Source organism: Dongia soli, assembly GCF_034044715.1.
GTDB classification, from domain to species: domain Bacteria; phylum Pseudomonadota; class Alphaproteobacteria; order Dongiales; family Dongiaceae; genus Dongia_B; species Dongia_B soli.
The window spans coordinates 1,376,771-1,423,342 of record NZ_JAXCLW010000001.1 but is presented as its reverse complement, the minus strand read 5'-3'; the positions used below and the strand labels follow the sequence as shown (position 1 = coordinate 1,423,342).

Below are 46,572 nucleotides of genomic sequence, written 5' to 3'. Positions count from 1 at the left end.
TCATACCAGGCCTAAGCCCAATCAAGATCCGCCGCCCGCGTATCCCTTCTCTTCTCTCAACAATGTCAATTAGCAGAGGCGCTTAGTTCCGGTCAGTCCGTCGTTCGCGCCGTCGGGAGCGGGCTTATACGGCGGGGCCGGAAAGGTGTCAACGCCTTTGTTGAAGATTTTTTGCCGTTCCCGTTACTTTTTATTTAAATCCCTGAAAAGACGGCAAAACTTTAAATCTCGACTTTCAAATACCGGTAAAGCTTGGGGAGATTTCCAACAGGTCAGGGCCGCTGCTAGGACCAATTTGGGCAGCCAATGACTGGAATCCAACCCCGACCCCTGAGATATTTCGCAGCGGCTAGGAGGACGGGCTGGCAAATTCTTAACAAGAGGTTGCGAAAAGAGTCCGCCGTTAATCACATAATATTCTGATCTGATTGCAGAATTTATGGTTGACACCGCCCGCGTCGGAAGGCCATCGTGGCTGTGGGGGACGGATAAAAGGCGACTCGTTAACCAAGAGTTCACCATCCGACTTTAGGCATATTCTTGAACACCGCGTTGCGTTCCGCTGGGGGATAACCTTTTGTTGTATAGTCGTTGCCAAGTTTGGGGCAGGCTGAAGCATTACCTGATGTACACAGCCGCGGGCTTTGTTGCATTGGGCGGCTTCGGTGCAGTCTGGTCCGCACGGCCGCCGCTGGTCGACCAAGTCCAGGCGTCGCAATTCTCTGGCGCCAAAGCCAGTACTGCCTTCGAACAGAAAGTCCATACCGACCCGAGTTGGTCGCAGCGTCTGGTCAATGACCTGAATGAGCGCGCCTTCTCAACCGCTGATCCACTGACGAAGCCCGAAACCATCCACCGTCTGGCAAATCATATGCCCTCGGCGCGCGATGACCGGGCGGCGCCGGAAGCTCAGACAGCATCGCAGGCGCCGATATCTCAGACCTCGGCGGCGCAAGCGCAACCGGCTTCCGCGCCCGCATCGACACAACTCCCCTCTGCACCCGCACTGAGATCGCCCTGGAGCCAGCCCGTCACGATAAAGCCGGCAGGCACCGAAGCAGCCAAAGCCGATATGGCGAAAGACGGCGCGGCGACGCAGACCGCGGCCGCGACGCCCGCCTCCATCTGGGCCCCGATCGACAGTCCGCGCGACGATCGCGCCGAGCTGCCCAGCCTGTCGATCGAAGAATTGAGTAGCGCGTTCAATCTGGGTTCGCGTCCGAATCCGCCGCGCAGCTGGACCAATTCCGGTGGCGGTAGCCAGGCAAACAACGATACCCAGCGCACCGTCGAAATCCGGCGGGGCGAAACCCTGTTCGGTGTCCTGGTCGATGCCGGCATCGATTATAACGAAGCCCAGGATGCGGTCGGCGCCCTGTCCGATGTATTCTCGCCGCGCGCCCTGCAGGCCGGCCAGGAAATCACGCTCAATTTGAGCGATGCCTCCGCCTCTGGCGATGAGGACGCCGCGCCCAAGCTGGTCGGCCTTTCCTTCGAGCCGAGCGTGACCAAGGACGTCACCTTGGAACGCAGCGAAAGCGGCGATTTCGTCGCGAAGGCGGTCGACAAGCCGCTGGACAAGCAGGTGACGCGGGTCTCCGGTTCAATCGACAGCAGCCTGTTCGAAGCGGGGCGCGAAGCCGGATTACCGGTCGCCGTCGTTTCCGATGTCATCAAGACCTTCTCCTATGACGTCGACTTCCAGCGCGACATTCATGGCGGCGACACATTCGAAGTGCTGTATGAGCGCTATGAAAACGAGGACGGCGCCTTCGCCAAAGCCGGCAAGATGCTGTATGCGGCGCTGACCCTCGGCGGGAAGAAGATCCCGATGTATTATTTCGAACATGACGGCGAGGGCGAATTCTTCACCGCGCTCGGTGAGACCGTTCGCAAATCCCTGCTCCGGACGCCGATTGACGGCGCCCGGATCACGTCGGGCTTCGGCATGCGGATGCATCCGCTGCTGGGCTATAGCAAGATGCATAAGGGTATCGATTTCGGCGCCCCTACGGGGACGCCGATCTTCGCTGCCGGTGCCGGCGTCGTGGTCGAAGTCGGCCAGAAGAATGGTTACGGCAATTACGTCCGCATCAAGCACAACGTGACTTACAGCACGGCCTATGCCCATTGCAGCCGCTTCGCCGCTGGTCTGCATAAGGGCGACCGCGTGAAGCAGGGCGAAGTCATCGCCTATGTCGGTCAGACCGGCCGCGCCACCGGACCGCATCTGCATTATGAGATCCTGGTGGACAACCAGCAGGTCAATCCGTCGAAGGTCAAGATCGCCGACAGCAACAAGCTGACAGGCAGGCAGCTGGTCGCGTTCAAGGCGCAGGTCGAGAAGGTCGATGCCGAGCTGGCCAAGCAGCGCCGGAACACCTTCATCGCCGAAACGCCGGGCATGGGCCTGGATTGCGCCGGCCCGAACGGTTGCGAGAACTGACCTCCCGGTTATAGAGAAACGAAAACGGCCGGACATCTGTCCGGCCGTTTCGCTTTGAGAGAGACGGTAGCGCTTAAGCCGCGCCTAGGCGGCGTCTGAGAGCTTCTGTCCGTCAATCGTCAGGCCATCCTTGCCGGCGCTAACGCGGATTGTATCACCCGGCTTGAACTTGGCTTCCAGCAGCAGCACCGCCAGCGGATTCTGCAATTCCCGCTGGATCACGCGCTTCAGCGGCCGGGCGCCGTAGACCGGATCGTAGCCGGCATCTCCCAGCCAGGCTTTGGCTTCGTCATCCAACTCGAGATCCAGTTTGCGGTCGGCCAGGAGCGCCTGGAGACGCTGCAACTGGATATCGACGAGGCCGGTCATATCGCCGCGCGACAGGCGATGGAACAGCACGATCTCATCCAGGCGGTTGAGGAATTCCGGCCGGAAAGCCTGACGCACCACCTCCATCACCGCAGCGCGGGCATCCTCGACTGTCTCGCCGTCCTTGAGATTGGCGAGATAGTCGCTGCCAAGATTCGATGTCAGCAGGATCAGCGTGTTCTTGAAGTCGACCGTCCGTCCCTGGCCATCCGTCAATCGACCGTCGTCCAAGACCTGCAGCAGGATGTTGAAGACGTCGGGATGCGCCTTCTCGACCTCGTCGAACAGGACAACCTGATACGGACGGCGCCGGACCGCCTCGGTCAGCACCCCACCTTCCTCATAGCCGACATAACCCGGTGGCGCGCCGATCAGCCGCGCCACGGCATGCTTTTCCATGAATTCCGACATATCGATGCGGACCATGGCTTGGTCATCGTCGAACAGGAAGCCGGCCAGGGCCTTGCTCAGCTCCGTCTTGCCCACACCGGTCGGCCCCAGCATCAGGAAGGAGCCGATCGGCCGGCTGGGATCCTGGAGGCCGGCGCGGGCGCGACGCACCGCATTGGCGACGGCAACGACGGCTTCCTGCTGGCCGATCACCCGCTTGCCGATCACCTGTTCCATCTGCAGCAGCTTGTCGCGTTCGCCGGTCAGCATCTTGTCGACTGGAATACCGGTCCATCGCGACACGACGGCGGCGATGTCCTCCTCGCTCACCACCTCGTTCAGCATGCGATGCTCTCCGGCCTGCTCCGCCTGCTGCAGACGCCGCGTCAGATCGGGAATGATCGAATAAGTCAATTCGCCGGCACGGGCGAAATTGCCGTTGCGCTGGGCCGCTTCCGCTTCGCTTCGGGCCTGGTCGAGCTGTTCCTTCAGCTTCTGGGCATCGGCCAGCTTCTGCTTCTCCGACTTCCATTTCTCCGTCAGGCTGCGCGATTCCGTCTCCAGCCCTTCGACCTCTTCAATCAAATGCGCCAGGCGCTCCTTCGAGGCCGGGTCAGTCTCCTTCTTCAGCGCCTCGCGCTCGATCTTCAACTGGATCAAGCGGCGGTCTATCTCGTCGATCTCTTCCGGTTTGGAATCGACCTCCATGCGCAACCGGCTGGCCGCCTCATCGACCAGATCGATCGCTTTGTCGGGGAGGAAACGATCGGTGATGTAGCGGTTCGAAAGCGTCGCCGCCGAGACGATGGCGCTGTCGGTGATGCGGACGCCATGATGCAGTTCGTACTTTTCCTTGAGGCCGCGCAGGATCGAGATGGTTTCCTGCACGCTCGGCTCGCTGACGAAGACCGGCTGAAACCGCCGCGCCAAGGCCGCGTCCTTTTCGATGTATTTGCGATATTCGTTCAGCGTCGTCGCGCCGACGCAATGCAATTCGCCGCGTGCCAGCGCCGGCTTCAACATGTTCGATGCATCCATCGAACCTTCGGACGCACCAGCGCCAACCAGCGTATGCAATTCGTCGATGAAAAGTATGACCTCACCGGCCGCGGCGGAAATTTCCTGCAGCACGGCCTTCAGCCGTTCTTCAAATTCGCCGCGGAACTTGGCGCCGGCCACCAGGGCGCCGAGATCGAGCGACATCAGTTTCTTGTTGCGCAATCCTTCGGGCACATCTCCGTGCACAATGCGTAAGGCCAGCCCCTCGACGATCGCGGTCTTGCCGACGCCGGGCTCGCCGATCAGGACGGGATTGTTCTTGGTGCGCCGCGACAGCACCTGGATGGTGCGGCGGATTTCCTCGTCGCGGCCGATGACCGGATCAAGCTTGCCTTCCTGAGCCTGGGCAGTGAGGTCGCGCGCATATTTCTTCAGCGCGTCATAACCTTCTTCCGCACTGGCGCTTTGCGCCGTCCGTCCTTTGCGAAGATCGTTGATCGCCGCATTCAGCCCTTGCGCCGTAACGCCGGCTTCCTTCAAAACCTTGCCCGATGGCGTTTCCGATGCCAGGGCCAGGGCCAACAGCAGGCGTTCGACCGTGACATAGCCATCACCGGCCTTGCTCGCCAACTCCTCGGCCTGGGCCAGCACGCGCGCCAATTCCGGCGACATATAAATTTGACCGGCGCCGCTGCCTTCCACTTTCGGCAGCTTGCCAAGCTCACGTTCGACCCCGGATAAAGCCCGCGCAGGATCCGCGCCGGCGGCCGTCAATAAATTCGCCGCCAAGCCTTCCTTATCGTCGAGTAAAACTTTCAGCAGATGTTCCGGCGACAGGCGCTGATGTCCGTCGCGCAACGCCGTGGTTTGCGCAGCCTGCAGGAAGCCACGCGATCTTTCGGTGAACTTTTCTAAATCCATCGCTTTGCCCTCTCTCGGCTGCGTCCTTCAAGAGGCCCGCCGCCGTGGATGCTCCTTCAAGATCAGCTCAAAACGAAGCTTCCGAGACGCACCAAGACCGGTGCAACTGGAGGACTTCGTCCGGGTGACCCCAACGGAAATATGGGTATGAAGCGATGGCAAACAAGAGGCCGCCGGCTGGATGTGCCGGCGGCCTGCCATTTTGCTATTCTGCTGTGAGCCAGACCGGGCGATCGCCGGCCGGTGACGTATTTCAGTCGCCTGTTTCAGCCGGTGCAGCGGCCGGGGCCGGAGCCTCCGAGTCGCCACCGGTGGCAGCCGCGCGGGGCCGCCGATTGGACGAGCCGCGGGGCCGTCCACGACCGCGGCGTGGCGCCGGAGCCTCCGCGCCCTCCGCGGAAGATTCGGCCTCGGCAGGAGCGAGATCCAGGCTGGGCTGCTTTGCGGGGGCGGCGGCAGCCGGAGCAACCGTCGGCAAGAGTTCGGCGGGATAGTCTGGCTGCTCATCTCCAACGGCCGGAGCGGGCGCCGCCCGGGGGGCACGACGCGGCGCCGGCGCCGGCGCCGGTGCGCCCTGATCTTCGCCATTGCCGTCGCGCATGGAACCGGCATCGCGGCTCTCGCGCATCGCGTTGTTCTCGCGACCGGCCTCGCGGCTCGTTGGACCACGTGTACTGCCGCGAGTGCCACCGTTTTCGTATGCATTAAAGCGGCCGTTGTCCTCGCCGCCATAGGCACCGTTAGCTGGTGCGGCGCCCTGTTCGCCGGCAATCTCGCCGTCGCCATTCATGCCCATATTGTTGGCCGAGCCTGAATAAAGCGCCGCAGAAAGGCCCTGGCTCACATTCTGAACATTGACGTCGGCCACCGACAATTCCCGGCCGCCGACGCGGGGGCGTTGTCCTTCCGCTTGGGCGGCAATGACGCGGTAATAATGCTCGGCATGCTGAAGATAATTCTCCGCCGCGACTCGGTCGCCAGCGGAACCCGCATCGCGGGCCATCTGGAGATACTTTTCCAAAACCTGGTGGGCATTACCGCGAACACGGACTTCGGGACCGTTGCTGTCAAAGGTCTGATTGCCTTTGCTCATCCCGCCGCTATGTGGACCGTGCGGCTTGCGCGGCCCACGACCACGACCGCGGCGATTGTTATTGCCTTGTTTCATTGCATTATCACTTCGTCGTTCCGAAAGATCGGGCATCGGTATCGCAGAGATCCGGCCGCCAGCGACATCGGGTGCCGCATCAACGACCAGGACGCGCTAGATCGCGCCGTCCTTCGCGATTCCCCACTGACTATGTCCGGAGGCTACTTTCGGGGGGCGCTGGCCAGGAGCAGGTGCCCGGTCCGCGTCATATCAACCCCGACTGCCGGAGCTGACCCTAAACCGTTCTGGTCCGCTTTTCCAACAGTTTTTTGTGCCCCCGGGGAGGCATGTAAAAAACGCTCAGCACGGCTCTACTTTCCGCAAGTTATCGGAACATGACGATGCGTTCGTGACCTTGCAAATCGCTTTCAGTTGCCATGTGCCGCAGCCCTGCCGAGGCCATGATGTGACGAACATCATTCGCTTGTCCGATGCCGATTTCAAAAGCCGCAAAACCGCTTGACGCTTTCACTCTGACCGCGGCAAGCGCAAGAGCGCGATAGGCATCCAACCCATCCGCGCCACCATCAAGGGCGAGGCGCGGTTCGTAGCGCGCGACTTCGGGCTGCAGCGTTTCTATGTCCGCTGTCGGGATATATGGCGGATTGGACAAGACGACGTCATAGCGCGCGTCGATGCCACGATCCCAATTGCCGCATTGGAAGCTGGCGCGCGCGGCAAGGCCAAGCCGTACCGCATTCGATGCCGCCACGGCGATGGCACCAGGATTGATATCGATACCAAGACCATGGGCCATTGGCAATTCGCTGAGCAAGGCCAGCAAGAGGCAGCCGGTGCCGGTGCCGAAATCGATCAAGGACCACGGCTTGCGCCGATAATCGACGTCACTGGCCGACAATTGGCGCAGTACCGCCTCAATCAACGTCTCGCTATCGGCACGCGGGTCCAGCGTCTCACCATTCACGCTGAAATCAAGCGACCAGAATTCCCGCCGGCCGACAATATGCGAAAGCGGTTCACGTGCCGCGCGGCGCTGCACCACTCGTTCGAAACCCTCGGCGTCGGACGCACCGACCAGACGTTCACCAAAGGCAATCTGCGTCGCGACGGGAATTCCCGCGGCATGTTCGAGCAGCAACCGTGCTTCGCGCGCAGCACCCTCAATTCCAGCGTGGCTCAGCCGCTCGGTGGCGCTCCGCAACAAACTTGCAATATCGGTCTCTTGCCGCACGCGGATTATTCGACCTCCGCCAGACGCTCGGCCTGATCATGGGCGATCAAGGCTTCGATGATTTCGTCGAGCTCACCCTCGACGATGCGGTCAAGCTTATAGACCGTGAGATTGATGCGGTGATCGGTGCAGCGGCCTTGCGGGAAATTATAGGTGCGGATGCGTTCGGACCGGTCACCGCTGCCGACCTGGGTCTTGCGGTTGGCGGCGCGTTCGGCATCCTTGCGGCTGCGTTCCAGATCGTAGAGCCGGGCACGCAATACCTTCAGCGCCTTGGCCTTGTTCTTATGTTGCGATTTCTCGTCCTGCTGCTGCACCACGATGCCGGTCGGCAAATGGGTGATGCGCACCGCGCTGTCCGTGGTATTGACCGACTGGCCGCCCGGACCGCTGGAGCGGAAGACATCGATGCGCAAATCCTTTTCATCGATCTGTACATCGACTTCCTCGGCTTCCGGCAGCACCGCAACCGTTGCCGCCGAGGTATGGATGCGGCCTGACGCCTCGGTCTCCGGCACGCGCTGCACGCGATGCACGCCGGATTCGAATTTCAGCCGGGCAAAGACATTGCGCCCGGTGATCGAGGCGGTTGCTTCCTTATAGCCGCCAAGGCCGGTTTCATTCACATCCATCACTTCGAAGCGCCAGCCATGCAAGGTGGCATAACGCGCATACATGCGGAAAAGCACGGCGGCGAACAGGGCCGCTTCCTCACCGCCGGTACCGGCGCGGACTTCGAGAATGGCGTTGCGTTCATCGGCCTCGTCGCGCGGCAGCAACAGCAGTTTCACCTGCTGTTCCAAGGCCGGCAGGTTTTCCCGCGCTTCGATGAGTTCCTGTTCGGCCAGCGCCCGCATCTCCGCATCGCCGGCGGTATCGGCCGCCATGGCTCCGAGATCGGCAATCTCCTGCTGCTTCTGCTGCAGCTTGCGCACCGCTTCCACGACCGGCGTGAGCTCGGCATATTCCTTGGATTGCTTGGCAAAATCCTGCGGCTCGTTCTGGCTGGGACTGGCCATCAAGGCCGCCAGCTCGTCATGCCGCTTCACAATCCGTCTGAGCTTATCGTCGAGACTCACGTTACTCCTCGTTTCCACGCAAATCGAATAGGCGCCGCACCAGATTTTCCAGTGCCGGATCGCCGGCTTGTTCCTTGAGCGCGACGCTTGGTTGATGCAACAGCCGGTTGATCAAACGCCGCGTCGCCTCTTCCGCATCCAGGGCAGCACCCTGGGCCAGAACTTCTAGGCGATGGGCCTCGAAGGCACGGCGCAGATCGGCGATCAGCGGCACCACCTGCAAGGCCTGGCGATGATTGGCAAAGCCCGTCAGCGCCTCCTCGATGATGGCCCAGGCGGCGGCGGTCGCATCCTGGCGCTGCTGCCGGCCGGCCATGGCCAGACGCTCGAGATCGTCCAGGCCGTAGAGGAAAGCGTCATAGATATCGTTCACCGCCGGGTCGATATCACCGGGTACGGCGGCATCGATGAACATGATCGGCCGGCGCCGGCGCGCTTTCAAGGCAGCCTTGACCATGGGCGGATCGATGACGAAGCGAGCGGCATCCTGCGCCGAAATCACCAGGTCCCCGCCGGCTAATGCCTCGGCCAGCTCCGCCATCGGACGCCAGTGGCCGCGCTGGCGCTCGGCCCAGGCACGCGCCAGGCGTTCGTGATGATGCAAGACGGTCCAGCGGTTGAGGCCAGCGGCGCGCAGATGCTCGACCATCAGTTCGCCCATATCGCCATCGCCGATCAGCAAGCCGTTGACCGCATCAAGGTCGCCGTGCATCTGCCGCACCACGGCGACAACGCAGGCTGCCATCGAGACCGATTGCGCGGCGATCGCGGTTTCGCTGCGCACCCGTTTCGCCGCCTGCACGGCAGCTTCCAGCACGCGGTCGAGATCCGGCCCGGTCAGTCCGGCCTTGACCGCAAGCTGATGTGCCGCCTTTACCTGGCCAAGCACCTGGGGCTCGCCGATCACCTCGCTTTCCAGCGAGGCGGCAACGGCGAAAGCATAGCGCCAGGCATCTTCGTCTTGCAGATGATGCAGATGGACACCGATCGCCGCCGCGTCGAGATCGGCCGCTTCGCCGATCAGCGCAGCGATGCGCTGCTGCGCCTGATCGACCGAAGCCGGCGGCACGGCGCACCAGACCTCGCAGCGATCGCAGGTGACCAGCGCCATGGCCTGATCGAAGCCGCTTTCGCGGCAACGCAGCAGCAGGCGGAAAACATCGGTCTCATCGCCCTGGAGTCGGTCGCGCAGCAGATCGGGCGCCGTCTTGTGATTGACGCCGACAACCAGGAATGTGCGCTCGCCTACCCCATCTCGGCCTGCTCGATCTGCAGCGATGTCAGCGATAGATTTCAAGCGTGCCCGGCAGCGCGTCGAGCGGCACCTCGCGCTGCTCGCCGCTGTCGAGATCACGCAAGGTGGCAACGCCCTTGGCCAATTCGTCTTCGCCGAGGATCACCGCCGCCCGTGCCGCCAGCTTGTTGGCGCGCTTCAAGCGTTTGCCCATATTGCCGCTATAGCCAAGATCGACCGCCAGGCCCAGACGGCGTAGGCGTTCGGCTAGCTGCAAGGCCGGCAGTTGCGCGGCCTCGCCGGCCGGCACCACGGCGATCGGGCGGCGCGCGGCGGACACCTCCTTCAGCAGCAGGCCACAACGTTCGATGCCGCTGGCCCAGCCCACACCAGCGGTTTCCGGACCGCCCATCTGGCCGATCAGGCCGTCATAGCGGCCGCCCGCCAGCACCGTCTTCTGGGCGCCGAGCTCATCGCAAGTGATCTCGAAACAGGTATGGCAATAATAATCGAGGCCGCGGACCAGGCGCGGATTGAGCTTGTAAGCGATGCCGAGCGCATCCAGACCGGCGCGTACGGCGGCGAAGAAATCGCGGCTCGCCTCATTCAGATAATCGCTATAGACAGGCGCATCGCCAACCAGGCGCTGATCGCCTTCATCCTTGGAATCGAGGATGCGCAACGGATTGCGCTCCAGGCGCTCTTGGCTGTCCTTGCTGAGCCGGTCGCGATGAGCGCTGAAATACTCGACCAGCACCCGGCGGTAGTTCTGTCGGCTTTCGGTATCACCGAGGGTGTTGAGCTCTAGGACGCAGCGGTCCCAGGCGCCGAGCCGTCGCAGGAATTCGACGCCCGTCGCGATGACCTCGATGTCGCCCTGCGGTTCCTTGACGCCGAGCAGCTCGATACCGGTCTGGTGGAACTGGCGCAGGCGGCCTTTCTGCGGGCGCTCATAGCGGAACATCGGGCCGGCATAGAAGAATTTCAGCGGCAGGTGCTGCGATAGCCCGCCGGAGATGAAGGCGCGGGCGACACCCGCCGTTCCTTCCGGCCGCAGCGTGATCGTTTCGCCGCCGCGATCGGTGAAGGTGTACATCTCTTTGGTGACGATGTCGGAGGTATCACCGAGCGTACGCTTGAAGACATCGGCGAATTCGAAGATTGGCGTCGCTACTTCGAGAAAGCCGTAGCATTCGGCAGCTAGCCGCGCCGTCTCGGCAACCTGACGGTAGCGGCGCATCTCTTCGGGCAATAGGTCATGCGTGCCGCGAACCGGCTGCAAATCTGACAAGGGGACGTTCCTCTGATACGGGGGTTATTCGGCAGCGGTCGCCGCGGCCTTGGCTTTAGCGGCGGCATCGGCGGCATCGAGTTCGGCGGCGCGCTTCTCGATCATCTGACCGAGATGCTCGACGATGTCCTCGTCCTTGATGCGATGATGCTGCTCGCCATCCATATAGACCATATGCGTGTTGTTGCCGCCGCCGGTCAGGCCGATCATCGTCTCGCGGGCTTCGCCGGGACCGTTGACGACACAGCCGATCACACTCACGGTCATCGGCGTGGTGATATGGGCGACCCGCTTCTCCAGCGCCTCGACGGTCTTGATGACATCGAAATTCTGCCGGGCGCAGGAGGGGCAAGAGATCAGGTTGACGCCACGATGGCGCAGGTTCAGCGACTTCAGCATCTCGAAGCCGACGCGCACTTCTTCGGCCGGCTCGGCCGAGAGCGAGACGCGAACGGTATCGCCAATCCCCGACCACAGTAGCATGCCGAGGCCGATCGAGGACTTCACCGTGCCGGTCCGCAGGCCGCCGGCTTCTGTGATGCCGATATGCAGGGGGTAATCACAAGCCTCGGCCAGGCCCTGATAGGCGGCCACGGCGAGAAAGATGTCGGAAGCCTTCACGCTGATCTTGAACTCACGGAAATCGTGGTCCTCGAGGATCTTCGCATGGGTGAGCGCGGATTCGACCAAAGCTTCCGGGCAGGGCTCGCCGTAGCGTTCCAGCAATTCGCGCTCGAGACTGCCGGCATTGACGCCGATCCGCATCGAGCAGCCGTTATCCTTGGCCGCCTTGACCACCTCCCGGACCCGGTCCGAGCTGCCGATATTGCCGGGATTGATGCGCAGGCAGGCTGCCCCCGCCTCGGCCGCTTCGATGCCGCGCTTGTAATGGAAGTGGATGTCGGCGACGACCGGCACATTCACTTCGCGCACGATCTGCTTCAGTGCCTTGGTCGATTCTTCATCCGGACAGGACACGCGGACGATATCGACACCCGCCGCCTCGGCCGATTTGATCTGCTCGACGGTCGCCTTGACATCGGTGGTCAGGGTATTGGTCATGGTCTGCACCGAGATCGGCGCATCGCCACCGACCAGCACCGATCCGACGCGGATCTGGCGGCTCTTGCGACGCATGATATCTCGATAGGCACGAACGCTCATGACGGATCTTTCCTGGCAGTTGGCGCAGCCATCCCGGCCGCCTGGCGCCGCTTGGGCGCGCGGTCCGGCAATGACCGGATATATAGGCCTCAAGATGCGCTGCGGAAGGCAAAAGATCAAGCCTCAAGCCCCGGAGCCAACGCATTGTAAAAACACGGCAAAAGCTGCGCCACACTGCCGCAGCGGCCGGTTTAGTCGCCGGAATTGCCGCTACCGCCGGATGCCGGCGCGGGAGCCGGCGTCTTCAGGAAAGCGGCGCCACTCGCCAATTTGTCCGGATCGAGGGAGATATTACGACGAACGAGGCCGACCGCACCCAGGTTCTGCAGGGGTTTGCCATCCAGCAGCATCTCGATGCCCCCGGCATTGCCGGTGCTCATGACCAGGCCCGGCTGATCCGGCACCGAATAGGTCTCCCCGGCCCGCAGCACACGGGAGAGAATAGGTTTTCCGTCCCTATCGACGATCTGCACCCAGCTTTCCAGCTTGGCATGGATATTGACGCGGGTCGCAGTGCTGGCCGCCGCGGCTGCCACATCCGGCGAGGCAGTGCCGCTTTCCGCCGGTGCAGCCGCCGTCTGGGCGGCTTCGTCAGAACCGGCCGGCTCTGCCGGACTGGCCGATGTATCGGCGGGCGCGGTGGGCTCGGTGCCCTCCGTCGAGGGCGTCGAAGAAGTGGTGTTCTCCTCCGTGCCGCCGGTTTGGGTCTCGCCACCGGTGGCAGCGCCATTGTCCGAATTGTTTGTCGTTTCCCCGGCCGAGCCGGTCTCCGCCGTTGTAGCGCCGCTCGCCGAGCTATCGGCCGTGTTCTGCGCAGATTCAGGGGAGCTGCTCGTTGGCGTTTCGCCAGCCGCTCCCTCGCCGCTCGTCGAGGGCGCCGTCTGAGCTGTTTTGGGTGCTTCAGCCGGCTGTTTGGTTTCCGCTTCGCCGCCGCCCTTCTTCAAATAATCGGGCACCGATTCGATCAGGCCGGCCCCGGTCGGGGTGTTCGACAGGTAATACCAGCCGCCATAACCGATACCGGCCAAAATCAGGCAGACGATCAGGAGCTTGCCGCCGGGAAAATGGCTTTCGCGTTCTTCCATGCGCCAGCTGACCGGTTCGGTCCGGGTGCGCTGGCCCAGTTCGTCGCGATAATCGGCGACCACGCTGTTGCCATCGAAACCGAGAAAATCCGCATAGGTCCGGACGAAACCGACCGCATAGGCGGTGCCGGGAAGGTCCTGCAACCGACCCTCTTCAATGGCTCTGATATAAATTGCACGGATCCGCAACTGGCGGGATACGGCTTCGATATCCTGGCCTAACTCTTCACGCCGCTGACGCAGCAGCGAACCGACACCCAAACCTGCGTTCTGGACCATGTTTCTTACCGGTTGCGCCGGCTCATCCGTTAATGCTGACAAGCATCACCCAAGATCGCTCAGCCGACTTAACAAGCAGTTAGCAAGACCAGTCTCGCCTGAAAAAGCCGCGAATCAAGAGCCTTAGGATCAATCAGCCACTGGTTGCTGGTTATATCGGGACCAGCTTGAGGTGGCAATGCATATCGGCCTACGCCAGTCGCTTGCCGGCGATCACGCGATCAAATCGCAATCTCGCGGTCACGGGCGAAATGTTCGAGGGCGTTGCGTACGGCGGTGCCGGGCAAACCAACCAGCCGCGCCCAGTATTCGCACAGCTGGCCGAGATGCAGGCTGCGGATCATAACGCGCATCGGTCCGACCGAAGGCGGCGTCATCGAGAGATTGCGGTAGCCGAGACACATCAACGCCATGGCGCCGACCGGATCACCGGCCATCTCGCCGCAGAGACTGAGCGAGGTTCCTGTCGCAAGGCTGGCTTCGGCGATCTGCCCCAGCAACCGCACCATGGCCGGCGACAACAGATCATAGCGGTCATTGACGCTGGGCGTCGACCGATCCGCGGCATAGATGAATTGCTTGAGGTCATTGCTGCCGACCGAAATGAAATCGACCCGCTTCAGCAACTCATCGAGCTGCCAAAGCAAGGCCGGCACCTCGACCATGGCCCCGACCTGGAGCGAAGCGGGCAGCCGGACCTGACGTTCGCCGGCGCGCTGCAGCTCAAGATCGAGCAAGGCGCGGCAGGCGTCGAACTCGGCCACTTCCGTCACCATGGGAAACATGATGCGCAGATCGCGCCCGTCGGCCGCCAGCAGCAAGGCCCGCAATTGCTGGCGCAGCAACGCCGGTCGGTCGAGCGCGATACGGATCGCCCGCCAACCCATCGCCGGATTCTCCTCCTCGGCGCGCTGCCAATAGGGAAGCACCTTGTCGCTGCCGATATCCAGGGTGCGGAAAACCACCGGCTTGCCCTCGGCCGCATCCAGCGCCTTGCGATAGATTTCGGCCTGGCGATGGGTATCGGGAAATTCATGCGCCACCATGAACGGAATCTCGGTGCGATAAAGCCCGATCCCGGCAGCACCCGTCACGGCGAGTTGCGGCACATCGATCAGCAGGCCGGCATTGATGTTAAGCGCGATCTCAACGCCGTCCCGGGTCACGGCCGGCAGATTCTTGACGGCGGCATAGGCTTCCTGCCGCAGGGCACGCTGGCGCAGACTGTTGGCAAAGACTTGGTGGATATCTTCCGGCGGCCGCACGAAAAGCTGCCCATGATCGCCTTCGAGGGCCAGGGGATCGCCTTCGCCCACCCGTGAAAGCAAGCCGCCACACCGGCCGAGCACGGGAATATCCAGTGCCCGGGCGACAATCGCCACATGCGAGGCCGCCGCCCCCTCCTCCAAAGCCAGACCGCGCAATTTTTGGCGATCGTAATCCAGCAACTCCGCCGGCCCCATATTGCGGGCGATGACGATCGCATCATCCGGCAGATGACGCGCCGCACCGGCAAAATCGCCGCCGATCAAGTGCTTCAACAGACGGTTGGCGAGGTCATCGAGATCGCTGAGCCGTTCGCGCAGATAGGGATCGGTGACCTCTCGCATCCGGGCGCGCGTATCATTCTGCACCTTCTGAACTGCCGCCTCGGCGGTGAGACCGGTATTGATCGCCTCGATCTGACGGTTTATCCAGCCCTTGTCCTCGGCAAACATCCGATAGGTTTCGAGGACGTCGCGATGTTCACCGCCGGCTGCCAAGTCGCTGGACGCCATCAGGCGGTCGATGGCATCGCGCATCTCCGCAATAGCACGATGCAGACGCTCGACTTCCTGATCGGTATCTTCGGCCACCAGCTGCTGCAGCCGCAGTTCCGGTGCATGCAGCACGGCGGTGCCCAGCGCCAGACCCGGACTGAGGACGAGGCCTTCCAGGCGCAATGGCAGTAACGCATTGCCATCGCCCGGACGCAGTTCCTCAGGGCTGATCAGTTCGCCGCCGGCCAGCAGTTCTGCAAGGACCATGGCCACGGTTTCCAGCGTCTCGATTTCCTCATCGGCATATTGCCGGCGGGTCTTGTTCTGAATAACGAGAACGCCGAGCACCCGGCCGCCGCGCAGAATGGGAACGCCCATCAGCGACTGATAAATTTCTTCACCGGTTTCCGGACGATAAGCATAGAGCGGATGATGCTGGGCATCGGCCAGGGCCAAAGGCCGGGCATGGCTGGCGATATCGCCGACCAGACCTTCGCCGACACGCAGCCGCGTCTTGTGGACGGCTTCCTGTTTCAGACCTTCCGTCGCGAAGAGTTCGAGGACTTCGCCGGCCCGCATCACATAGGTCGAGCAGACTTCCGCCACCATATCGGCGGCGATCAGCTTCACCACCTGATTGAGACGCTGTTGGGCCGTGCCGCCGCGCGCCATGACGTTGCGCAAGCGTTTGAGCAACATGCGCGCGCCAGATTGCCCGAGTGCCTGGTTCATCAGGCCCGCGACGTGGCCTGCCGGCCGATAAGGGCTTGGAGGGCTTCGTCGAGCAGTTCCTGCAGGATTTCCTGCGTCGGCTGTTCCCGGGTCACCATACCGACGCTTTGACCGGCCATCAGCGAGCCGTTCTCGACATCGCCGTCGATCACGGCGCGGCGCAAGGCGCCGGCCCAATAATGCTCGATCTCAAGCTGGGCCGCCTTCTGATCGACCTCACCGCGATTGAAGCGGTCGATCACCTGGCGCTGCATTTCCATGAAACGCTTGGTGCCTTCATTGCCGAGCGCCCGCACCGGAATGACGGGGAAGCGCGGATCGAGCTGCACCGAGGGCGTCGCATCGCGCGCCGCGGCACGAATGAACGCCCGTTTGAAATTCGGATGAGCGATCGATTCTGTCGCGCAGACGAAACGCGTGCCGAGCTGAACCCCGGCAGCACCCATGTCGAGATAGCCAAGCATCGCCTGGCCGCGCCCGATGCCGCCAGCCACGAAAACCGGCACATCGCGAATGACGGGAAGGATTTCCTGCGCCAGCACGCTGGTCGAAACCGGGCCGATATGGCCGCCCGCTTCCATGCCTTCGACAACAATGGCGTCCGCCCCGGCCCGCACCAGTTTCTTGGCGATGACGACGGCTGGGGCAAAACACAATACTTTTGCGCCGCCTTCCTTCAACCGGGTGATCGCCGCGGCGGGCGGCAGGCCGCCGGCCAGCACCACGTGGCCGACCTTGTGGTCGAGGCATACATCGACCAGTTCCAGAAGGCGCGGATGCAAGGTGATGAGGTTGACGCCAAAAGGCGCGCCTGTGAGCTTGTAGGTGGCCTCGATTTCCGCCGCCAGCAATTCAGGCGTCATGGAACCGGAAGCAATCACGCCGAAACCGCCGGCATTGGAAATCGCCGATACCAGATGACGCTCGGAAACCCAGGTCATGGCGCCGCCCATGATGGCATAGCGGCAACCCAAGAATTCCGTACCCCGGCGCCACAGGCGGTCGAGTTCCTTCAGCGCGAGCTGGTGCTGCGCTGATCTGGACTGCCCTTCCGCTGCCGGGTCCTGGTTGCGATCCATCTAGTCGGTCGTTCTCTTTCGCGTCCTAAAGCCGCTCACTCGTTTCCAAATCGATCTTAATCGAAGCGGCGCTCAGGCGGCATCCAAACCATAGGCCGTATGCAGGCTGCGCACGGCCAATTCGGTATATTCTTCCGCCACCAGGACACTGATCTTGATTTCCGACGTCGAGATCACCTGAATGTTGATGCCCTTTTCCGCCAGAGCCTTGAACATACGCTGGGCGATACCGGCATGGCTGCGCATCCCGACGCCGATCACCGAGACCTTGACCACATTCGAATCGGCGATCAGGCCGCTATATTGAAGCTCGCCCTTATTCGCCTCGATCACCTGTTTGGCGCGCTGGAAATCGCCCTTGGAAACGGTGAAGGTCATGTCGGTGGCGTCGCCGCCTTCGGAGATGTTCTGCACGATCATGTCGACATTGATGTTGGCCTCTGCGAGCGGGCCGAAAATCCCCGCCGCAATCCCCGGACGGTCCGGCACGTGCAGCAAAGTGATCTTGGCCTCGTCACGACTATAGGCGATGCCGCTGACCAACTCCTGTTCCATGATCTCTTCCTCATCAACCACCATGGTGCCCGGCTTGTCCTCGAAACTGGAGAGGACCTGGAGGCGGACACGATGCTTCATCGCCATTTCCACCGATCGGATCTGCAGCACCTTGGCGCCGAGCGACGCCATTTCCAGCATTTCCTCATAGGTGATCTTATCAAGCTTACGGGCTTTGGCCACGATTCGCGGGTCCGTCGTATAGACCCCGTCCACATCGGTGAAAATATCGCAGCGATCTGCCTTCAAGGCGGCGGCCAAGGCCACTGCCGAGGTATCCGAACCGCCGCGCCCCAAGGTCGTCACCCGGTTATCCGAGCCGAGCCCCTGGAACCCGGCCACCACCGCCACCTGGCCCTGGGCCAGACGCGCTTCCATATCGTCGGTCTTGATCTGGGTGATACGCGCCTTGCCGTGGGCGTCATCGGTCAGGATGGGAATCTGCCAGCCCAGCCAGGACCGGGCATTGATGCCGGCTTCCTGCAAGGCAATGGCCATCAGGCCGCAAGTGACTTGTTCGCCCGAGGCCACCACGGCGTCGTATTCGCGCGCGTCGTGCATGGGCGATAATTCGCTGCACCAGGCGACCAGCTGGTTGGTCTGCCCCGACATGGCGGACACTACGACCGCAACTTCGTTACCGGCCTCTACCTCGCGCTTTACGCGCTGCGCCACTGCCTTGATGCGTTCAATAGTTCCGACCGAGGTACCGCCGAATTTCATGACTACCCGGCGTTTCTTCTTCGATTCAGTCATTTGGGGCGCATTCATAACGGGCAGCAGTCCTTAACCGACGCATCGCGGTAGTGACAAAGACGTTGAGTTACCGGCGGCGCGTATCCATACTCATTTGCGACCGGCGAAGCAAGCTTGGTACCGGATTTTCCCCTCTTTATTACGGCTGTATAGCAAAGCGATGACCATCGAACATGCCTTTCCCCAACGCGCCGGCGGCGCCAAGCTGAGTGCAGCCGACTCTAATGGCGGGGGAGGAAAGTCCCGGCCCGGCGACGCGCCGCAAGGCGGTAGTACGGTTGATCTGGAGGAAGTGGCGAAATTTTCCGCCATGGCTGAGGCCTGGTGGGATCCCCATGGCAGTTTTCGGCCGCTGCACCGGCTTAACCCGGTCCGTATCGGCTATATTTGCGAGAGGGTCGAGCGGCATTTCGGCAGGACCGCGGAGGGCTCGGGCAGGCGCACGGACGATCAGCTGATGGCTGGATTAAGCGCCCTCGATATCGGCTGCGGCGGCGGGCTGCTGGCGGAACCGCTGGCCCGGCTGGGTGCGGCCACGACCGGCATCGACGCATCGGAACGAAATATCGCCATTGCCCGAACCCATGCGGCACAGACCGGCGTCAAGGTGACCTACCTGCCCTGCGCGGCGGAAGACCTGGTCGCCACGGGCCATCGCTATGACATCGTCCTTGCCATGGAAGTGATCGAGCATGTCAGCGATCCGGCAGTCTTCCTGCGCACCGCCGCCGAACTGATGAAGCCGGACGGCATCATGTTCATCGCGACCCTGAACCGGACGCTGAAATCCTATGCTTTTGCCATTATCGGCGCGGAATATGTGCTGCGCTGGCTGCCGCGCGGCACGCACGACTGGCATAAGTTCCTGCGTCCATCCGAGATCGCAGGCCCCTTGCGGCAGGTGGGACTGGATATACGCGATCTCTCCGGCGTCACTTATCAGCCGATCAACGATCGCTGGGCGCGCAGTCGCGATACCGATGTGAATTACATGTTGTGCGCCAGCCGGTAAAGCGGCTGGCCAGGACCTCAGGCATCCGAACGGGGCAGCCAGGGAATCCGGGCCACCTCGATTCCTTCGTCGGAGAGTTCCTCGAATTCGCTGTCGGAAGCCTCGCCATAAATACCGCGGGGATCGGCCTCGCCGTAATGGATCTTGCGTGCCTCATCGGCGAAACGATCGCCGACGTAATCGCAATTCTCTTCCACCTTCGTGCGGATCTGCTGCAACTGCTCGCGCATGGCAGCGGCAGCCACGGCCATCTGGCGCTTCTCCTCCCGGAGCTTTTCCTGGTTGCCGATCCGCGGCGCCATCAACGCCTTCGACACGGTTTTGTTGCCACAGACTGGGCATTCGATGGTTTTGCGCGCGAGCTGCCGGTCGCAGGTCTGGCCGTCCTTGAACCAGGCGTCGAATTCGTGATCTTTTTTACACTTCAACTGATAGCGAATCATGGTCCACTAGCGCTTTCACGGTCGATCGGTCCCGTTCACTGGCCAAGCCGAGCGATCTTGTTGTGCCTCTTCGTTAACAGATGTGCAATATGGGCGATAACTGCAAGTGTTGCGGGGCTGCCATGACGGCTTCTTCGAGCTTTTCCGCCCATAGCTCAAAACCCTCTCCCTGGGTCATCCGCTTCGCAGACACCGTCCCGCAGTGGGGGCCGGTGCTGGATCTTGCCGCCGGGAAGGGACGGCATGCTCGCTATTTCAAGAGCTTAGGCTATAAGGTCGCCGCGCTCGACCGGGATGTTGGGGGCCTCGCCGACTTGGCAGGCGATCCGCGCATCGAAATCATCGCGGCAAATCTGGAAGACGGTTCCCCCTGGCCGCTGGCGGGACGCCGTTTCGCCGGCATTGTGGTCGCAAATTATCTCCATCGGCCGCTGATGCCCTATCTGATACAGGCTTTGGCGCCGGGTGGCGTGCTGATTTACGAGACTTTCGCTTTGGGCAATGAGCGTTATGGGCGGCCGAGCAATCCAGATTTCCTGCTGCGACCGGGGGAATTGCTGGATTACGCAAAGCAGCATGAGCTGACGGTCTTGGGATATGAGCAGGTCGAGATGGAGGAGCCGAAACCTGCCGTCATCCAGCATTTGGCAGCGCGGCGAGAAAGCTGCCGATCCGAAGCCTGAAAAATCAGTCGACTGCGGCCAAAGAGTGGATCACCGGCTCGGCAAAGGGCCGGTCATGGCGCAAAGCCGGGATCGCGCCGCGTGCCGTGGCCACCTTGGTGGTGTCGATATCGGCCAGAATGAAACCGGGTTCGCTGCCGGCGTCAGCCAGGATCTCTCCCCAAGGGGCGACGATCAACGAATGGCCGTAGGTACGCCGTCCTTCGGCATGGGTGCCGCATTGCGCCGCCGCGAAGACGAAGCAGCCGGTTTCGATCGCCCGCGCCCGCAGAAGTACGTGCCAATGGGCCTCGCCGGTAGGCACAGTGAAGGCCGCCGGCACCGTCAGGAAAGTCGCACCTGCCTGGGCCAGCGCGCGATAGAGATAGGCAAAGCGGACGTCATAGCAAACGGTGAGGCCAAGCTTGCCCCAGGGCGTTTCCGCAATCACCGCCTGATCCCCGGGCTGCATGGTAGCGGATTCCCGGTAGACCTCGCCATTCGGCAAATCGACATCGAACATGTGGATCTTGTCGTAGCGCGCCCGCAGGATCCCGTCGGGGCCGAACAGGAAGCTGCGATTGGCCAGCTTCCGGTTATCCAGGCGAATCGCCATAGAACCAATCGACAACCAGATGTTCAGCTCACGCGCCAGATCGGCGAAGAAGGGAATGCCGGGATGATCGGCTTCCGGGAATGCCTTTTTGACCGCCAACGGCTTATCAGGCTCGATGATACTGGTGTTTTCCGGCGTCATGACGAATTGCGCGCCAGCCGCCGCTGCATCGCGAATTAGTGCCGCCGCTTGCTCCAGGTTGGGGAGCACCTCGCGCCCCGCCGTCATCTGAATACAGCCCGCTTTGAAGAGCGTCTTATCGGCGGCGGTCATCCCGGTAATGCTCCTGTCAGCCGGCCTGGCTCAGCATCGGCGCCAACTGGCCCTGCCGGTCGAGCGCATAAAGATCGTCGCAACCCCCGACATGCTGGCCATTGATGAAGATCTGCGGCACGGAGGTGCGGCCACCGGCCCGCTCCGTCATCTTCGCCCGCAAGCTTCTGTCGGCCATGACATCGATCTCGGTATAGGTCACCCCCTTCGCCTCCAGCAGCTTTTTGGCGCGGACGCAATAGGGGCAGATCATTGTCGTATAAATCTCAACTTTGGCCATGATGGTCCAGACGACTCCAGTTGTTCAAGATGACCACACCGTAACATCTGGCGGTTAAGGTATTCTTGGCAAGACCCCCCTGCTTGCATTGACCGCAAGGCAGCCGTGCCATCCGGATTCTTAACCTTCTCCCGATAAGTTACCTGGCAAATAGTGACGAAAAGCTGTGATTCGCATCACATTCTGGCGCTCTCACGCCGACGTTACGCTCCTTGGCCGGATAACTTGCGCCAGCGCCAGGACATCAACGGCGGCCGCCCCGCGGTCCAGCAGGATGCGGGCGCAGCTTTCTACCGTGGCCCCCGTGGTGATCACATCATCGATCAGCAGCAGGCGCTTGCCGGCGATCATCGACTCATGTTTTTCCGATAGGCGGAAGGCTCCCTGGACATTGCGCCGCCGGGCGCTGCGGCTGAGATGGCCTTGTTTCGGCGTGGCGCGATGGCGCCGCAGCAGATCCGGCATCACCGGTCGGCCGGCGATCCGCCCGATAGCAGTGGCCAGCAAGGCCGCCTGGTTGTAGCGGCGAAACAGCAGGCGGCGCCAATGCAGCGGCAGCGGCGCGATCAGATCCGCCTCGGCCAGCAATTCCGCACCGGCCCGTGCCATCCAGCGGGCAAAGGGCATGGTCAGATCGCCACGATCGGCATGCTTGAACGCAAGGATGAGGTCGCGACTGCCCTCATCATAGGCGAGCACGGATCGTGCACGGGCATAACGCGGCGGCTGAGCCATGCAGGCCGCACAGAGAGCAACCTCCAAGTCGCTCTCGAACGGATAGCCGCAACAGGTGCAACAGGGCGGCGCCAGCAGGCGCAATTGCGGCCAGCAGGTCATGCAGAGACTGCCTTGCGCCTCGACCAGGGCGCCGCATTTCAGGCAACGGGGCGGCAAAACCGCATCCACCAGCCGTCCTGCCAGCGATCGTGAGATGGCAGAAAGACGGGACCATGAAGGAGCGGTTCGGGATTCGAGTGGCGACATAGGGCCTATTGATCGGTTGCCCGCAATGATTGTCAATGCCTCCCGGCGCTGCCAAGTAAGAGATTGGAACCGATGTAACGCTATGCGATTGCATTACCGCCGCCGCTTTGCATACTGCCGCCATGACTGACCCGAAGACCGATCAGAAACCGAACAGCCTATCCGCCGATCTGCGTGAAACCGTACCGGCCAAGGCCCGCGTTTTCGACCGCGCATTGCTGCGGCGCCGCCGCGACCGGCGGGCCGGCGGCTTCGCTGCTCACGATTTCCTGATGGCGGAAGTGGGCGAACGGCTGCTGGACCGGCTGGATGACGTCACCCGCAGCTTTCCTTTGGCCCTCGATCTCGGTTGCCATGACGGGCTGCTAGCGCGTCTGCGCGAGGGGCGCGGCGGCGTCGAGACATTCCTGCAGGCCGACCTGTCGATGGCGATGGCAGGCCGCGCGCATCTGGGCGGCAATCCGGCTTTCATCGCCGATGAGGAATGGTTGCCGGTCCAGGCGGGGGCGATCGATCTCATCCTCAGCAATCTTAATCTGCATTGGGTCAACGACCTGCCCGGTGCGCTGCTGCAAATCCACCGGGCGCTGAAACCCGACGGCCTGTTCCTGGGCGCGATGTTCGGCGGCAACACATTGCAGGAATTGCGCGACTGCCTGATGCGGGCGGAACTGGCGGAGACCGGGGGCGTCAGCCCGCGCGTCTCCCCCTTCGCCGATGTCGCCGATGCCGCCGCCCTCATGCAACGTGCCGGCTTCGCTTTGCCGGTGGTGGATAGCGAGACGATCACCGTCACCTATCCGAACATGCTGAAGCTGCTGGCCGATCTGCGCGGCATGGGGGAGGCAAATCTGGTGGTCGACCGGCTGAAGCGCCCGACGCGGCGTGCTGTGATTGCCCACGCCGCCGCGCTTTACGCGCAGGATCATGCTGCTCCTGACGGACGTCTGAAAGCGACTTTCCAAATATTGTTCCTGACCGGCTGGTCGCCGCATCAATCGCAGCAACAGCCGCTGAAACCCGGCAGCGGACAGACCAGCCTGACCGATGTCTTCGGCGGCGGCTGTCACTGACGCCGAACGGCTGGGATTGGTTTAAAGCAGGTCCATCAGCACCGGAATGAGCGGCTCATCGGCCGGCGGCATCGGATAAGTGCGCAATTGCGGCGGCCGGATCCAGGCCAGTTTCTGCCCTTCGCGGGAAGTCACCTGGCCGTTCCAGCGGCGGCAGACGTAAAGCGGCATCAGCAGATGGAAGCTCTCATAACTGTGCGAGGCAAAAGTCAGTGGTGCCAGGCAGCTTTGCTTGACGTCGATGCCGAGTTCCTCATGCAATTCGCGGATCAGCGCCGCTTCCGGCGTTTCACCCGGATCGACCTTCCCGCCGGGAAATTCCCAAAGGCCCGCCAGCGACTTGCCTTCCGGCCGTTGTGCCAATAAGACACGGCCATCGGCATCGACCAGGGCGACTGCCACCACGGTGACGATGCGCAGGGCCGGCTTCGGCGGCCAATTTTCCCGATCGACCCGGCGCAAGATGACCTGCAGCGGATGACCTCTGGCGGGTGCGGCGATTTCGTCGGCCCCGCTGACGATCAGGCCATTCTTTTCCAGTACGCGATGCGAGGCCTTGTTGGTGGGGACAGCGCTGGCGAGGATGCGCCGGAGGCCCAAATCGGCGAAGGCGAAATCGATCAGCACCCGCACCGCCTCGGTGGCATAGCCCTGCCCCCAGAATTCCCGACCCAGCCAATAGCCAAGCTCCGCTTCGTCGGCATCATTGCTGCGAATGAAACCGATGCAGCCCATCAATTGACCGTCGGATTTGCGCGTGATCGCCAGATTGAACGATCCCCGGCGCGGCGAAGCAGCCTGGGAGGCGATGAAATCCACCGCCATCTGCCGCTCATAGGGGAAGGGAATCATCGCAGTATAGCGCACCACGTCCCAGTCATTGACATGGCGGGCAATCGCTTCCGCATCACGCGCTCGCAGGGCACGCAGGATCAGGCGGTCGCTTGCCAGGATAAGAGTGTCGATGGTATCGGCGGCGCCAGCGGCAGCCATGATCTGTTCAGCCATTCCATGCCTTGCATTGTCGTCTCCGTGGCAAGGTACTGATCAGGGCTTAAAAACTCAATCCGCCTTGCCGGCTCACGGGAGCGCCCTGATGCGAATGCGGCTAGGGCAGTGGCGGGCCGCCGGCTCGATCATCGAGGCGGGACAGGCGCGAAAGCGGCCATCGGAAGAGTCCGTATCCGCCGATTTCGTGAAGCAAAGGCGAATCTCGCTCAAGTGATTCCCTTTGCAGGCGAAAACAAGGCCGTCTGGCGGCAAGCCGGGATTGGCCGACAACACAACCTTCCGTAAATATCCGGTTGAGAGCGATTGGGCGTCGTCCGGCTTCTGCAGCGGCGCCGGCACCTGGAAACGCTGGCGCAGCTTACGCGTGAGATCGAGATAGGCCGCCGGCGAGAGGCCGGAGCAACTGCCATGTTCCCCCCATTCATGGCGAAACAGATCCTCTGTCGGATAGACCGCCGTTACGCCCGACGGCAGTGTGCGCAGGCGCGGAATAGGACAATTGGCCGGCCAGTCAGCGCCATCGCGCGATGTATCATATTGCGGCCACAACCCATGCACGACCAGACCGACCCGCCGATCGAGGCTGCATTGCACCCGGTCATCTCCATTGGCGGCGCAATATTCCGGCGACCAGGAGAGGCTGAGGACATAGAGATCAAAATCGCCGGATACGTCGGCAGCCTCCGCGGCGCCACTTCCCAGGCAGCCGGCCAGCAACACGATCGCGGTCAACAGTCGCCCCATCGATCTCCCTCGATCCGCAATACGGTTCCCAAGGTTGAAGATACTCGGTATAGACGACATCCGATTGACTGTCGCCAACCGGATCTTCGCGATGCCTGCCTTGCCCACCGCCGTCACCGCCGCTTTACCGCGGGAATTCGAAGACCTGCTGACACCAGCCGGGCGGCGTGTCCTGGCCGGCCAGGATACAGCGATCTGCCAGGCTTTGGCCGATCCCCGGCGCCGCTTCATCGCCCTCAACGGCATGGTGGCGCCCCGCAAGGCCGAGGCGATGCGCAACGTCCTGGAAGCCGCTCTCCTGCCGCATCTCCGTCGCATGGAAGCGCCGATCCCGTCGGAAACCATCTGGGAGATGCAAACCGACTACGAGGAATGGCTACCGAAAACTGCTCGCGTCATGACCGCCTATCTGGAAAACCGCCGCAGCAAGGCCATGACGGTGGCACGGGAGATCGGCATCATCGATCTTTTAACCAGCGAGAGCTTCGTCGCCTTCGCCGAACAGGTTGCCGGTCGCAAGCTCGACCGCAAGGGCGGCCAGCAGGTGCTCTGCTATGGTCCGGGAGATTATGCCGGCCCGCATAACGACCATCATCCTGAGAATATCCGCGCTGCGAAAGGCTATCTCGACATCCATCTGTCGCTCGCCAACCGCTTCGTGCAGCACCAGTATCTGGTCTATGCCAAAGGCGGACATTTCACCGAGATCGTCCCGGTGCATAGCCTGGGCGGCCTCACCATCTATCGCCTGCCCTTTTGGCACTACACCACGCCCCTGACGGCCTTGCCCGGCAAGGAAGCGCAGGCCCGGCGCTGGCTGCTGCTCGGCACCTTCCTTTTTGCGGATACGAAGAATAAGAAAAAGAGCGCTATGCGCGCTTGATCACCGAAATCCCGCCATTGGTCTCCAAGACGGCGAGGCGCACATCCTCGGCCCCCTCGCAGCCATTGCGCCGCAGCGCCGCCATCAATTCGTCGCGGGTAATTCCTTCCTGCACCATCACCGCATGATAGACATGGCCATTGCTGATCAGCACACGCGGCTGGCCGTCGATCAGGCGCTCCAGCTTGGGATGGCTGCTCGTCAGACGGCCAACCAGGCTGTTCAAGCCGACCAGGGTGAGAGCGGAAATCAGCCCGCCAAGGAGCGAATTATCGCCGCCATTCATGGAATTCTGCACCGCATTGCTGAGAATCAGCAGCAGCACCAGGTCGAATGGTGTCAATTGACCGACCTGGCGCTTGCCGGTAAGGCGCAGCGCGATCAGCAGGAAGGCATAGACAACCAACGCGCGGATGACGAATTCCCACCAGGGCAGGCTGATCGCCAGCAGGGAGGAAAGCCGGTCCGCGCTCATCTCTCTTCCGGCCGCCGATTATCTCACGGCGCCATGACCGATTGGGCTGGCATGGTGCCGCCGGCCGCCTTGACGGCACGGGCATAGGCGCGTTCGGATTTGTAGATGCCGATGCGCGGCAGATCTTCGCGCTTCAGCGGCACGATGCCCTTGCCGCCCGGCAAGACCTTCAGAAAACCGCCTTCGCGGGCGATCAAGGCGATCGGCCGGTTCAGCCGGGTAAAGGTGCGGCGATGCGTGGCGGAATGCTGCTTCATGGTTTCGAATTCCGCTGGGTCCTTTTCGAACAGGAACTCGTAGGCGGCGACGAATTCCTTGAGGAAATCGCGCTCCACTACCTGCATGTTGGAGATCAGCCAGCAGCGGTCCTCATAAATCCAATAGGTGCCGAGCCCGATGAAGTTACCTTCGCGGGTGATGTAGGGGTAGAAGGGAAAGGCGCGGCAAGCAAGAGTGCGGTTGTCGCGTTCGCAGAAGCGCGCGCCCTTGCATTCGATGGCGCAGCAGGAACTGCCCAGCTCGTTGACGATCTTGCGCGTGGTGGCGTCATAGGGCTTGAAGCGGTGCCAAAGATCGGTGCGGCTCTTCAGCAAGGCGTATTCCGGCTTCTCCACCACCGGTACGGCATGCTGCGTCGAGCAGCACACCGGCGAATCGCCATTGATCGGCCCGCAGAAACGGCCGCAATCGTAGCGCGACACGTTTGCCTGAAACATGTCATAGAGCTCGCCGAAATCTTTCGGCTGCATGCCTTTGGACATTCCAACTCTCCCTTGACCGGCTTGCCTGCGCTCTGTGGCGCCAGGGCATCCCGATTTTGAATATATTCCCGACTCGGAAGATAGCTTAGACTGATCGCCTGTGATATTCGATCCGGCAAATGCGTTTCTGGCGGCCATATTGAGGTTTTTGCGATTATGAAACGTTACTGGGTGGTTGGCGGGCTCTATGCCGACACCAAATTCGATCGCCTCCAAGATGGCGGTAAGGAACACCGATACGGGCCGTTTTCGACCTATGAGGATGCCAAAGCGGAATGGCAGAGGCGCGCCTGGCAAACTGTCGATCAGGCCAATGCCCGTTTCCGCATCGAAGAGGAAGGCGCTACGACCTGTTATTGGGTGGTCGGCGGGCCCTATTGCGATACCAGCTTCACCGAACCGGCCCCGGGTGGCGGCGAACAATGGTTCGGCCCGTTCGATGATTACGAAAGCGCCAAGATCGAATGGTCGCGGCGCGCCTGGTCGACGGTGGACGATGCCATGTGCCGCTACCGGATCGAGAAGCTGGCTACCGGGGAACGGCCCGGCAAAGGTCGCTAAAGCAACTTAACGCGCGCGCCCAGCCGCACCGTGCCGGCCTGGGCGACGGCGGCATAACCGCCGGCGAAGGTGCGGTTCATCTGGGTGACGGTATGGAGGATGCGGGGATCCTTCGGCAGATCGCCCTGGGCCCGGACCGTCATCACACACCGCACACAATTATCGACCACCCGGAAGCGCAGATCGCCGCAAGCAAGTTCGCGCCCAATCCAATCCTGTTCCAAAAAGCCACTGACCGCACCGCAATCGAGCAGCACATTGGGCCGGAAACGCGCGGGCTCGAAAGTGCCCTCGGGATAACCCTTGCGCAACTCGGCCAAAGTCGCCGTGGTGAGAAAATGGCACGGTGAGAGCTCGTATCGCATTTTGGCGATGCTGCCGTCATTGATCACCAGCCGTACCTGCTTACCGAGCCGCTCCGACAGCACCCTGTCGCAATCCGGATCGTCGCTGCGCACGGTGCCGCCATCGGGAAAAGCGATTTCGGCCGGTGGCAAGGAATCGTTGGCCACAACCGGCGCGAGGTAACGCGCCTGCCAGGTGATGAGATCGTTCCAGCCGGGGCGTGACGAGCCGACCAGGACTCCGCTTGCCACATCGGCAATGCCATAGCCGCGATCGCCCACGAGCCCGCGCGCGGTGAACCGGGCCTCTTGCAGCTTCTCGCCACGCAGGCTTTGCACCGGATAGCGCCAGAGGCCGCTGACGGCCATACCGGCGATCGAGGATTTGGCGCTTTCCATGGCAAGTGTCATCCGTCTGCCCTCCCTCGGCAGGTCACGGCATCAGCCGCCAGACAATGGTTTCCCGTTCGGTGCGGTCTTCCAATTCAAGAGTGGTCGGCACGCGGTAGCGCGCCACTTCCACCAGACCGCTGCCGGGCAGATAGGCCCGGCCCGGATCACCCATCAGCACGGTGACACCGCGGGCGGCCAATTGCCGGAACCAGGCGATGACCCGGTCGGCCATCGGCTTCTCATAGCAGACATCGCCGGCGAGGACGACATCCCAGCGCCCTTCCTGGCCGATCAGATCATCCATCACCACACGCACGGCGGCGGCGTTCTCCGCTGCGTTCAATTCGATCGCGGCGATGGCGACGGCATCGATCTCGGCCGCTTCCACCAAAGCCGCGCCCGCTTTCGCGGCGCCGATCGCGCTGAGCCCGCTGCCGGCAGCGAAATCGAGCACCCGCCGGCCCCGCACCCAATCGGGATGATCCATCAGGTAGCGGGTCAGCGCCTGGCCCCCCGGCCAGGCGAAGGCCCAATAAGGCGGCGGAATATTGCGCTTGGCCAGGGTCTCTTCGGTCGCCTCCCAGATCGGCGTGATCTCGGTGGCGAGATGAAGGCGAATCTCCGGGGTCAGGGGCGGCGCAATCAAGGCCGTCTGTTGCCGGATGAAAAGCTTGGCATCCTGCACGGATATCACCGTCATCCAAGCCACCGGGCAAGGATGATGCCGAGCAGCAGCAGCAGGCCCAGATTGCGGTTGCTTTTGAATTTCGCCAGGCAATCCTTCGGCTTATCCAAGTCGACATCCTTGAGCTGCCAGATGAGGTGCGCGGCCACGAGGATGAGGCCGAGATAAGCCGGCCAGGCGAGCTGCGCCGATTCGAAGGCGATGGCGATCAGCAGCACCATGGCAATGGCGAAGCCAGTCAGCCAGGCCTTGGTATCCTTGCCAAAGCGCAAGGCAGTGGATTTGACGCCGACCAGGGCGTCGTCGGCCTTGTCCTGATGGGCATAGATCGTGTCATAGACCAAGGTCCAGCAGATGCCCGCGAGATAAAGCGGTATGGTCTCGATACCGAATTCATCTCGCACTGCCGCCCAGCCGAGCAGCGCGCCCCAGTTGAAGGCCATGCCGAGAACCACCTGCGGCCACCAGGTGATGCGCTTCATGAAGGGATAGGCGGCGACCAGAGAGAGCGAGGCAATGCCGAGCCAAATGGCGGTCTCGGTCAGCGATAGCAGAACGAAAAGACCGATCAGCAATTGCAGCCCAAGAAACAGAACTGCCTGGGTCATGGTCAGCACACCGCTGGCGAGCGGTCGCGTTGCCGTACGCGCCACCTTTATATCGATATCGCGATCCGCCATATCGTTGATGGTGCAGCCGGCGCCGCGCATGACGAGGGCGCCAATGGCGAACAGGATAAAGAGTCGCAAGTCCGGCCCTTCACCCGGCCGGGCAGCCATGGCAATCGACCAAAAGCAAGGCAGGAGCAGAAGCCAGGTGCCGATCGGCCGGTCGAGCCGGGCCAAGCGCATATAAGGCCGCCATCCCGCCGGCATATAGCGGTCGATCCAGTCGCCGCTGTGAATGTCGGATGCACTATACATGACGGACGACTTCCTCATTTACGCTGGCTGTGGCTCCTTGCCCGGACTTTTCCAGTCGGCGTCTTGCAAGGAGCGCATGGCTGCGGCACTTTAGACCGCCGTGCCGATGCTCACAAGTTCAGCCATGCCTGTTTGTACCCTGCAGAGATCCGATGATTCCACGCCTCTATGTCACCGCCGATTTGCACGCTAACGGCGTCATCGCGACCGATGAGCGCGCGACGCATTATCTGCGCAACGTCCTGCGCCGCCAGGCCGGCGATCCGGTGGTCATTTTCAACGGCCGCGATGGCGAATTCGAAGCCGAGATCACCGCGCTGGACAAACGTGCCGTGCAACTGCGTTTGGCGAGGCAGAAGCGAGCACAGGATTCCGTGCCCGATCTTTGGCTTTGCTTCGCGCCGCTGAAAAAGGACGCGGTGGATTTCCTGATTGAAAAAGCAACCGAGCTCGGCGTCTCCGCCTTCCGGCCGGTTTTCACCCAGCATACCGCCGCCACGCGGCTCAACCTCGACCGGCTGACGGCCAACGCAATCGAAGCCGCGGAGCAAACCGAAAGGCTGACCCTTCCTGACATACATCCTCCGGTCAGCCTGGATCAATTGCTGCAGGATTGGCCCGCCGACCGGCAGATGATTCTATGCGCCGAGGCCGGCCCCGCCCTTCCCATTGCAGATGCGTTACAACGCTTCACAAGCGCCCAGGATAAATCTCACCTGTCGGACGAAAAGCGCTCAAAACCGTCCCGTTGGGCTATCCTGTGCGGACCGGAGGGCGGGTTTGCACGTTCCGAGCTTGACCGGCTTAATAAACTGCCCTTTGTTACGCCCGTCGGCCTGGGACCCCGAATCCTGCGGGCCGATACGGCGGCGCTGTCAGCGCTGGCGATCTTTCAGGCGGTTCTCGGGGATGGGAATTTAAGACCGCCGCCATCGATGATGCCGATCGGCCAAGGGGCATAGCGCCCTCTGGGGGCAGGCGGCCAGAGTAATTGGGAGACCTTATGTCGGCACCACCGAAGTCGTTGGGCGCACCGATCACCTCGAAGCGGCAGCTGATCGAATATATCGAAGCCGGCAACAAGCCGCGCGAAGCGTGGCGCATTGGCACCGAACACGAGAAATTTGTGTTCGACCTGAAGACCTTGCGTCCGGTGAGCTATGAAGCCGCGAATGGAATCGGCCCGCTGCTGAATGGCCTGAAGCGCTTCGGCTGGGAGCCGATCGACGAGAACGGCAATACCATTGCCCTGACCATGGATGGCTGCAGCATCACCCTGGAACCGGGCGGCCAGTTTGAATTGTCCGGCGCGCCGCTGGAAAACATCCATCAGACCTGTGCCGAAGTCGGCACGCATCTGCGCCAAGTGAAGGAAGTCGGCGCGGAGCTTGGGATCGGCCTGCTTGGCATGGGCTTTCAGCCGAAATGGTCGCGCGACGATACGCCCTGGATGCCCAAGGGGCGCTACAAGATCATGCGCGACTACATGCCGAAGAAGGGCAAGCTTGGCCTCGACATGATGCAGCGCACCTGCACCGTCCAGACCAATCTCGATTTTTCCAGCGAAGCCGATATGGTGAAGAAGCTGCGCGTCTCCATGGCGCTGCAGCCAGTGGCGACGGCGCTGTTCGCCGATTCGCCCTTCACCGAAGGAAAACCCAATGGCTTCATGAGCTATCGCAGCCATATCTGGACCGATACCGATCCGGATCGCTGCGGCACGCTGACCTGGGTTTTCGATGAGGGCATGGGTTTCGAGCGTTGGGTCGATTACATGCTCGATGTGCCAATGTATTTCGTCTATCGCGACGGCAAGTATATCGATGCCAGCGGCCAGTCGTTCCGAGACTTCATGCAGGGCAAATTGCCGGCTTTGCCGGGCGAGACGCCGACCAGCAGCGATTGGCTCGATCATCTGACCACCGCCTTCCCCGAAGTGCGTCTGAAGCGCTTCCTGGAAATGCGCGGCGCCGATGGCGGCCCCTGGGAAAGGCTTTGCGCCCTGCCGGCGCTTTGGGTCGGCCTGCTTTATGACGATCAGTCGCTCGATGCCGCCTGGGACCTCGTCAAGAACTGGACATCGGAAGACCATGTCAGCCTGCGCCGGGACGTGCCGCGTCTGGCGCTGAAGACGCCGTTCCAGGGGCGGACGATGCGCGAGCTGGCGCTGGACGTACTGAAGATTTCTCGCGCCGGCCTGCAGCGCCGTGCTGCACTCGATAAGGTCGGCAGCGATGAAAGCGGTTTCCTGAATGTCATTCAGGAAATCGCCGAAAGCGGTATTTGCCCGGCTGAGGAAAAGCTCGCCCGCTATCACGGCAAGTGGAAAGAAAGCGTCGATCCGGTCTTCACCGAATACGCATATTAAAGCGGTACCGGCCGTGACGACGATTGGCGTCTTCGCCAGCATCTTCGACACGGCCGGACATGCGCTTTGCATCCGGCAGAATTACGGCGAGCGTTATTGGACAACACCCGGCGGACGGCTGGAAGCTGGCGAAGCTCCGGCGGACGGCCTGATCCGGGAAGTGCGCGAGGAGATCGGCGCGGCAATCGCCATCGAGGGTCTGATCGGCGCCTATGCCAATCCCTATAAGGACGACCTGATCCTGTGTTTCGCGGCGCGACTTCTCACCTCGCTGCAGGGCTGGCGGCCGCATGCGGAAATCGATGCTTTGGATTTCTTTCCGCTTGATCGCCTGCCACAGCCGATGACCGCCAATACCCGATGCCGGCTGCGCGATGCCGCGGCCGGTCGGAACGGCCAGTACCGCGTCTTCGATGGGCCGGATCGGATGAGAAGTCAGCTTTATTTCGCCTGATCGTTATTTGATTGGTCTTCGGGCGAAGTTCTGCCGGCATCGTCACGCGGTGCCAGCCAGCGTTTCGCCCAGCGCTGGCGCATTTCCGGGCTAAGCTTCGGCGCCGCTTCGACGATCAGGCCATGCATCATCTGTTGCGCCACTTGCCCCTGCTGCTGCATGGTGTCCAAGGCCTGTTCGAAGGCGGCCGGATCGAACGGATCGGCCGATAGCTGCTTGGCGACTTCGGCGCGTGCCAAGCGCATGGCATCGCGCATCCTATCGATCTCGGCCTCATGCGGCGCCAGCACGTCCTTCAGCTCCTTGCGGATTTCCGGCGGGACGGTCATGAAGCCGATCTTGCTGGGTTCACCGGACGGCCTGTCATCGGCCGCCACCGGCCCGCTCCCCCAGCCATGATGCGGCCCATGCCATAATCCGCCCACCAGCAGCCCGATCAAAAACAGATTGAGGCAGAGTGAAACGATCCCGCCGACGGCGACGATGACGGCACTGCGACCGCTCAAGGTCATGACAAATCCCCCCGCATATTCACCTGATCCACCATCGTGCTTCTTTCCCAGCCTGCCTCACTGCAGCGTCCCTACGGCAATACGCCCGGCAAATCCGCCGCCGCATAAATCATCGCGACGTTGTCATCATCCAGCAGTGCACCATCGTTATCGGTCGTATCCGTCGATACCGTGCCGTCATAGGCTGTATCGGCAAGCTGTTGCTGATCGGCCGATTGCCGGGTTAAACCGAGCTGATCGGAAACGATGTTGGCGCCGAGAAAGACGCCAAGCAGCAATGACGCTGCCGCGGCTGTAAGGCTTGACGTGAGGCCCCAGGCGAAAGAACGGCGCGACGCCGTCGCCGTCCCCACCATCGGCCAATCGGCCGACAGCCGGTCGAGGCCACTCATCTTTTTCTCATGGGCTTGAAATCGAACAACCGTGCCTGTCGATTGCTGCGGGTGTTCCAAAGGAATACGCGACAAACGCTGCTGCAAGCTGGCCGGCATCTCGACCGGTGCCATCGCCTGCGTCAGATCTCGTTCCAAGTCGAATTCTTTCTCCATCATTTCATCACCTCGTCCCGACCGGCATATCCATTCCCGGCAAATCCATCCCTGCCCTGGCTATGCCTACCCGCCTGCACGTTATCGATCATAGCGGTTCACCATCCGTGGCCGCGAGCTGATCACGCAAGGTCCGCTTTGCGCGCACCAGCAATCCTTCGAAGGCTTTGACGGACATCTCCATGACCGCCGCGGCCGCCGCATTCCTCAGTCCGGTGGTATAGGTGAGCGCAATCGCCGCCCTTTGCCGCTCCGGCAGCTTGGCAACCGCCGCCGCTAGTGCGGCATTGCGTTGTGCCCTTTCCATATCCTGCAAGGCATCGCCGCTCGGATCCGCCGGTTCCTCGATCGCCGTGATATCGGTGGTCGTGGGTCGGCGCTTCAAATCCAGGCAGCGATTGACGATCACCCGGTAGAGCCACGTACTGAATTTGGCGCGCCCCGCCTGCCACTGCGCGGCTCGCGTCCAGACCTGCAAAAAGGCATCCTGCACGACATCCTCAGCATCGCCGCGGCGGCCCAGGATGCGGAAGGCGAGACTGTAGGCGCGGCCGGCATGGCGCGACATCAATTGCGCAAAAGCCGATTGGTCCCCGCCGGCAACTGCCGCCAGCAAGGCATCGTCATCCAACACGCTCGAGGTCAGCCGGGCGCCGGCTGAAACTTCATCGGCCATCCCGAGGCGTCCCCACCCTATCACGCATGCGACCACCGTTCCTTGACTCCCTTCGGCGATTGTCGCGCATTTCCCCGCCGGGACTCCAGACATTCCTGCAGCGGATGCGCCTTGCCGTCATCACCTGCCGGTCGGCCGAATACTCGTCTCGGTAAATCCGTCGGTGTCCAGGCCGCGACCGCCGATCGCGGCCTGGACCTGTTCGTGTTACGCTTATTGCTGCGTCGGCTCGGTCTGCTTTGTCCCATCCGTCGAAGCCGGCTTATGCTGCCAGCGAGCTTTCATCTCGTCGGGTGAGACCTTGCCGTTCTTGTCAGTATCCAGCCGGGCGAAACGCTGATCGCTGACAGCCTGCCACTCGCTGGCCGAGATCTGGCCGTCCTTATTGGCGTCCATCCGCTCGAACCATTTCTGCGAACGCTCGGCCGACCGCTCCTGGCGTTGCTGCATCTTGTCGCCGTTCGCATCAGCTGTCTGATCGCCGGTCGTCTTATCAGCGGCCGTCTTATCAGCGGCGCTGTTCTGTTCGCTCTTCTTGGCCATCGCGTCGTGCATGCGCTGGTGCATCTTTTCTTGCGCCGCCTTCCATTCATCGGCGCTGATCTGCTTGTCGGCGTTGGTATCGATGCTGGCGAAGATTGATTGGCGCGAAGCGTCAAATTCCGAATGATCGATCACGCCATCGCCGTTTTTGTCGATCTTGGCAAACCAGCCGGTCTTGCCCGCCCCGCTATCGGCTGCAGCCGGCAAGGCATTCAGCGTCAGGGCCAATGCAGTACCACCGACGACCATCGAGAGGATACGGGCGGAAACAAAACGTTGCATGAAATGTCCTTTCTTTTGCCAGGCGTCCGGTGCCTGTCGAAAGATAGAACGGGAATATCAGGGGAATCCTGCGCAGCCTATGGGCGTATATGTCTCACGAAAGGGTGAGGCCGGGACATGCAGGTCCCGCCCCCGACCTGGGACGCCGGCTAACCGGTAGGTTTGCCGACAGGTGACTTAACTGACAGGCTCAGCTTGACAGACCTTGGCGGCCCATTTCGAGGAATTTGTCGCGGCGCTGATCGCGGATATCGAGACCGGACATGCTGCTGAACCGCTGCAAAGCACCATCGATCGCCTCGCCTAGGCCGTCGATGATCTGCGACTTGCCGCGATGGGCACCGCCCAGGGGCTCGGCGACGATTTCGTCAATCACGCCGAGCGAACGCAGATCCTCCGAGGTCAGCTTCAAGGCCTCGGCGGCATCGCGGGCCTGCTCGCCGCTGCGCCAGAGGATGGAAGCGCAGCCTTCCGGCGAAATCACCGAATAGACAGAATGTTCAAGCATGATGATGTGGTTTGCAGCAGCGAGTGCAATGGCGCCGCCGCTGCCACCTTCACCAATGATGGCGGAAATCAGTGGCACCTGGAGTTTCAGGCAGGCTTCGATTGAGCGGGCGATGGCTTCCGCCTGACCGCGCGCTTCGGCTTCGACGCCCGGAAAGGCGCCGGGCGTATCGACCAAGGTGATGACGGGCAATTGGAACCGCTCGGCGAGTTCCATCAGGCGGATCGCCTTGCGATAACCTTCCGGCTTGGCCATGCCGAAATTGTGCCGCATGCGGCTGGTGGTATCCGCACCCTTCTCATGGCCCATAATGACGACAGGCTGGCCGCGGAAACGGGCAAGGCCGCCGAGGATCGCCTTGTCATCGGCAAAATTGCGGTCGCCGGCCAAGGGCACGTAATCGGTGACGAGGCCGGCGACATAGTCGATGAAATGCGGCCGTTCGGGATGCCGGGCGACCTGGGTCTTCTGCCAGGCGGTCAGCTTGCCATAGGTCTGGCGCAGCATCTTTTCCGCCTTGGTCTGCAGCTTGGCGACTTCCTCGGCGATATTCATGTCATCGCCGTTCGATAAGTGCCGGAGCTCGGCAATCTTGCCTTCAAGCTCCGCGATCGGCTTTTCGAAATCGAGGAAAGTCGCCATTTACTGCATCTACCTTGTTGTTATTTCGCTGCCGAAATCTGCTTCGCCTTGGCGACCAGGACTTCAGCCTGACGGATCGAGGCCAGATCGATCAAACGACCGTCCAGCGAGACCGCACCACGGCCTTCACGCTGGGCCTGAGCCATCGCTTCCATAATGCGCTCAGCCTTCTTCACTTCCGCCTCGCTGGGCGTGAAGAGCTGATTGGCAAGCTCGACCTGACTCGGATGGATCGCCCATTTGCCTTCGCAGCCGAGGACACCGGCGCGATTGCCGCCGGCCTTATAGCCTTCCGGATCGGAGAAATCGCCGAAAGGACCATCGACCGGACGAAGACCGTTCGCCCGCGCCGCCACCACCATGCGGGCGATGGCATAATGCCACATATCGCCCCAATGGATGTCGCGATTGCCGGCCTCATCCTTATCGGTAAGAATCGAATAGGCCGGATTGGCGCCGCCGATATTGGTGGTGCGCGCCTTGGTCGAGGCGGCGTAATCGGCCACGCCGAAATGCAGGCTTTCATTGCGCTTCGAGGCCGCGGCGATCTCATGCACGTTCTGCATGCCGAGTGCCGTTTCGATGATCATTTCGAAACCGATCCGCTTCTTCCGGCCGATTGCCGCTTCGCATTGGGTGACCAGCATGTCGACGGCATAGACGTCGGCGGCGGTGCCGACTTTGGGGATCATGATGAGGTCCAGGCGCTCGCCGCCCTGCTCGATCACATCGACCACATCCCGGTACATATAATGGGTATCGAGTCCATTGATGCGCACGGACATCGTCTTGGTACCCCAATCGACGTCGCGCAGCGCCGCGATGATGTTCTTGCGGGCCTGCGCCTTGTCATCCGGCGCAACCGCGTCCTCAAGGTCCAGGAAAATCACATCCGCAGCCGATTTTGCTGCTTTTTCAAAGAGTTGCGGCTGACTGCCGGGAACGGCCAATTCACTGCGATTGAGTCGCGCCGGCGCTTGTTCGACGATCTTGAAGCTCATGCCTGTACCTGTCCAATGGCGGTTGCAGAACGCCCCCTCCGTCTTCGGCAGGCAGTTTTTGGCCCGACCGGGCCGACGCTGTCAATCTTTAGCTGCGTCGTCCTTTGGTCGGTGCAACGGCCCGGCGGATTGATCCGGCGGACCGGACGAGACGGAATTGGCCAGAGGATGATGCCGGGCGACGAGATCTTTTAATCGACCGGAAACGACATGAGTATAGATCTGTGTCGTCGTTATATCGGCATGGCCCAGCATTTTCTGCAGCGCCCGGAAATCGGCGCCGTGATCCAAGAGATGGGTGGCGAAGGCATGCCGGATCACATGCGGCGAAAGCCGGGCCGGATCGATCCCCGCTTTCACCGCGATCTCCTTCAGCATTTGCCCGAAACGCTGGCGCGTCAGATGGCCGGCCGCGCCGCGCGAGGGGAAGAGCCAGGGCGAGGCTTTGATCGGTGCACCCTTTTTGTCCCGTGGCAGGAATTGGGACCTGACATCGAGATAAGCCGCCAGGGCCGCCTTGGCCGATGGATTGAGCGGCACCATCCGTTCCTTCGATCCCTTGCCGCGTACGACCAGGAAAGGCTGGTCGCGCAAGACTGCCGCCAGCGGCAGGGCGACCAGTTCGGAAACCCGCAGCCCGGCGGCATAAAGGAGTTCGGTGAGCGCCGTGAGCCGCGCACCTTCGGCACCGTCCAAGGCGACGCAAGCCTGGATGAGCCGGGCCATCTCGTCCTCGTCGAGCAGCTTTGGCAGAGGCCGGCCGAGCCGGGGACTATCGAGGACGCCCGTGGGATCGTCGCTGCGCCAGCCTTCACCAACGACGAATCTGTAGTATTGCCGCAAGGCGCTGAGCCGGCGGGCCGCGGTGCTGGGCTTGGCACCGGCAGCGGCCAGCATAGAAAGATAGGCGCTGAGATCCTCCGACCGGGCGCCGGTCAGATCCTTGCCGCGCTTTGCCAGGAAAATGCCCACTTCTTCGAGATCGCGCCGATAGGCCGCCTGCGTATTGGGCGCGGCATTGCGCTCCGCCGTCAGCATTTCGAGAAAGGCATCGAGATGGGCGGCCGGCATCGGACCAACCGTGTCAGAGGCCGGCCAGGATGGCTGCCTCAGTGCCGATGCGGCGCGCATCCTGTTGCAGGCCGACAGCGGTCAAGCCACCCAATGACTGCGCCAAGGCAGCGCTATCGGCCTGGGCCAGTTTCTTGCCGTTGGCGTTAAGGGCGATCAGCGCCAGCAGCACGGTCTCGCCCCGCCGCCCCGCTTGCGCTGCCGCGGCAATATCTCGATTACCGCCGGCGAAACTCGTTGCGTCGCGGCCAGCAACACTGTCGCCAAGTCCAGCCAGGATGCCGTAAAGCCGCTCGCCCGCCGCCTCACTGGCGCCACTCGCTTGCCGCCAGTCGGCGACTGGATCGGTCCCGGCATCGCGGCTGCCATAGAGACCGGCGATACGCCCCAGCAGCCGCAGGCCGGCGGCGTCGCGCGCGGTTTGCGGATTGCTGCCGGGACCGGTCGCCAGATTGAGCCAGAAGCCGGCGCGATCGGTATTGCCGGCAGCAAACAAGGCGCGGGCCACTTCAGGGGCGAATTGCGCCAGACTCGGATTGGGTGTCATCTGTGCGAGAAGCGGCGCATAGAGCGCCACGGCGCTGAAATAGTCGCCACGCGCCCGCGCGTCGCGCAAAGCCTGGGTCACCCATTGCAAACGGCTCTCGGGCATCTGCCCTTGCTGTGCCCGCTGATAGAGCCTGGCGCGGTGCTCCGGTGTGTCGGCGCCCGCCAGTTCCGTATCTGCAGCGGCGGCTTTCACCTGCTGATAGAGGGCGGCTAGTTCATCCGCCGAAATCAGCCCGAAGGCAAAAGCGGTCTCGGCAGCCTGGATTCGCTCCAGCAAGGGCTTGCTGCCATCGCGCGCGATGGCAGCCGTCAAGGCAACGCCGGTCGGCCGCACAGAAGCACTTGCCGCTGCGCCCGGCAGCTTCGCCTGCTTCATCATCGCCGCCAGTAGCGGATCGGGATTGGCGATCGGCTTCTTGATACCCTGCGCCTTGGTATCGCCCAGCAGGACCGAAGCAACGGTGATGAAATCCTTGGTCTGCGGATCGCCGGCTGCCTGCTCGCGCAACAGATCAAGGCCGATCGAGGCCCGGTCGGTCTCGCCCTGGAGGATCTGGCAGTAGACCAGGGCGCGGCGCCAATAGGCTTCGATGGATTGTTCATCGGCGACTTGTGCTTGCACCTGCTTGCAGGCGCCATCCTTGTCATCACTTATCCAGAGCCGGTCGACCGCTTCACGCGGATCGCTTACCACCCCAGGCACACCCCGTTGCTGGGCCAGTTGCAAGGCCTCGTCATCGAAGCCCATGACATGGAGGCGATCGGCCCGCAACGGCACCAGACTGTCGATCCCGGCTGCAGCGCTCGGCCCCGCCGCCTGGGTCAGGAGCAGGCGAAGCTGCAAGTCGCGCAAGGCAGGTTCGCTCACCGGCGCCGGCAATTGCGGCAGGAGCGCCGTCAACTTCACCGCGCTGGACCCTTGCCACAAGCCAGTGCCAAGGCCGCCCTGCCGGTCGTCGATCAGGCCGGGTGCCTGGCCCGTTGTCGTCACATTGCCCGCATCGGCGGGCGCGGCATTGGAGATACTCTCCCCGTTGGCGCCCGGTACCTGTTGGCCCGGTACCTGCTGGTCCGGCATCTGACGAGGCAGCGGTGGCAGCGGCGTGGAGGTGACCCCGCCGGGATTGTAATCGGGCTGATCAGGGCCGGCGTCCCCGCCGGTCGACTGACTAGGCGATGGCACGCCGAGTTGAACCGGCGCATTGGTGGCGGTTTGCGCCAGAGCGACCATGGGCACGACGCCGATGGCGCAGGACAGCAGGGCGACCCGCCAAGTCAGGACCGGCAGGGTTATCCGCGACTTATTGCAGAGAAAGGCGATCATTCGGGATTTGCACTTCCATCTGCGCGGTCGGCGCCGGCAAGTCCCAAGCCGCCAATACGGCCACGGCGCCGCCGATGATGACGATGACAGCGATGAAGAGACCTAAAAGCGCTTTGTGCATATACCCAAACTTCCCTAAGCAACTGGCGGCGAAGCCACGGTCACTGCCATTCACGAGGCAGTCATCCAGGCGACAGGCAGCCTGGGAAGCGTGGCGCGACTCGCATCGATTTGACCGCTAACTTGCCACAGGGCTTGAGAATTATGCTAGTGTTCAATTATGGCGGAAACGCTTGGCTGGATCGAAAGGTTGGGTATCGATGACCGGGGTGCCGACAGAGGCCGAAAGTCGGGATGAAGAGGCCGCTGCCGGGCGAGCGGCACACACCGCGTTGCCGGCCGTGGCGCAGCCGGTCGACCGCACCATTGTCCTGGTCGGACTCATGGGTGCGGGCAAGAGCTGCATCGGCAAGCGCTTGGCCGCCCATCTGCACCTGCCCTTCACCGATGCCGATCGCGAGATTGAGGCAGCGGCTGGTTGCAGCATTTCCGATATTTTCGCCCGGCATGGCGAACAGGCCTTCCGGGATGGCGAACGCCGTGTCATCCAGCGGTTGCTTGGTAATCCGGTTCATGTGCTGGCAACCGGCGGTGGCGCCTTCATGGACCCTAACACCCGCGCCTTGATCAAGGAGCGGGCATTCTCCATCTGGCTGCGGGCTGACCTTGATCTGCTGGTCAAACGCGTCGCCCGGCGCAATGAGCGGCCATTGTTGCAGAATGTCGACCAGCGGCAGAAGCTGGCCGAGCTGATGGGCATCCGCTATCCGGTCTATGCCGAAGCGGATCTGACAGTGGACTCCACCGACGGCCCCCCCGAAGCCACCCTGGCCCGGGTGATCGCCGCGCTGAACGATCATCGCCCGGCGGCCCATTCGACCTTCGCGCCACGCAAGGTGGCGCCATGAGCCGGATCGACCAAGCCGAGACCGTCCGCGTCGAGCTCGGTACCCGCAGCTACGATATCCTGGTGGGGCGCGGCCTCATCAGCCGGGCCGGCGAATTCGCAGCACCGCTGCTCAACCAGAAGCGCGTCATCATCGTCACCGATGCCAATGTCGCCCGACATCACCTGGAGGTCCTGGACCAAGCCTTTGTGCAGGCTGGCATCGCGACCCAGCGCATCGTGCTGCCGGCCGGCGAACAGACCAAGAGCTTCGCGCAGTTAGAAGAGCTGTGCGGCCGCCTGCTCGACCTCAAGGCCGAGCGCAGCACCACATTGGTCGCATTGGGCGGCGGCGTAATCGGCGATCTCACCGGCTTCGCCGCCTCGATCCTGCTGCGCGGCGTCGACTTCATTCAGGTGCCGACCACATTGCTCGCCCAAGTCGACAGTTCGGTCGGCGGCAAGACCGGCATCAATATGGCCCAGGGCAAGAACCTGATCGGCAGTTTCTACCAGCCGCGCTTGGTTCTGGCCGATACCGCAGCACTTGACACGCTACCGAAGCGCGAATTGCGGGCCGGCTATGCTGAAGTGGTGAAATACGGCTTGATCGACAGTTCCGAATTCTTCACCTGGCTGGAATGTCACGCTGCCGGGATCATCGCCGGCGACGAAGCCGCTAGGCGACAAGCGATTGTCACCAGTTGCCGTGCCAAAGCCGGCATTGTCGGCGCCGACGAGCGCGAATCGGCGCAACGCGCGCTGCTCAATCTCGGCCACACGTTCGGCCATGCGCTGGAAGCCGAATGCGGCTATTCCGACGAATTGCTGCATGGCGAGGCGGTGGCGATCGGCATGGTCATGGCCTTCGATCTCTCCGCCCGGCTGGGCCTGGCGCCGCTGGAAGATGCGGCGAGGTTGCGGCGGCATCTCGCCAGCATCGGCCTGCCGACCGATCCCGGCTGGGTCGAAGGGCGGAACTGGGTCGCCGAGCGGCTGATCGAGCATATGGGCAAGGACAAGAAGGTGAAAGACGGGCGGATCGGCTTCGTCTTGGCTCATGGCATCGGCAAGGCCTTCTCACCAGCCTATGTTGATCTCGCCGAGGTCGCCACCTTGCTGGAAGTCAGCATCGCCGCCTGAGGTCGACCCAGCCACCCGACAATCGACACTTTCCAACCGGCAGAACTTTCTGGGGAGATGAGCGTGACGCCGACGACGGTGATGATTCTTTATATTGCGCTGTTGATCTGCCTGATCCTCTGCTCCGGTTTCTTCTCGGGCTCGGAGACCGCCTTGACTGCCGCCTCGCGGGCGCGGATCCATGCGCTGGTCAGCCAGGGCAACCCCCGCGCCAAGACCGTGGCCAAACTGCATGGCCGCATGGAGCGCGTGATCAGCACTATCCTGCTTGGAAATACGGCGCTCAACAGCGCCACCGCCGCCCTAATGACTCTGGTGATGGACCAATATGTCGGTCATAGCGGCATGGCCTTCTGGATCGCCACGATCGCCGCGACCAGCGTACTCTTCATCTTTGCCGAGGTGATGCCGAAGACCTTCGCGATCAACAATGCCGATCGCTGCGCGCTGCTTGCCTCGCCACCCCTCTGGCTCCTGGTGCGTCTCGCTTATCCGATCACCAAGGTGACACAGCTCATCGTCAACGGCCTGCTCCGCCTGTTCGGCGTCCAGGTGGCCGCCACCCCCGGCACCGAAGAACGGCTGGAAGAATTGCGCGGCGCCATCGATCTGCATTCGGAGTCGACCGAGGAAATTCGGGAAGCGAATGCCATGCTGCATTCGATCCTCGATCTCGACGATGTACCGGTTTCGGATATCATGGTCCACCGCCGCAATATGGTGATGATCGAGGCCAGCCAGCCAGCGGCGGAGATCGTCCGCGAGGTTCTGGCCAGCCCGCATACCCGCATCCCGCTCTGGCGCGACGAGCCAGACAATATCATCGGCGTGTTGCATGCCAAGGCGCTGCTGCGCGCTTTGGAAGCCAATGCCTGGCAGGTCGATGGCCTCGATATCGAAAGCCTGGCCGCAAAGCCCTGGTTCATTCCCGACAGCACCAGCCTGCTGGCGCAACTCGAGGCCTTCCGCAAGAGGCGCGAACATTTCGCTATCGTGGTCGATGAATACGGCGCGCTGATGGGGATCGTCACGCTGGAAGACATTCTGGAAGAGATCGTCGGCGATATCGCCGATGAACATGATGTTAGCGTCGAAGGGGTGCATCCGGAAGAAGACGGCAGCTATCTGGTCGATGGCAGCGTGACCTTGCGCGACCTCAACCGCGAATTCGGCTGGCGGCTGCCCGATGAGGAAGCTTCGACCGTGGCCGGTCTGGTGCTGCATGAGGCGCGGCAAATCCCGATGCCTGGACAGGTTTTCGTCTTCTATGGCTTCCGTTTCGAGATTCTCGAACGCCAGCGCAACCAAGTGAAACGGCTGCGGCTAACCCCGGTCAATCCGGAAGCCGATGGTACCGAGCAGAACGGCAATGGCGAAGTGACCGTCCTGCTAGCCGGCCCGAAAGGCGACCGCCAGCGGCGCGAGTCGCATTGAAAGCATATGAGATCGCATGACCAGCTATCCTACCGAGCTTCCCCCGCCCGCCTCGCGTGAAGAAATCCATCAACGCAAATATGATTTTCGCGGCTTCCGCCGCAGCGATGGCCTTTATGACATCGAAGGGCGGATGACCGATGCCAAGACCTACGATTTTCCCAATCAATGGCGCGGCACCATTCCCGCAGGCGAGCCCTACCACGACATGCGCATCCGCCTGACGCTGGATGACGATTTCACCATCGTCGAGATCGCCGTGGTGACGGCAGCCAGCCCCTATGAAATCTGCGCGGCGATCATTCCCGCCTTCCAACAGCTGCGCGGCGCCCGCGTCGGGCCCGGCTGGAGCCGCGTGCTACGGCAGCATTTCGGCGGCAGCCATGGCTGCACCCATCATGTGGAGATGCTGCGCGCCATGGGCACGGTGGCATTCCAAACGATCTACAGCCATCGCGAGCGCACGAAGCGAGAGCAGATAAAGCGTGAGGGTGGCGAGAGCAAGACGGAAGGTCCCCCGACCGATCCCGGCGATGCGAGCAGCGCCAAGCGGCGCAAGCCCGGCTTCCTTGACACTTGCCACGCGCTCGCTTCGGACGGTGAGATCGTTCGCCAGCAATGGCCGGCGTTTTATACCGGGCCGGCGGGCGAGACGGATGAGGATCGGTAGCCTGAGGGTTGCTTCGGCGGCGGCGTGTCGGGTAGCGCCAGTGGACCTGCTGTCTTGATCACGCGAAGCGCGAAATTCGAGCGAATATCGGCAATCATCGGCAGGACCAGTAGCCGATCCGACAAAAGGCGCTCATAGGCGGCGAGATCCGCAACCGCCAGTTCTACCAGGAAATCGGCGGCGCCGGAAACCATGCAGCAGGAGACGACCTCCGGGATCGCCAGCAAAGCCGCCGTCAGCTCATCGGCATTGCTGCGTGAATGCCGCCCCACCTTGATCTCGATAAAGACCGTCAGCCCCAGCCCGACCCTGGTGCGGTCGATCTCCGCCCGGTAGCCGGCGATGACGCCGGCCGCCTCCAGTCGCTTGGTCCGTCGCAGGCAAGGCGAGGGCGAGAGATTGATGCGCTCGGCGAGATCGACATTGGTCAGCCGGCCATCCGCCTGCAAGGCTTTTAGGATTCGTATATCTGTCTCATCTAGCTGTTCGATTGGCATCTTATGCTCACGAATCCGGAAAGATCAGGCGAAGATTGCTCCCTCTTCACCTAGGCGGCCACACTTGGCAAGGACATGCCTTGCCTTTTGGCACATTATTGCTGGGTCTTTCTCAGGAGAGGAACCGAGCCATCCCATCGCTGGAAAGTGCCGGACCGCCATTGCAGCTGACCGGTGTGCGGTCCAAGGCTATCGGCCTCGCGGCCGCCCTCGTCACCGTGGTGATCTGGTCTGGCTGGATTGTTGCGACCCGATATTCTGCGGAAACCGAACTTGGTCCGATCGATATCGGCCTGCTGCGCTATGGCCTGCCCGCTATCGTCCTCGCGCCGGTCTGGTGGCGCTGCCGGCCGCTACCGCGCAACGTCCCGCTTTTGCCCCTCGGGATCATGCTCGCCGGCTCGGGAGCCCCTTTCCTGCTGATTGCCGCCGCCGGCATGCGCTTTGCTCCCGCCGCGGAGATCGGCGCGCTGCTGCCCGGCACCATGCCCCTCTGGGCAGCGCTGATCGGTTGTCTGCTTGGAACAGCGCGCTTCGCTCGCCGCCAAATACTGGGTTACGTGCTGATCGGCATGGGAATTGCCGCCATAGCCGCCGGCGACTTCCATCATGCGCAACCCTGGACTCAACCGGCGAAGGGCAATGCCCTGTCAGCGGCCTGGCTCGGCCATGGCCTATTCTTGATGGCCGCGATGTTCTGGGCTGCCTACAGCCATGCCTTCAAGAAAACCGGCCTCACTGCCCTGCAGGCCGCCGCTATCACCGCCTTCTGGTCCTTTTTGTGTCATCTTGCCCTGGCG

At 62.3% G+C, this 46,572-nt stretch carries 46 protein-coding genes and 1 pseudogene (1 of these 47 running past the window's edge); 14 read left to right on the top strand and 33 right to left on the bottom strand.

Annotation, left to right across the window (positions count from 1 at the left end):
* Positions 1-625 precede the first annotated feature (625 nt).
* Entirely contained in the window at positions 626-2,446 is a 1,821-nt protein-coding gene (locus SMD27_RS06540) for a M23 family metallopeptidase (protein WP_320507516.1), read from the top strand.
* 84 nt (positions 2,447-2,530) lie between these two features.
* On the opposite strand, the gene clpB is transcribed toward SMD27_RS06540, so the two are convergent.
* The 11 genes from clpB to SMD27_RS06485 form a co-directional block, all read right to left on the bottom strand.
* A complete protein-coding gene (clpB, locus tag SMD27_RS06535) occupies positions 2,531-5,125 on the bottom strand; it encodes an ATP-dependent chaperone ClpB (protein WP_320507515.1) in 2,595 nt (864 codons plus the stop codon).
* Between the two features lie 253 nt (positions 5,126-5,378).
* Positions 5,379-6,293 (bottom strand): DUF4167 domain-containing protein, encoded by a 915-nt coding sequence (locus SMD27_RS06530; protein WP_320507514.1) that lies wholly within the window; start codon positions 6,291-6,293, stop codon positions 5,379-5,381.
* A 307-nt stretch (positions 6,294-6,600) separates the two neighbouring features.
* Positions 6,601-7,467: a peptide chain release factor N(5)-glutamine methyltransferase gene (prmC, locus tag SMD27_RS06525; protein WP_320507513.1), complete on the bottom strand. Its 867-nt coding sequence runs from the start codon at positions 7,465-7,467 to the stop codon at positions 6,601-6,603.
* A gap of 5 nt (positions 7,468-7,472) precedes the next feature.
* A complete protein-coding gene (gene prfA, locus SMD27_RS06520; RefSeq protein ID WP_320507512.1) occupies positions 7,473-8,546 on the bottom strand; it encodes a peptide chain release factor 1 in 1,074 nt (357 codons plus the stop codon).
* A 1-nt stretch (position 8,547) separates the two neighbouring features.
* Positions 8,548-9,843: a glutamyl-tRNA reductase gene (gene hemA / locus SMD27_RS06515; RefSeq protein WP_320507511.1), complete on the bottom strand. Its 1,296-nt coding sequence runs from the start codon at positions 9,841-9,843 to the stop codon at positions 8,548-8,550.
* The gene (gene hisS, locus SMD27_RS06510; RefSeq protein ID WP_320507510.1) at positions 9,827-11,071 is read right to left on the bottom strand and encodes a histidine--tRNA ligase; all 1,245 of its coding nucleotides are present in this window, start codon (positions 11,069-11,071) and stop codon (positions 9,827-9,829) included. Before hisS ends, hemA begins: the two co-directional genes overlap by 17 nt.
* A gap of 24 nt (positions 11,072-11,095) precedes the next feature.
* Positions 11,096-12,235, bottom strand: a complete 1,140-nt coding sequence (gene ispG / locus SMD27_RS06505; protein ID WP_320507509.1) for a flavodoxin-dependent (E)-4-hydroxy-3-methylbut-2-enyl-diphosphate synthase — start codon at positions 12,233-12,235, stop codon at positions 11,096-11,098.
* Positions 12,236-12,426: 191 nt separating this feature from the next.
* Positions 12,427-13,599 (bottom strand): helix-turn-helix domain-containing protein, encoded by a 1,173-nt coding sequence (locus SMD27_RS06500; RefSeq protein WP_320507508.1) that lies wholly within the window; start codon positions 13,597-13,599, stop codon positions 12,427-12,429.
* A gap of 221 nt (positions 13,600-13,820) precedes the next feature.
* On the bottom strand, positions 13,821-16,058 hold the full coding sequence (gene ptsP, locus SMD27_RS06495; protein WP_320507507.1) for a phosphoenolpyruvate--protein phosphotransferase: 2,238 nt from the start codon (positions 16,056-16,058) through the stop codon (positions 13,821-13,823).
* Between the two features lie 32 nt (positions 16,059-16,090).
* Positions 16,091-17,170, bottom strand: a complete 1,080-nt coding sequence (locus tag SMD27_RS06490) for an NAD(P)H-dependent flavin oxidoreductase (RefSeq protein WP_320507506.1) — start codon at positions 17,168-17,170, stop codon at positions 16,091-16,093.
* A gap of 72 nt (positions 17,171-17,242) precedes the next feature.
* Positions 17,243-18,481 (bottom strand): aspartate kinase, encoded by a 1,239-nt coding sequence (locus tag SMD27_RS06485; RefSeq protein WP_320507505.1) that lies wholly within the window; start codon positions 18,479-18,481, stop codon positions 17,243-17,245.
* Between the two features lie 160 nt (positions 18,482-18,641).
* On the opposite strand from SMD27_RS06485, the gene ubiG reads away from it, so the two are divergent.
* Positions 18,642-19,493, top strand: coding sequence for a bifunctional 2-polyprenyl-6-hydroxyphenol methylase/3-demethylubiquinol 3-O-methyltransferase UbiG (gene ubiG, locus SMD27_RS06480; protein ID WP_320507504.1), 852 nt, complete (start codon positions 18,642-18,644; stop codon positions 19,491-19,493).
* 17 nt (positions 19,494-19,510) lie between these two features.
* On the opposite strand, the gene SMD27_RS06475 is transcribed toward ubiG, so the two are convergent.
* On the bottom strand, positions 19,511-19,936 hold the full coding sequence (locus SMD27_RS06475; RefSeq protein WP_320507503.1) for a DUF1178 family protein: 426 nt from the start codon (positions 19,934-19,936) through the stop codon (positions 19,511-19,513).
* A 122-nt stretch (positions 19,937-20,058) separates the two neighbouring features.
* On the opposite strand from SMD27_RS06475, the gene SMD27_RS06470 reads away from it, so the two are divergent.
* Complete coding sequence (locus SMD27_RS06470; RefSeq protein ID WP_320507502.1) at positions 20,059-20,619, top strand: class I SAM-dependent methyltransferase; 561 nt, start codon at positions 20,059-20,061, stop codon at positions 20,617-20,619.
* Between the two features lie 4 nt (positions 20,620-20,623).
* Here SMD27_RS06470 and SMD27_RS06465 read toward each other — a convergent pair whose 3' ends face one another.
* The 3 genes from SMD27_RS06465 to SMD27_RS06455 all read right to left on the bottom strand — a co-directional run bounded on the left by SMD27_RS06465 (position 20,624) and on the right by SMD27_RS06455 (position 22,673).
* Positions 20,624-21,487 carry a carbon-nitrogen hydrolase family protein gene (locus tag SMD27_RS06465; RefSeq protein ID WP_320507501.1) on the bottom strand — a complete coding sequence of 288 codons (864 nt, stop codon included), beginning with the start codon at positions 21,485-21,487 and terminating at the stop codon, positions 20,624-20,626.
* A gap of 16 nt (positions 21,488-21,503) precedes the next feature.
* On the bottom strand, positions 21,504-21,767 hold the full coding sequence (gene grxC / locus SMD27_RS06460) for a glutaredoxin 3 (RefSeq protein ID WP_320507500.1): 264 nt from the start codon (positions 21,765-21,767) through the stop codon (positions 21,504-21,506).
* A gap of 192 nt (positions 21,768-21,959) precedes the next feature.
* On the bottom strand, positions 21,960-22,673 hold the full coding sequence (locus SMD27_RS06455) for a ComF family protein (protein ID WP_320507499.1): 714 nt from the start codon (positions 22,671-22,673) through the stop codon (positions 21,960-21,962).
* Between the two features lie 200 nt (positions 22,674-22,873).
* On the opposite strand from SMD27_RS06455, the gene SMD27_RS06450 reads away from it, so the two are divergent.
* Complete coding sequence (locus tag SMD27_RS06450; protein WP_320507498.1) at positions 22,874-23,824, top strand: methyltransferase domain-containing protein; 951 nt, start codon at positions 22,874-22,876, stop codon at positions 23,822-23,824.
* A gap of 21 nt (positions 23,825-23,845) precedes the next feature.
* Here SMD27_RS06450 and mutT read toward each other — a convergent pair whose 3' ends face one another.
* The 3 genes and pseudogenes from mutT to SMD27_RS06440 form a co-directional block, all read right to left on the bottom strand.
* Entirely contained in the window at positions 23,846-24,286 is a 441-nt protein-coding gene (gene mutT, locus SMD27_RS24325; RefSeq protein WP_452094349.1) for an 8-oxo-dGTP diphosphatase MutT, read from the bottom strand.
* A gap of 72 nt (positions 24,287-24,358) precedes the next feature.
* Positions 24,359-24,817 (bottom strand): annotated as a pseudogene (locus SMD27_RS24320) (GNAT family N-acetyltransferase); the annotation flags it as partial.
* Between the two features lie 87 nt (positions 24,818-24,904).
* Positions 24,905-25,579: a ribonuclease T2 family protein gene (locus SMD27_RS06440; protein ID WP_320507496.1), complete on the bottom strand. Its 675-nt coding sequence runs from the start codon at positions 25,577-25,579 to the stop codon at positions 24,905-24,907.
* Positions 25,580-25,670: 91 nt separating this feature from the next.
* On the opposite strand from SMD27_RS06440, the gene SMD27_RS06435 reads away from it, so the two are divergent.
* Positions 25,671-26,462 (top strand): hypothetical protein, encoded by a 792-nt coding sequence (locus SMD27_RS06435; protein WP_320507495.1) that lies wholly within the window; start codon positions 25,671-25,673, stop codon positions 26,460-26,462.
* Here SMD27_RS06435 and SMD27_RS06430 read toward each other — a convergent pair.
* Both SMD27_RS06430 and SMD27_RS06425 read right to left on the bottom strand, forming a co-directional pair.
* Positions 26,449-26,937: a DUF421 domain-containing protein gene (locus tag SMD27_RS06430; RefSeq protein ID WP_320507494.1), complete on the bottom strand. Its 489-nt coding sequence runs from the start codon at positions 26,935-26,937 to the stop codon at positions 26,449-26,451. The genes SMD27_RS06435 and SMD27_RS06430 overlap by 14 nt on opposite strands.
* A gap of 23 nt (positions 26,938-26,960) precedes the next feature.
* The gene (locus SMD27_RS06425) at positions 26,961-27,698 is read right to left on the bottom strand and encodes a hypothetical protein (protein ID WP_320507493.1); all 738 of its coding nucleotides are present in this window, start codon (positions 27,696-27,698) and stop codon (positions 26,961-26,963) included.
* Positions 27,699-27,854: 156 nt separating this feature from the next.
* On the opposite strand from SMD27_RS06425, the gene SMD27_RS06420 reads away from it, so the two are divergent.
* Positions 27,855-28,259 (top strand): DUF4170 domain-containing protein, encoded by a 405-nt coding sequence (locus SMD27_RS06420; RefSeq protein ID WP_320507492.1) that lies wholly within the window; start codon positions 27,855-27,857, stop codon positions 28,257-28,259.
* On the opposite strand, the gene SMD27_RS06415 is transcribed toward SMD27_RS06420, so the two are convergent.
* The 3 genes from SMD27_RS06415 to ubiA are packed head-to-tail and all read right to left on the bottom strand — an operon-like array spanning position 28,256 to position 30,604.
* Complete coding sequence (locus SMD27_RS06415; protein WP_320507491.1) at positions 28,256-29,014, bottom strand: MOSC domain-containing protein; 759 nt, start codon at positions 29,012-29,014, stop codon at positions 28,256-28,258. The genes SMD27_RS06420 and SMD27_RS06415 overlap by 4 nt on opposite strands.
* A 22-nt stretch (positions 29,015-29,036) precedes the next feature.
* On the bottom strand, positions 29,037-29,696 hold the full coding sequence (locus SMD27_RS06410; protein WP_320507490.1) for a class I SAM-dependent methyltransferase: 660 nt from the start codon (positions 29,694-29,696) through the stop codon (positions 29,037-29,039).
* A complete protein-coding gene (gene ubiA / locus SMD27_RS06405; RefSeq protein ID WP_320507489.1) occupies positions 29,693-30,604 on the bottom strand; it encodes a 4-hydroxybenzoate octaprenyltransferase in 912 nt (303 codons plus the stop codon). The genes SMD27_RS06410 and ubiA overlap by 4 nt, the downstream gene beginning before the upstream one ends.
* 152 nt (positions 30,605-30,756) lie before the next feature.
* Here ubiA and SMD27_RS06400 point away from each other — a divergent pair, with 152 nt between their 5' ends.
* Genes SMD27_RS06400 through SMD27_RS06390 form a run of 3 tightly spaced genes read left to right on the top strand, consistent with a single transcriptional unit; the run spans position 30,757 to position 33,426 of the window.
* Positions 30,757-31,566: a 16S rRNA (uracil(1498)-N(3))-methyltransferase gene (locus SMD27_RS06400; protein WP_320507488.1), complete on the top strand. Its 810-nt coding sequence runs from the start codon at positions 30,757-30,759 to the stop codon at positions 31,564-31,566.
* Positions 31,567-31,607: 41 nt separating this feature from the next.
* Complete coding sequence (locus SMD27_RS06395) at positions 31,608-32,972, top strand: glutamate--cysteine ligase (protein WP_320507487.1); 1,365 nt, start codon at positions 31,608-31,610, stop codon at positions 32,970-32,972.
* Positions 32,973-32,985: 13 nt separating this feature from the next.
* Positions 32,986-33,426 (top strand): NUDIX hydrolase, encoded by a 441-nt coding sequence (locus SMD27_RS06390; protein ID WP_320507486.1) that lies wholly within the window; start codon positions 32,986-32,988, stop codon positions 33,424-33,426.
* Here the strand turns inward: SMD27_RS06390 and SMD27_RS06385 are convergent.
* The 9 genes from SMD27_RS06385 to SMD27_RS06345 form a co-directional block, all read right to left on the bottom strand.
* The gene (locus tag SMD27_RS06385; RefSeq protein WP_320507485.1) at positions 33,414-33,938 is read right to left on the bottom strand and encodes a periplasmic heavy metal sensor; all 525 of its coding nucleotides are present in this window, start codon (positions 33,936-33,938) and stop codon (positions 33,414-33,416) included. The genes SMD27_RS06390 and SMD27_RS06385 overlap by 13 nt on opposite strands.
* A 71-nt stretch (positions 33,939-34,009) precedes the next feature.
* Positions 34,010-34,489 carry a hypothetical protein gene (locus SMD27_RS06380; protein ID WP_320507484.1) on the bottom strand — a complete coding sequence of 160 codons (480 nt, stop codon included), beginning with the start codon at positions 34,487-34,489 and terminating at the stop codon, positions 34,010-34,012.
* Positions 34,490-34,574: 85 nt separating this feature from the next.
* The gene (locus SMD27_RS06375; protein WP_320507483.1) at positions 34,575-35,162 is read right to left on the bottom strand and encodes a sigma-70 family RNA polymerase sigma factor; all 588 of its coding nucleotides are present in this window, start codon (positions 35,160-35,162) and stop codon (positions 34,575-34,577) included.
* Between the two features lie 213 nt (positions 35,163-35,375).
* A complete protein-coding gene (locus SMD27_RS06370; RefSeq protein WP_320507482.1) occupies positions 35,376-35,987 on the bottom strand; it encodes an EF-hand domain-containing protein in 612 nt (203 codons plus the stop codon).
* A gap of 190 nt (positions 35,988-36,177) precedes the next feature.
* Entirely contained in the window at positions 36,178-37,137 is a 960-nt protein-coding gene (locus SMD27_RS06365; protein WP_320507481.1) for an acetyl-CoA carboxylase carboxyltransferase subunit alpha, read from the bottom strand.
* A 20-nt stretch (positions 37,138-37,157) separates the two neighbouring features.
* Complete coding sequence (locus SMD27_RS06360) at positions 37,158-38,138, bottom strand: HpcH/HpaI aldolase/citrate lyase family protein (RefSeq protein WP_320507480.1); 981 nt, start codon at positions 38,136-38,138, stop codon at positions 37,158-37,160.
* An 81-nt stretch (positions 38,139-38,219) separates the two neighbouring features.
* On the bottom strand, positions 38,220-39,209 hold the full coding sequence (locus SMD27_RS06355) for a site-specific tyrosine recombinase XerD (RefSeq protein WP_320507479.1): 990 nt from the start codon (positions 39,207-39,209) through the stop codon (positions 38,220-38,222).
* Positions 39,210-39,222: 13 nt separating this feature from the next.
* Positions 39,223-41,082, bottom strand: a complete 1,860-nt coding sequence (locus SMD27_RS06350; protein ID WP_320507478.1) for a hypothetical protein — start codon at positions 41,080-41,082, stop codon at positions 39,223-39,225.
* Entirely contained in the window at positions 41,060-41,257 is a 198-nt protein-coding gene (locus tag SMD27_RS06345; RefSeq protein ID WP_320507477.1) for a hypothetical protein, read from the bottom strand. Before SMD27_RS06345 ends, SMD27_RS06350 begins: the two co-directional genes overlap by 23 nt.
* 118 nt (positions 41,258-41,375) lie before the next feature.
* Here SMD27_RS06345 and SMD27_RS06340 point away from each other — a divergent pair, with 118 nt between their 5' ends.
* The 4 genes from SMD27_RS06340 (at position 41,376) to SMD27_RS06325 (ending at position 45,275) form a co-directional block, all read left to right on the top strand.
* On the top strand, positions 41,376-42,050 hold the full coding sequence (locus SMD27_RS06340; protein ID WP_320507476.1) for a shikimate kinase: 675 nt from the start codon (positions 41,376-41,378) through the stop codon (positions 42,048-42,050).
* A complete protein-coding gene (gene aroB / locus SMD27_RS06335; protein ID WP_320507475.1) occupies positions 42,047-43,171 on the top strand; it encodes a 3-dehydroquinate synthase in 1,125 nt (374 codons plus the stop codon). The genes SMD27_RS06340 and aroB overlap by 4 nt, the downstream gene beginning before the upstream one ends.
* Positions 43,172-43,234: 63 nt before the next feature.
* Complete coding sequence (locus SMD27_RS06330) at positions 43,235-44,605, top strand: HlyC/CorC family transporter (RefSeq protein ID WP_320507474.1); 1,371 nt, start codon at positions 43,235-43,237, stop codon at positions 44,603-44,605.
* A 16-nt stretch (positions 44,606-44,621) separates the two neighbouring features.
* Entirely contained in the window at positions 44,622-45,275 is a 654-nt protein-coding gene (locus SMD27_RS06325) for a DUF2889 domain-containing protein (protein ID WP_320507473.1), read from the top strand.
* Here the strand turns inward: SMD27_RS06325 and SMD27_RS06320 are convergent.
* A complete protein-coding gene (locus SMD27_RS06320; RefSeq protein WP_320507472.1) occupies positions 45,236-45,772 on the bottom strand; it encodes an Lrp/AsnC family transcriptional regulator in 537 nt (178 codons plus the stop codon). The two genes, SMD27_RS06325 and SMD27_RS06320, sit on opposite strands and share 40 nt — an antisense overlap.
* An 80-nt stretch (positions 45,773-45,852) precedes the next feature.
* Between SMD27_RS06320 and SMD27_RS06315 the strand changes: the two genes are divergently transcribed.
* Positions 45,853-46,572, top strand: partial view of a DMT family transporter gene (locus tag SMD27_RS06315; protein WP_320507471.1) — the 5' portion only. The gene runs 288 nt beyond the window's last position; 720 of the gene's 1,008 nt are visible here — the first part of the coding sequence; its start codon is at positions 45,853-45,855; the stop codon falls past the right edge of the window.

Excerpts from the sequence above, each read along its gene's own strand:
- SMD27_RS06430 (WP_320507494.1), bottom strand. The coding sequence starts at position 26,937 with ATGAGCGCGGACCGGCTTTCCTCCCTGCTGGCGATCAGCCTGCCCTGG.
- SMD27_RS06325 (WP_320507473.1), top strand. The coding sequence starts at position 44,622 with ATGACCAGCTATCCTACCGAGCTTCCCCCGCCCGCCTCGCGTGAAGAA.
- SMD27_RS06425 (WP_320507493.1), bottom strand. The coding sequence starts at position 27,698 with ATGTCCAAAGGCATGCAGCCGAAAGATTTCGGCGAGCTCTATGACATG.
- SMD27_RS06375 (WP_320507483.1), bottom strand. The coding sequence starts at position 35,162 with ATGGCCGATGAAGTTTCAGCCGGCGCCCGGCTGACCTCGAGCGTGTTG.
- aroB (WP_320507475.1), top strand. The coding sequence starts at position 42,047 with ATGAGCCGGATCGACCAAGCCGAGACCGTCCGCGTCGAGCTCGGTACC.
- ubiA (WP_320507489.1), bottom strand. The coding sequence starts at position 30,604 with ATGTATAGTGCATCCGACATTCACAGCGGCGACTGGATCGACCGCTAT.
- SMD27_RS06350 (WP_320507478.1), bottom strand. The coding sequence starts at position 41,082 with ATGATCGCCTTTCTCTGCAATAAGTCGCGGATAACCCTGCCGGTCCTG.
- SMD27_RS06380 (WP_320507484.1), bottom strand. The coding sequence starts at position 34,489 with ATGATGGAGAAAGAATTCGACTTGGAACGAGATCTGACGCAGGCGATG.
- SMD27_RS06355 (WP_320507479.1), bottom strand. The coding sequence starts at position 39,209 with ATGCCGGCCGCCCATCTCGATGCCTTTCTCGAAATGCTGACGGCGGAG.
- ptsP (WP_320507507.1), bottom strand. The coding sequence starts at position 16,058 with ATGTTGCTCAAACGCTTGCGCAACGTCATGGCGCGCGGCGGCACGGCC.
- SMD27_RS06435 (WP_320507495.1), top strand. The coding sequence starts at position 25,671 with ATGCCTGCCTTGCCCACCGCCGTCACCGCCGCTTTACCGCGGGAATTC.
- ubiG (WP_320507504.1), top strand. The coding sequence starts at position 18,642 with ATGACCATCGAACATGCCTTTCCCCAACGCGCCGGCGGCGCCAAGCTG.
- SMD27_RS06360 (WP_320507480.1), bottom strand. The coding sequence starts at position 38,138 with ATGAGCTTCAAGATCGTCGAACAAGCGCCGGCGCGACTCAATCGCAGT.
- clpB (WP_320507515.1), bottom strand. The coding sequence starts at position 5,125 with ATGGATTTAGAAAAGTTCACCGAAAGATCGCGTGGCTTCCTGCAGGCT.
- ispG (WP_320507509.1), bottom strand. The coding sequence starts at position 12,235 with ATGAGCGTTCGTGCCTATCGAGATATCATGCGTCGCAAGAGCCGCCAG.
- SMD27_RS06415 (WP_320507491.1), bottom strand. The coding sequence starts at position 29,014 with ATGACACTTGCCATGGAAAGCGCCAAATCCTCGATCGCCGGTATGGCC.
- SMD27_RS06450 (WP_320507498.1), top strand. The coding sequence starts at position 22,874 with ATGACTGACCCGAAGACCGATCAGAAACCGAACAGCCTATCCGCCGAT.
- SMD27_RS06420 (WP_320507492.1), top strand. The coding sequence starts at position 27,855 with ATGAAACGTTACTGGGTGGTTGGCGGGCTCTATGCCGACACCAAATTC.
- SMD27_RS06500 (WP_320507508.1), bottom strand. The coding sequence starts at position 13,599 with ATGGTCCAGAACGCAGGTTTGGGTGTCGGTTCGCTGCTGCGTCAGCGG.
- grxC (WP_320507500.1), bottom strand. The coding sequence starts at position 21,767 with ATGGCCAAAGTTGAGATTTATACGACAATGATCTGCCCCTATTGCGTC.
- SMD27_RS06490 (WP_320507506.1), bottom strand. The coding sequence starts at position 17,170 with ATGGATCGCAACCAGGACCCGGCAGCGGAAGGGCAGTCCAGATCAGCG.
- SMD27_RS06540 (WP_320507516.1), top strand. The coding sequence starts at position 626 with ATGTACACAGCCGCGGGCTTTGTTGCATTGGGCGGCTTCGGTGCAGTC.
- SMD27_RS06530 (WP_320507514.1), bottom strand. The coding sequence starts at position 6,293 with ATGAAACAAGGCAATAACAATCGCCGCGGTCGTGGTCGTGGGCCGCGC.
- SMD27_RS06485 (WP_320507505.1), bottom strand. The coding sequence starts at position 18,481 with ATGACTGAATCGAAGAAGAAACGCCGGGTAGTCATGAAATTCGGCGGT.
- SMD27_RS06440 (WP_320507496.1), bottom strand. The coding sequence starts at position 25,579 with ATGGGGCGACTGTTGACCGCGATCGTGTTGCTGGCCGGCTGCCTGGGA.
- SMD27_RS06385 (WP_320507485.1), bottom strand. The coding sequence starts at position 33,938 with ATGACCTTGAGCGGTCGCAGTGCCGTCATCGTCGCCGTCGGCGGGATC.
- SMD27_RS06370 (WP_320507482.1), bottom strand. The coding sequence starts at position 35,987 with ATGCAACGTTTTGTTTCCGCCCGTATCCTCTCGATGGTCGTCGGTGGT.
- SMD27_RS06365 (WP_320507481.1), bottom strand. The coding sequence starts at position 37,137 with ATGGCGACTTTCCTCGATTTCGAAAAGCCGATCGCGGAGCTTGAAGGC.
- SMD27_RS06395 (WP_320507487.1), top strand. The coding sequence starts at position 31,608 with ATGTCGGCACCACCGAAGTCGTTGGGCGCACCGATCACCTCGAAGCGG.
- SMD27_RS06475 (WP_320507503.1), bottom strand. The coding sequence starts at position 19,936 with ATGATTCGCTATCAGTTGAAGTGTAAAAAAGATCACGAATTCGACGCC.
- SMD27_RS06410 (WP_320507490.1), bottom strand. The coding sequence starts at position 29,696 with ATGACGGTGATATCCGTGCAGGATGCCAAGCTTTTCATCCGGCAACAG.
- SMD27_RS06320 (WP_320507472.1), bottom strand. The coding sequence starts at position 45,772 with ATGCCAATCGAACAGCTAGATGAGACAGATATACGAATCCTAAAAGCC.
- SMD27_RS06400 (WP_320507488.1), top strand. The coding sequence starts at position 30,757 with ATGATTCCACGCCTCTATGTCACCGCCGATTTGCACGCTAACGGCGTC.
- SMD27_RS06465 (WP_320507501.1), bottom strand. The coding sequence starts at position 21,487 with ATGACCGCCGCCGATAAGACGCTCTTCAAAGCGGGCTGTATTCAGATG.
- SMD27_RS06470 (WP_320507502.1), top strand. The coding sequence starts at position 20,059 with ATGACGGCTTCTTCGAGCTTTTCCGCCCATAGCTCAAAACCCTCTCCC.